This window comes from Streptomyces thermoalcalitolerans, assembly GCF_039525155.1.
Taxonomy (GTDB): domain Bacteria; phylum Actinomycetota; class Actinomycetes; order Streptomycetales; family Streptomycetaceae; genus Streptomyces; species Streptomyces thermovulgaris.
Genome location: NZ_BAAAHG010000040.1, coordinates 1 through 57,669, shown reverse-complemented (window position 1 = coordinate 57,669; position 57,669 = coordinate 1). Strand labels below are relative to the sequence as shown.

Genomic DNA, 57,669 nt, shown 5'->3' with positions numbered 1-57,669 from the left:
CCGGCCCGCCCGGTGTCGGGGCATCAACATATCTGGCGTTGACTTTTGGCACGCTGTTGAGTTCTCAAGGAACGGACGCTTCCTTCGTACTCACCCCCACAGGGCTTTCCTCCGGGCGCTTCCCTTCGGTGTTTCCGACTCTATCAGATCTTCTTACCGACCTGATCCCCGGTCAGCGGGGTTTGCCTTCACGGCCATTCGGCCGCTCCGACGTCCCAGACTTTAGCGGATTCTCTCGGCGATTCCCAATCGGACTCTCGGGGTTCCGATTCGGGATCGACGAGTCCCATGCACGAATTGAATTTTGGGCACGCCAAAAACAACCCTGCTGGGAGATCACGCTCGTGGTTGGGGTGCCGCCTGTGCGGCAGAAGGTGCTGCCGTAGAACCGTTACAGCTCTGCGGCAACCCGAAGTACGTTACGGATTCAGCAGGGGGGCTGTCAAGCGCCCTGGCCAAGATTTTCGTCCAGGTCGTTGAGCCGTCCGCCGGCGTCCGGCTGGGCGTCCTCGACGCGGCGGAGCAGCCTGATCAGCATCTCGCCGAGGGCCGTGCGCTCCGCCGGGGACAGGTCCTGCAGGAGGTTGCCCTCGAAGACCGTGGCCAGGCGCATGGCCTCGAGCCACTTCTCGCGACCGGCGGGGGTCAGCTCCACGATGACCCGAACGCGGTTGGCCTCGTCGCGTTTCCGGGTGACCAGGCCCTCGGCGACCATCCGGTCGATGCGGTGGGTCATCGCCGCCGGGGTCAGGCCGAGGCGCTTGGCGAGGTCGCTCGGACCCATGCGATACGGAGAGCCGGACAGGACGAGGGCCTTGAGGACCTCCCAGTCGGCGTTGGTGATGCCGAGTGCGGCGGTCTGCCGGCCGTAGGCGACGTTCATCCGGCGGTTGAGCCGCGACAGCGCGGAGACGATCTGCTCGACCTGGGGGTCGAGGTCCTGGAACTCGCGCTGATAGGCGGCGATCTGCTCTTCAAGTGTCAGTTCGGTGCCGGCGCTGATGCCGGGGGTGTCGCCCATGGGCGCAGTATGACACGTCCTGACTTGGTGTTGAAGTCCTTAGGGGTGTACTCTTCAGCGTTGAAATTTAGCTTCTAAGTGTTTACGTTCGACTGCCGGGTGCTTCAACCGTCCGCAAGGAAGACCCGAGAGGGTCGAGCAAGAGCGACCAGAGCGACCAGAGAAGAAGAAAGAGGTGAACGTGACCAGGGCGATGGGCACGGCGATGCGCCGGATCCACGTGGGCAACGCACTCAGCGCGTTCGGACTCGGCTTCACCGTCCCCTATCTGTACGTCTATGTGGCACAGGTACGGGGGCTGGGAGCCATGACGGCGGGGCTCGTCCTCGCCGTCTTTGCCGTGGCCGCGCTGCTCGTGCTGCCGTTCGCCGGCCGGGCGATCGTGCGGCACGGCCCGCTGCCGGTCCTGCTCGCCTCCCTGGTCACGGCCGCGCTGGGCGCACTGAGCCTGGGACTGGCGGCGAGTGCCGGGGCCGTGCTGCTGTCGGCGGCGGCACTCGGCGCCGGGCAGGCCGTGATGCAGCCGGCGCTGGCGACGATGATCGTGGACTGCTCGACCGTGGAGACGCGGTCGCGGGCGTTCGCGATGCAGTTCTTCCTGCAGAACCTGGGACTGGGCGTGGGCGGCCTCATCGGGGGGCACTTCGTCGACACCGCCCGGGTCTCCTCCTTCACCCTGCTGTTCGCGATCGAAGCGGTGGTGTTCCTGCTGCTGGTCGTGCTGATGTCGACGATCCGGATGCCGCGCTCGCCGCGGACCGGGGACGCGCCGGCGGGGGCCGGGCAGTCGGCGAGGGGCAGCTGGAAGCAGCTGCTCCGGAACCGGGCCATGGTGCAGCTGTGCGTGCTGGGCTTTGTGCTGTTCTTCGCCTGCTACGGGCAGTTCGAGTCGGGGCTGAGCGCCTACGGCGTGGAGGCCGCCGGGATCTCGACGTCGACGCTGGGGACCGCGCTGGCCGCGAACACGTTCATGATCGTGGCGGCGCAGTTCGCCGTGCTGAAGGTCGTCGAGCGGCGGAGGCGGTCGCGGGTGATCGCGGCGGTGGGGCTGATCTGGGCGCTCGCGTGGGCCGCGGCGGCGTACGCGGGACTCGGGCACGTCAGCCATGTGATGGCCACGGCCGCGTTCGTGTCGACGTACGCGCTGTTCGGGCTCGGTGAGGCGATGCTGTCGCCGACGGTCGCACCGCTGGTGGCCGATCTGGCACCGGACGGGCTGGCGGGGCAGTACAACTCGGCCTTCGCCCTGGTGAAACAGCTGGCGCTGGCGCTGGGACCGGCGGTGGGCGGACCGCTGGCGGCCTCGCTGCCCGGGCCGTATGTGGTGACGTTCCTGGCGTTCTCGCTGTTGATCAGCGTGCTCGCGCTGCGGTTGGGCCGGGGGCTGACTCCGGTGCAGGACCATCCGTGGGCCGCGCGGAGCCGGGTGGTCGCGCGGGGCGGGCCGGTGACGGAGGCCCCGGCCACCAAGGCGTGATCCCCGCTTGTCCCTCGCTTGTCCCCGCCGGGCTGTGCTCCGGTCCATCCGGTCCGGGGGCCGTTCCGGGGCTTCGCCCGCGGCCCCCCAGTCCCGGCTCCCAGCTCCCAGCTCCCGGCTCCCGGTGGGGACTTCGCCTTCTGCACCTCGGTGGGTGCCGCTCTTCCCCCTCCTCTTTCTCTTCCTTTTCTCTTCTTTCCACTCCGGCGGGCCCGTGCTCCGGGCTTCCCCGAAGGGCTCCGCTCAGGCTTCCGTCATCGGCTCCCCGTCCGTCCCGCTTCCTGCGGGAGCATGAACTCGCACCAGGCTGCCTTGCCCCCGTCCGGAGTTCTGCGGGAGCCCCAGTTGGCGGCGATCGCGGCGATGATGGCGATGCCGCGGCCGGACTCGTCGGTGGGGCCGGCGCACCGGCGGCGGGGAAGGTGGTCGTCGCCGTCGGTGACCTCGATGATGAGGCGGCGGTCGGTGCGGCGCAGCCGCAGGCGCATGGGCGGGGTGCCGTGCTGGAGGGAGTTGGCGACCAGTTCGCTCGCGGCGAGGACGCCCATGTCGTGCAGGTCGGACGGGAAGCGCCAGCTGGTGAGCACGCCGGAGGCGAAGGCACGCGCGCGGGGGGCCGCCTCCACCCCGCCGAGCAGGTCGAGGGCCGCGTTGCGGAAGAGCTCGCTGTCCGGGCCGGTGCGGACGGGGTGCTGAAGGACGAGGACGGCCACGTCGTCGTCGTGGTCGGCCTGGACTCCGGCCGAGCGGACCAGGCGGTCGCAGATCACCTGGGGAGTGCCGGTGGCGCCGGCGAGGGCGTGTTCCAGGGAGGCGATGCCCTCGTCGAGGTCCTCGCCGCGGCGTTCCACCAGGCCGTCGGTGTAGAGGACCGCCGTGGAGCCGGGGCCCAGGGGGATCGAGCCGGAGGAGTGCATCCAGCCGCCGGTGCCGAGCGGCGGGCCGATGGGGTCGTCGGCGCGCAGGACGGTGCCGTTCCCGTCGCGGACGAGGATCGGCAGATGTCCCGCGGAGGCATACACCAGCCGGCCCTCGTTGGGGTCGTGGACGGCGTAGACGCAGGTCGCGATCTGGTTGGCGTCGATCTCCATGGCGAGGCCGTCGAGGAGCTGGAGCACCTCGTGCGGGGGGAGGTCCATCCGGGCGTAGGCCCGGACGGCGGTGCGGAGTTGGCCCATGATCGCGGCTGCCCGCACTCCGCGTCCCATCACATCGCCGATGACCAGGGCCGTGCGGCCGCCGCCGAGGGTGATGACGTCGTACCAGTCGCCGCCGACCGCGGCCTCCGTGCCGCCCGGCAGGTAGGTGGCGGCGATGCGCAGGTCGTCGGGCTGTTCCAGGTCCTGGGGCAGGAGGGAGCGCTGGAGGGTGACCGCGGTCTCGCGCTGGCGGCGTTCGCTGGTGCGCAGCCGTTCGGCGGCCTCGGCGTGATCGGTGACGTCGGTGGCGAAGATCAGGACGCCGGTGCCCGCGGTGGGGTGGCCGCTCGCGGTCACCGGTGTGCACGTGAAGGTGTAGGAGCGGCCGTCGACGGCCTTGCGGGACTTCAGGGTGCGGGGTCTGCCGCTGCGCAGGACCTGGTCGAGAAGCGGGAGCAGGCCCAGTTCGCGCAGTTCGGGCAGGGCCTCGCGGGCGGGTGCGCCGAGGGGGCGTGTGCCGAAGGCCGCCGTGTAGGCGTCGTTGACGTAGGCGATGCGGTGGTCGGGGCCGTGGACGAGGGCGACGAGGGCCGGGACGCGGTCGAGGACCTCGCGTACGGGAAGCTCGTCGACGGCGGGCACCGGTCCTGGCTCGCCGGTCGGTTGTTCGGCGCGGGCCGCGGGTACGGAGCCGTCCGTCCGGCGGGCCGGGACGGCCGCGTGCTCGGTCCGCGCTGCGGCGCGGCGCTGTGTGCCGGGGATGCCGGGGAGCCGGGCGCTCCAGCGCGTGAAGTTCACGAATCCTTGCCTTGTGTCGTCGTCTCGGGCCGGCTCCGGGCTCGGCCGGGAATCCGGGGCCGCGCGGCGGTGCCGCACATTCTTACCGCCCTGGGGGTGCGTCACAGCGGGAACACGTCATCCGTGGGACGCCGGAGCGTGCGAAGAAGTTCCGCTGTTCGGTCAGGACGACCCTTTCGGGTCGGTGCTCGGGTCAAGGGGGTGTTTTCCCTTGGCCGCGAGTTCGAATTCCGCCCGGGGGTGTTCGAGCGATCCCAGGGAGACGATCTCCCGTTGGAACAGTCCGGCGAGGATCCACTCGGCGAGCACCCGGGCCTTGCGGTTGAAGGTGGGCACCCTGCTGAGGTGGTAGGCGCGGTGCATGAACCAGGCGGGATAGCCCTTCAGCTTGCGTCCGTAGATCTGTGCGACGCCCTTGTGCAGTCCGAGTGAGGCGACCGCGCCGGCGTGCTTGTGCGCGTAGGTCTCCAGGGGCTCGCCGCGCAGGAAGTGGCCGATGTTGTCGGCCAGGAGCCTGGCCTGGCGGAGGGCGTGCTGGGCGGTGGGCGGGGTCAGGCTGCCCGGTGCGGCGGCGGTGACGTCGGGGACGGCTGCGGCGTCGCCCGCGGCCCAGGCGTGTGCGACGCCCTCGACGGTCAGCTGGGCGGTGCATTTCAGACGCCCGCGTCCATTGAGCGGCAGGTCGGTGGCGGCGAGGAGGGGATGCGGCTTGACGCCGGCGGTCCACACGATCGTCCGGGTCGGGAAGCGCTGCCCGTCGCTGAGGACGGCGACCCGGTCGGCGCAGGACTCCAGGCGGGTGCGGAGCAGGACCTGGATGTTGCGGCGGCGCAGCTGGGTGAGGGTGTAGCGGCTCAGCTCCTCGCCGACCTCGGGCAGGATCCGGTCCGAGGCCTCCACGAGGATCCACTTCATGTCCTCGGGTTCGACGTTGTGGTAGTAGCGCGTGGCGTAGCGGGCCATGTCCTCCAGTTCGCCGAGCGCCTCCACGCCCGCGTAGCCGCCGCCGACGAAGACGAAGGTGAGAGCGGCGTCGCGGATCCCGGGGTCGCGGGTGGAGGAGGCGATGTCCATCTGCTCGAGGACGTGGTTGCGCAGGCCGATGGCCTCCTCGACGGTCTTGAAGCCGATGCCGTGGTCGGCGAGGCCGGGGATGGGCAGGGTGCGCGAGACGGAGCCCGGGGCCAGGACGAGTTCGTCGTACGTCAGCTTCTCGGTGCCCCCGGTCTCCTCGGTGGCGAGGGTGGTGAGGGTCGCGGTGCGGTGGGCGTGGTCGATGGAGGTGACCTCGCCGACGACGATGCGGCACTGGTCGAGGACGCGGCGCAGGGGGACGACGACGTGCCGGGGCGAGATCGCGCCGGCGGCGGCCTCGGGCAGGAAGGGCTGATACGTCATATAGGGGGCGGGCGTGACCACCGTGACCTCGGCCTCGCCCCGCCTGAGCTCGTGTTTCATCGTCCGTTGCAGGCGCAGGGCCGTGTACATCCCGACGTAGCCGCCGCCGACAACGAGAATGCGCGCGCGTTCCTTCACCTTCCCATGACGCATCGGGCACAGTCGTTTGTCCACAGGCCCGGCGCACCGTGTGACCGCCGGCCGGAGCGGCGCGGGGTTGGCCGAAATACCGCTGTAGAGGAAAAAGCACAGGTCAGACTGCGTGGAGCGGGCATCGAAGAGGGGTCATTCCGGACGTATACGACTCGTGCTCCGATCGGGGGGCGCTCCGTGCGGAATCTGCCCCTTCTGAATTGACTCTCCCTCAACTATGTTCGTGTGGACGGGGTGTGGGGATGTGATCGAACGAGCCCGCGAAGCACCACCGGATCTCGGGGGCGGGCCCGGTCGTGCCTGATCTCCGCTGTGCGCATCCCGGAATCAGTGACGGGGAGAGTCTCCGGGGGGAGACGTCATTACCGGGGGATCATTCATGCACATTCAGGACACTCGTGGGTCCGCTGCGTCCGCCACGTCCACCAGGTCGGTCGGGTCGGCCGGATCCGTCAGGTCCGCCGTCGCTCCGGCCGGCAGGGCGGCGAACGCGGCATCGGGCACCGGGCGCGGGGAGGAAGCCCGGTCGGGCCGGACGACGCCGCTGCGTGTGGACGCGCAGCGCAATCTCGAGCATGTGCTGCGGGCGGCACGTGAGGTCTTCGGGGAGCTGGGCTACGGCGCGCCGATGGAGGACGTGGCGCGGCGCGCGCGGGTCGGTGTCGGCACGGTGTACCGGCGTTTTCCGAGCAAGGACGTCCTGGTGCGGCGCATAGCCGAGGAGGAGATCTCCCGGCTGACCGAGCAGGCGCGGGCCGCGCTCGGCCAGGAGGACGAGCCGTGGTCGGCGCTCTCCCGCTTCCTGCGCACCTCGGTGGCGTCCGGCGCCGGGCGGCTGCTGCCTCCGCAGGTGCTGCGGGTCGGCGTCGCCGAGGAGCGCTCCGGCGGTGCGGGCCAGAAAGCCGACGCCCGGGTGCCGCAGCAGCGGACCCGGCCGGGCGGCGGGGAGTCCGGGGCCGCGCCCGAGGGCGCGGCGGCACAGGACGACGCCGGGGCGGCGGAGCTGCTGGAGGTCGTGGGGCGGCTCGTGGAGCGGGCGCGTGCCTCGGGCGCGCTGCGGCCGGATGTGTCGGTGTCGGACGTGCTGCTGGTCATCGCCACGGCGGCACCCGCGCTGCCGAACCCGGCGCAGCACGCAGCGGCGTCGGCGCGGCTGCTGGACATCCTGCTGGAGGGGCTGCGTTCACGGCCGGCGTGACCCCGGCGGCCGGCGTGGTCCCGGCCCCGGTGCGGCTTTGGGACCGGACGTCGCGGGTTTCCTCGTGCGTCGGGCCGGCCGCCGGGCCGGCCGGAGGGGTGCGGGGCCGCTGCGTGGCCGTCTGCCCCGGCCGTGCGAGCTCCGACCGTGTGAGCTCCGACTGCATGTGCTCCGTCCGCGGCACCGGCCCCGCTGGTGTCGTCCCCGTGGACGTCGCCGGCCACCGGGCCGTGTCCGCTCAGCCTCCGGAGGCCAGTGCGCCGCGCTGCGGGGCGATGCCCGCCGGTACCGCGCGGGCACGCGTGGGCATGCCGGTCCAGCAGGTGCCGCGGCGGGAGAGCAGACGGCGCAGCCACAGTTCCAGGGACACGAGGTCCGCGAGGCCGTCCAGCGGGAGCGGTTCGCCCTGGGCCGCCGCGCGTACGGCCTTGCGGACCACACGGGCCTCCACCAGGCCGGCGTCGGCGAGCAGGGGGGCGGCGAAGAGGTCCACCAGGTCGTCGGCGGCCACGCGCAGCCCCGTGCGGGCGGCGGCCGTCGACGAGGCGTGCGAGGGAGCGCCCCAGCCGGGCGGCAGTTCGCCCACTCCCGCGCCCTGAAGAACCGTGCGCAGAATCTCCGCCCGCGCGCCGGGCCGCACCCGCAGGGCCTCCGGCAGGGCACGGCAGGCGCGGACGACCTGGTTGTCGAGGAACGGCATGTGCAGGCGCTGGGAGCGGATCTCGGCGGCCTGTTCCAGGATGCGCAGGTCGGCCGCCTGCCGGGCGAGGGCGGCACGCGCGCGGTGGTCGCCCGGCCGCTGTCCGGGTCCCGCCGCAAAGCTGCTCGGCGCCCTCCGCAGACGAACCGATACTTCGGCCAGCGCCTCTCCGGTCAGCCACCGGGCCGCGGGCCCGGGTCTGGCCCAGGTGAGGGCGGCCAGTGACGCCCCCACGGCTCCCTGGGGTTCGTCGAAGCGGCGGCTGAGCAGCCGTTCGGCGAGCAGGTCGAGTCCCGTGCGGTAGGGGGTCCGTGCCAGGCGCCGTGCCGCTCTGTACACGCGCGCGGGGACCGTGATCGAGCCGTCGGCCTTGGCGAGCGCGGCGACGGGCCTCACCAGATGGCGGCGTTTGCGGTCCATCAGCAGATCGGCCAGGCGCGCGGGATGGGCGTCGAGGACCTGCCGGGCGCCGTAGCCGGTGAAGTGGTCGGCGCTGCCGGAGGCGAGCCGCGCGCGGTGCCGTGCCGCCTCGACCAGGGACGGCCCCGGTTCGTCGGTCAGGGGGCCGTCGAGGTCGACGTAGGGCAGGACGTCCTCGTCGCCGGTCACCACCACGTGGTGCAGCCGCGGGCTCGCCGCGAGCGTTCCGGCGCGCTCGAGCTCGGCCTCGCGTCCGGTGGCGGTGAGGTCGTTGAAGGTGACGGCCAGCAGGCGCTCGCCGGCCTCGGTGCCGTGGCCCAGGAGGGTGCCCGGTATGCCGGGGAGTCCGGCGGCCAGCAGGGCCAGCGTGCCCGAGGCCGGTCCCCCGGACAGGTCGGCGCCGATGCCGGGCACCGGCATTCCGCGGGCCGCGCGGCGTTCGGCAGGCCCCATGCCGGGCACCGGGCCGGGGTCGAGATCGGGCACGTGCCGGGGCGCGGACAGACGGGTGCGGACGGCCTCCACCAGCGCATCGCGCACCGCGGCGACCGCGCTGTCCGGGTCGGCGGGAGGTGCCGCCACCGCGAGGGAGGCGACCGGCTCGTACCCGGCGATCTCGCGCGACCCCGCACGCAGGATCAGTGCGTGCCCCGGGGGGATGCGCCGAACGCCCTCGTACGGCGTGGAGTCGTGCAGCGCGGCCGGTACGTCGGGGGCGGCCAGCAGGGCGGCCAGATACCCGAAGTCGAGGTTGGCCTCGACGAGGTCGGCCAGCGGCAGTGCGGCCGTCGCATACGCGGTGCCGCCGGCCCAGGAGGTGTGGAACACCGGGCGGGCACCGGCGAGATCGCCGCACACGGTGATGCGGCGGCCCACCCGCACCACGGCGGTGTAGCTGCCGGGCCAGGCGGTCAGATGCCGCAGCGCGCCGCCGCGCGCGGCGAGCAGGCCGACCCGCAGCTGTTCGTCGGAGGCACCGCAGACGCCGAGCACCGCGATGCTGGTCTGGGCGTCGGCCCGCACCACCCGGACCTCGTCCGGGCGCCAGTCGCCGACCGCCCACAGCGGGTCGGGACCGCCCCACAGCAGCTGGGAACCCACCGGCTGCACGGCCTGTTCGTCGTATGCGCCGTGCCCGTCGTACCGGTCGTGTCCGTTGCGCCGGCCGTATCCGTTGTGTCCGCCGGCCCCGGCGGTCCCCGCGGCGGCGCTGCTCCATCCCACCAACCACCGCATCGACGCCTCCACACCCTGTGGGCAACCAGTGCACCGCACGAACCGGTTCTCCATGCTGCCATGAAGGAGGCGCACGGGAGGGGAAGCGGAGCCACCCTCCGTGCACTGCGTGCGCCCCCTGCGCGCCTGTCCGAACTGCGGCGAACGCCCGTCATCCACACGGTCATTGCGACGCGAATGCGCCCCTGAATGCGCTCCCTCAATACCCTTCGCGCCGTCAAGTGCCGTGGTGGGAGCGGTGGTTGATCCGGAGAAGAGGGGATGATTTCCGGCCAATTCGGCGTCATGGGAACAGGCGTGCCACACGCTCCGTGCACACTGTGCGCAACGCACAGACAACAGACGGTCCGGGAGGCGGAGTTGGCCTCCCGGACCGTCCCGCCGCCCGCGGGGATGGAGGCGGCGGTGTCCCCCAGCCCACTGGATCCAGTACAGCGGGCCGACCCACGCAGGAACCATCGAACCGCTCCCCCGGTGGCCGGAGAAGAGCGCACGGGCAGGCGCACGGCCACACACCGGGAGCACGTCGCAACCCTGCGTGCAGGAGCCGTGCCCTCCGCACGGGCCACAATCCCGCCAACCGGAAGAATGCCCCTTAACGCTTGGGATGCGGCGAACTACGCTGGGTTTACGAATGCCGCGTGGTTATGCCAGCGCGGCAGCCGTCTGTGTCGAGGGGTGGCGCATGTCCAGGGAGCAACGCGGGCCGAACGAAAAGCTCGGCGCCGTTCTCGCCCTCGCGGGAATCAGCAACGCAGGACTCGCGCGGCGCGTCAACGACCTCGGCGCCCAACGCGGGTTGACTCTTCGCTACGACAAGACCTCGGTGGCGCGCTGGGTCTCGAAGGGAATGGTGCCGCAGGGTGCGGCGCCGCACCTCATCGCCGCCGCCATCGGTCAGAAGCTCGGGCGTCCGGTGCCGCTGCACGAGATCGGTCTGGCGGACGTGGACCCCGCGCCCGAGGTGGGGCTCGCCTTCCCCAGGGACGTGGGGGAGGCGGTGAAGTCGGCGACGGAGCTGTACCGGCTCGACCTCGGCAGCCGCCGGGGCGGCTCCGGCAGCATCTGGCAGTCGCTCGCCGGATCGTTCTCCGTGAGCGCGTACGCGACGCCCGCATCGCGGTGGCTGATAACCCCGGCCGACAGTTCGGTGGCGCGCGAGGCGGCCTCCTCGGAGGGCTCCGGCGCACCGGTCAGAGTCGGCCACAGCGATGTGCAGAAGCTGCGGGAGGCCGCCGAGGACGCCAGGCGCTGGGACTCCAAGTACGGGGGAGGGGACTGGCGTTCGTCGATGGTGCCGGAGTGCCTGCGGGTCGAGGCGGCTCCGCTGCTGCTCGGTTCCTACTCCGACGAGGTCGGCCGGGCCCTGTTCGGCGCGTCCGCCGAACTCACCCGGCTCGCCGGCTGGATGGCCTTCGACACCGGCCAGCAGGAGGCCGCGCAGAGGTACTACATCCAGGCACTGCGCCTCGCGCGCGCGGCGGCCGACGTCCCCCTCGGGGGCTATGTGCTGGCATCGATGTCCCTGCAGGCGACCTACCGCGGCTTCGGCGATGAAGGGGTCGACCTCGCCCAGGCCGCCCTGGAGCGCAACCGGGGCCTGGCCACCGCCCGCACCATGAGCTTCTTCCGGCTCGTCGAGGCACGCGCGCACGCGCGCGCCGGTGACGCCCAGGCGGCCGGCGCCGCCCTGAAGTCGGCCGAGAGCTGGCTGGAGCGCTCCCGCGACGGCGACAACGACCCGTCCTGGCTCGGCTTCTACACCTACGACCGGTTCGCCGCCGACGCCGCCGAGTGCTACCGCGACCTGAAGGCGCCCCGCCAGGTCCGCCACTTCACCGAGCAGGCGCTGTCGAAGCCGACGGAGGAGTTCGTCCGCTCGCACGGCCTGCGGCTGGTCGTCTCGGCGGTCGCCGAACTGGAGTCCGGCAACCTGGACGCGGCCTGCGAACAGGGCGTGCGGGCGGTGGAGGTCGCCGGACGCATCTCGTCGGCGCGCACCACGGAGTACGTCAAGGACCTCCTGCACCGGCTGGAGCCGTACAACGACGAGCCCCGCGTGATGGAGCTGCGCGAGCGGGCGCGGCCCCTGCTGACGGCACCGGCCTGAGCCGCACCGGACACCGCGCCGGCACCGCGCCGCCCTTCGCCCCGCGGGCACCGTCGGTGGCACAGTGCACCATGGGGTGCAGGAGGTGGAGCGGGTGCGGGCCAAGATCGCTTACGACTGCGACGTGCTGGTGATCGGCGGAGGGATCGTCGGCCTGTCGACGGCGTACGCCCTCACGCGTGCCGCGCCGGGCACCCGGGTGACGGTGCTGGAGAAGGAGCAGGGTCCGGCCCGGCACCAGACGGGACGCAACAGCGGAGTGATCCACAGCGGGATCTACTACCGTCCGGGCTCGCTGAAGGCGCGGTACGCGGTGCGGGGCGCCGCCGAGACGGTCAAGTTCTGCGCGGAGTACGGCATCGCGCACGCCGTCACCGGCAAGCTGATCGTGGCGACCGAGCGGGAGGAGCTGCCCCGGCTGCACGCGCTGGTGCAGCGCGGCCGGGAGAACGGCATTCCGGTGCGCGAGCTGGGCCCCGCGCAGATCCAGGAGTACGAGCCCGAGGTGCGCGGACTGGCCGCGATCCACGTCGGGACGACGGGGATCTGCGACTTCACGGCGATGGCACGGCAGCTGGCAGAGGCCTCGGAAGCGGAGATCCGCTACGGGGCGCGGGTCGTGCGGGTGGACCGGAGGCCACAGCTGGGCGTGGCCGTGCGCACCGGGCACGGCGACGTCGTCCGCGCCCGGGTGCTGGTCAACTGCGCGGGGCTGTACTGCGACGAGGTGGCACGGCTGACCGGCGACGAGCCCGAGGTGCGGATCGTGCCGTTCCGCGGGGAGTACTACGAGCTGGCGCGGCCGGAGCTGGTGCGGGGGCTGGTGTATCCGGTGCCGGACCCGGCGTTCCCGTTCCTGGGTGTGCATCTCACCCGCGGGATCGACGGCGGGGTGCACATCGGGCCCAACGCGGTGCCGGCGCTCGCGCGCGAGGGGTACGGCTGGGGGGTCGTACGGCCCCGGGAGCTGGCGGGGACGCTGAGCTGGCCCGGGTCGTGGCACCTCGCACGGCGGCACTGGCGGTACGGGGCCGGGGAGCTGCGGCGGTCGCTGTCGAAGAGGGCGTTCACCCAGGCGGTGCGCAGGCTGCTGCCAGGGGTGCGGGAGGAGGACCTGGTACCGGCCGCCGCGGGGGTGCGGGCGCAGGCGGTGCTGCGGGACGGGACGCTCGTGGACGACTTCCTGATCCAGGAGGGGCCCCGGGCCGTGCATGTGCTGAACGCGCCCTCGCCCGCGGCGACGGCCTCGCTGCCGATCGGCCGGGAGGTGGCACGCCGGGCCCTGGCCGTGCTGAGGTCGGTGCGGTGACCACCGCATGCGACCACTGCGTGCGATGACCACCGCGTGTGGGTGACCACCGCGGCGGGGCCGGACCGCCGCGGCGGCGGTCCGCGCACGCTCCGGCCACCCCGGTCCGTACGCCTCCCCCCGTAAAATCGTTCCTATTGTGACTGACTCCCTGAACACCCCCCAGGCTCCCGCTCCCGGTGAGCGGCCCCCGCACGCCCCCGGTGCGTCCGCCCGGCGCGCCCGGGCCAAGGGCGAGCCGCGCTTTCCCGACGGGCCCAAGGCCGATCCGGCCGGGACGCACTTCGAGCGGCGCATCCGGAGTTTCCAGCCGCGCCGGAGCCGGGTGACGGCGGGACAGGCCGACGCGCTGCGGCGGCTGTGGCCCAAGTGGGGGCTGGACATCGACGGCCTGCGGGTGCTCGACCTGGCCGAGCTGTTCGGGAACACGAACCCCGTCGTGCTGGAGATCGGCTTCGGCATGGGCGAGGCCACCGCCGAGATGGCGGCCGCGGACCCGGACACCAACATCCTCGCCGTCGACGTGCACACTCCGGGTCAGGGCAGTCTGCTGAACCTCGCCGACCGCGCCGGCCTCACCAACATCCGGGTCGCCAACGGCGACGCCGTCATCCTGCTGCGCGAGATGCTCACCCCCGACTCCCTGGACGGGCTGCGCGTCTTCTTCCCCGACCCCTGGCCCAAGAAGCGGCACCACAAGCGGCGGCTGATCCAGCCGGAGTTCCTGACGCTGGCCGCCTCCCGGCTCCGGCCCGGGGCGCTTCTGCACTGCGCGACGGACTGGGAGCCGTACGCCGAGCACATGCTCGAGGTGCTGACCGCGCACCCGGACTTCGAGAACACCATGCCCGACGGCGGTTTCGCGCCGCGCCCCGACTTCCGGCCGCTGACCCGTTTCGAGAAGCAGGGGCTGGCCAAGGGGCATGTGGTGCACGATCTGCTCTTCCGTCGCGTGCCGCATGAAGACGCACGCTCCGAGGACGCACACCCCGAAGACGCACACCCCGAAGACGCACGCTCCGAGGACGCACGCTCCGAAGACACACACCCCGAAGACGCGCAATCGCAGTGACCTCGTCGATGACCTCGTGAGGGTCGATGCCGTGGCCCCCTCTCGCCCGTACCCGGCGCCTCCTTCCGCCCCTCCCCCTGGAAGCGTTCCGCGGCACACGCCCTGGTGGCAGCGCCGATGGGTCCGGTACGGCGCCCTGATCACCCTGCTCGCGCTCTCCGGGCTGGTCATCCTCGCCCTGGTGCGTCAGGAGACCGGCACCGAGGGGTTCCTCGTCGGGCTCGGGCTCGCGGTGCTGCCCGTACCGCTGCTGCTGGCCGTCTTCCACTGGCTGGACCGGGTCGAGCCCGGCCCCTGGCGGAACATGCTGTTCTCCTTCGCCTGGGGCGCGTGCGCGGCGGCGCTCATGGCGATCGTCGCCAACAGCTTCGCCACCCACTGGATCGCCACGGCGACCGCCGACCCGGACGAGGCGGACACACTCGGCGCGACCGTGATAGCGCCGGTCGTGGAGGAGAGCGCGAAGGCCGCCGCCCTCCTGCTGATCTTCCTCTTCCGCAGACGCGACCTCGCCGGCATCGTCGACGGGGCGGTCGTCGCCGGGGTGACCGCGACCGGCTTCGCGTTCACCGAGAACATCCTCTACCTCGGCACCGCCTTCGACACCGACCGGCTCAACGGCGAGTGGGGCATCGCCTCCGTCACCGCGGCGACCTTCTTCGTGCGCGTCATCATGTCGCCGTTCGCGCACCCGCTGTTCACCGTGTTCACCGGCATCGGCTTCGGCATCGCCGCGCTGTCCGGGGAGCGCCGGCGGGTGCGGCGCGTCCTGCTGCCCCTGGCCGGGCTGCTGCTCGCCATGGGCATGCACGCGCTGTGGAACGGCTCGGCGTCCTTCGGCGCCTACGGCTTCCTCGCGGTCTACGCCGCCTTCATGGTGCCCGCGTTCGGACTGCTGACCTGGCTGGTCGTCTGGGCCCGGCAGCGGAAGCTGAGAACCGTGCGCGAGGAGCTGCCCGTGTATGTCGCCGCCGGCTGGCTCACCCCGGCCGAACCGCACGCCCTGGGCTCCATGCGGGCCCGCCGGCTGGCCCGGAACCACGCCCGGCGCCACTTCGGCAGGCCCGCGGCGCGGACGGTCACCGAGTACGAGAGGTACGCCACCGCGCTGGCGTTCCTGCGGCACCGGGGCCGCCGGGGGCGGGCCGGTGCCGACTTCGCCCTCCGGGAGCGGGAGCTGCTGCACGAGCTGTGGCGCAGGCGGGAGACAGCGCAGCCCGCCCTGAACCAGGCGGCCAGGATGACGATGCCGGTGGCCGCGCGGCCCTGGCCGGTGCACGGGATGCACGGGGTGTACGGGGTGCCGGTGCGGCCGCCCGTGTGGCCCTCCGGGTACGGGCCGTACGGCCCGGTGGCACCTCCTCCCTGGTACAACCCGTACCGGACACAGCCGTAGAACCGCGGAAGGACGCGGACGATCCGGGGCAGGTCGCGCCGAGGTCCGTACCGGTCCGTACCGGCGCGCTGATCCCGTCCCCGGCCGGAAGGAAGCCGTCCGCCGGTGCTCACCCCGCACACGCCGCCGCCCCCGCTCGGTGGTGCGCCGAGCGGGGGCGGCGGTGTCGGTCAGGGGATCGTCCGCCGAGCGGACGGATCAGGGGTTGAGGCCCTTGCTGCGCAGCCACGCGATCGGGTCGATCCCGTCCGCCTGGCCGTTCGGGTGGACCTCGAGGTGCAGGTGCGGCCCGGTGACGTTGCCGGTGGCGCCCACACGGCCGATGACATCGCCCGTGTTGACCTTCTGCCCGACGCTGACGTTGATCGACGACTGGTGGCAGAACCACAGCTCGGTGCCGTCGTCGAGGGTGAGGATCGTGCGGTAGCCGTAGGAACCGGCCCAGCCCGCCTCGGTGATGGTGCCGCTGTGGACCGCCTTGATCAGGGTGCCGGTGGGCGCGGCGAAGTCGGCGCCGGTGTGGTAGCCGGAGGACCACATGGAGCCGGCCTGACCGAAGGACGAGGTGATCGTGTACGAGGAGGTCGGCAGCGTGTACTGCTTGGCCAGCTCGGCCAGCCGCGCCTCCTCGGCCTTCCGCGCGGCCTCCTCCTCCGCCTTCTTCTTCTCGGCGGCGGCCTTGGCCGCGGCCTCCTTGCGCGCCTTCTCCTCGGCCTCCTGGGCCTTCTTCGCGGCAGCGGCCTCGGCCTGCGCGAGGGCCCTGGCCTCGACCTGGGCCTGCTGCTGCTCGGCCTGCTCCATGATGCGGTTGCGCAGCACCTCACCGGCGTCGACGGTGCCCTGCGCGGTGTCGGCGGTGCTCACGCCGACGCTGCTGAGTGCGGTCGGCGAGCCCGCGGGAGCCTCGGGGGTCTCCTCGAACAGCGAGCCCACGGAGGGCAGGTCGGGCACCGAGATGGACACCGGCGGCTTGTTGGTGTTGGCGCTGGCCATGCCGCCCGCGCCGACGGCGGCGATGACGCCGACACCGAGCACCGTGGAGCTGCGGGCGAGTCCGCCGCCGCGCTGCTTGGCGACGCGGTGCCGGCCGCGCGTCGGGCGGATGGACTCCGCGGTGGGGTTCCACTCCTCCCACGGTCCCTCGTCGGCACGCCGGCTGCCGTAGCCGAAGGTCTCGATGCCGTGCCGGTCCGACACGAACGGGGCTTCTGGGGCCAGCCGGTTGGACGCCACGAAGGCGCACTCCTTTCCTTCCATCGCCTGCCGGGTTAGCTGACGGGTTCGGAGGGGAAGGTCTCCTACGCGCGTCAACCGACCGTGCTTCCACGGTGGTTGGGCTCGATTCACCCCAAGTTGTTGGTTCCCCGGCTCCCTTGCGGGACTCGGCGCGCACGGAGCCGTCTCTTGTGACGGCTGGGACGACCGCGCTCTGCGTTATCGGACGTTAATAGAACCGAGGCCTCGATTCCAAGCCGTTCGGCTTGATCGTTCAGCCTTCTTGGCCAGAACTTATGGCCCATGAATATGGAAAATGGGGCAAGTTGACCGCATGGACCGGCCGTATGTCAGGAAAACCACGCGCCACTGTGTCCTACTGCACACCCGGGAAACGTTCGGGGCCGGAACCCCTCGAGGGAGTTCCGGCCCTGAACCTTCAGTAGCGGGGACAGGATTTGAACCTGCGACCTCTGGGTTATGAGCCCAGCGAGCTACCGAGCTGCTCCACCCCGCGTCGGTGCACCTCCAGTGTACGACATGCGCGGGACAGTGTGCGCACGTATTCCCCCCGGGCCCTCCTCAGCCCTCCTCAACTCCCTCTCGGCCCAGCAGATGCCGGTTCGGCCCCTTGGCCGCCTCCTCGAACTCCGGCACCACGACGACCTTCACGCCTCCGGCCGTCAGCACCCCGGCCCCGTCGGCGTCCTCGACGAACGTGTCCGGTTCCCGCCAGGCCGTGACCACCCGCCGTACCCCCGCGTCCAGAATCAGCCGGGCGCACGGACGCGGCCGGGAGGAGCGGCGGGCGCATGGCTCCAGACTGCTGTACACCGTGGCGCCGGCCAGCCGCGGATCCGCCGGATCGACCTTGGCCAGCGCCGCCTCCTCCGCGTGCGCGGCCGGGTCGCCGGCCTCCCGTGAGTGTCCGCGGGCGAGTTCGGTCCCGTCGGCGGCGACCACCACCGCGCCCACGCTGAACGCGGTCCGCGACGGCGGGCACTGCGCGGCCAGCTCGCACGCGAGCCGCAGCCAGTGCCGGTCCGCCGGTACGACACGGTCCGCCGTGCCGGGCGCGGTCGGCTCGTAGCGCATGAGGACGACGTCCTCGATGGCCCGTGTCTCCACCAGCCGCAGCCGCCCGCCCTGGTAGGCCCCGGGCCCGAACAGCCGCGGCGCCCTGGGATCGCCCACGAACAGCGGGGCGAGCACGAGCTGCATCTCGTCGGCGAGCTCCTGCTGGAGCAGCTGCGTGTGGACGGTCCCGCCGCCCTCCACCATGAGCCGGCGCACCCCGCGCACATCGTGCAGGTGCTCGAGCAGCGCGCCCCAGTCGAGCGCGGTGCCCAGGGACACCACGTCGGCGGCGATGCCCGCCTTCCGTGCCCGCCGCGCTCCCTCGTCGGTCGTGCAGAGCACCTTCTCGCCGCCCGTGTGCCAGAAGCGCGCCCGCGGGTCGAGCTCCCCGGACGCGCTGACCGCGACCTTCAGCGGGTACTCCGCCCGCCCGGCGGCCACCCGGGCCGCCCGCCGCTGCGGCGAGTTCACCAGCAGCCGCGGGTTGTCGGCCCGGATCGTCCCGGCGCCGACGAGAATCGCGTCCACGGACGCCCGTACCTCGTCGACCCGGTCGAAGTCGGCGGGGCTGGACAGCAGCAGCCGCTCGGGGCCGGTGTCGTCCAGATACCCGTCGAGGGAGACGGCGGCGGACAGCAGGACGTACGGGTGGGGCATGGACGCACTCTCTCTGGGCGGACGGTCTCGGGGCCGGCTGGCCCGCTCCCAGTCTGCGCCAGCCCCGAACGCCTCCGGGAAGCTCCCGGACGACGTACGGCCGTACGCGGCGCCGACGCCGGGGCGGACGGCACCGGGGCGTACGTCCTCACGCACCCCCGCGTCCCGGGCCCGACGCTACGGGTCCGGCGAGCGCCGCCGCACAACACCATCTGCGCCGGCACCGGCGCCGGCCGCCCGGCGCGCTCCGCGCCCGGCGCGACCGGTCCATGGCATCGCACCCCGGGAGCGGGTGCGCGGCGCGAGTGCCCGGGAGCGGGGGTGCGGACGGAACCAGGCAGCGAGGGTCACCGGTATCAGGAGGTAGCCGAATCGGGTGGCGGGGGTGCGCCACGGCCCTCCCCCGCCGGCGGGCAAGGGAGGGAGCCGTTTACGTGCAGGGCGCCGGGGCCGGGGTGGGTCAGCCGTCGCGCAGGCCGGCCTTGGCGTGCAGGCGCCGCAGCGGTGCCGGCGCCCACCAGTTCGCCCGCCCGCACAGCTTCATGACCGCCGGCACCAGGATGCCGCGCACCAGCGTGGCGTCGACCAGGACGGCCAGGGCCAGGCCCGCCCCCAGCAGCTTGAGCAGGCTCAGCTCCGAGGTCGCCAGCGCCCCCAGGACACTCGCCACGACCAGGGCGGCAGCGGTGATCAGCCGGCCGGTGTGGTCGATGCCGAAGACCACCGCCCGCGTGTTGTCGCCCGTGGCCAGGTACTCCTCCCTGATCCTGGACAGCAGGAAGACGGTGTAGTCCATGGACAGGCCGAACGCCACGCAGAACATCAGCACCGGCACCGTGACCTCCAGCTGCCCGGTGGTGATGAAGTCGCCGACCAGCCACTTCAGATGGCCGTCCTGGAACACGTACACCATCGCGCCGAACGAGGCGGTCAGGCTGAGCGTGTTGAGGATCAGGGCCTGGACGGGGACGACGAGGCTGCCGGTGAACAGGAACAGCAGGATCAGCATGCTCAGGGCGATGATCGCCCCGGCGTAGGGGATGCGGTCCTGCAGGGCCTGCTTGGTGTCCACCAGCGCCGCCGCCTCACCGCCGACCAGCGCGGCGGCGGGGGCGTCGACGGCGCGGACGCGTTCGGTGTGGCGCTCGCCGGCCGGCGAGTTGGGGTTGGTGTCGGAGACGACGCTCAGCCAGACGCCCTTGGGGTCGGCCATGGCCGCCGAGGCGGGGCCGGGCGGGGCGATCTGCCGGCCCTTCGCCCAGCTGCCGAGCGGGCCGTCGACCCGCACGGTGCCCTCGGTGCGGGAGAGTTCGGCCAGGTAGCCGGTGAGCGCGGCCTGGCGGCCCTGTTCGGGAAGGTCCGGCAGGACGACGGTGACCGGGGCGGTGCCCGCGCCGGCGAAGTCGGTGCGGATGGTCTGGGCCGCGGCCTGGGCGGGTGCGCCCTGGGGAAGGATGCGGTCGTCGGTGAGCCCGAAGCGGGCGTGCCCGAAGGGCAGCGCCGGCGCGATCAGCAGGACGGCGACGGCGCCGCCGATCGCCACCGGCCGCCGCATCACGCCGGTGGCCAGCCGGTGCCACATGCCCCGCACGCTGTCGTCGCCTTCGGCGGGCCTGCGCCGCCAGCGGGCGAACACGTCCAGCCTGTCGATGCGCCGGCCGATGACGGCCAGGACCGGCGGCAGGATGAGCAGGGAGGTCAGCGCGGCCAGGCTCACCACCGCGATGCCGGCGTAGGCGAGCGAGCGCAGGAACATCATGGGGAAGACCAGCAGGGCCGCCAGCGACAGAACCACGGTCAGCGCGGAGAACAGCACGGTCCGCCCGGCCGTGCGCAGCGACTCGGCGACCGCGTCGGTCACCTCGCGGCCGCGCTGGAGCTCCTCGCGGTAGCGGGTGACGATGAACAGGCTGTAGTCCACGGCCAGTCCGAAGCCCAGCGCGGTCGTCACGTTCATCGCGAAGAGCGAGACGTCGGTGACGGTGGCCAGCAGGCGCAGCACGGTCAGCGTGCACACCACCGAGACGACGCCGACCAGCAGCGGCAGGAGCGAGGCGACGAGCGAGCCGAACGCGACCAGAAGGATGATCAGGGTCAGCGGTGCGCCGATCAGTTCGGCCTTGGTCAGGTCCTGCTCGCTCTGCTTCTCCAGCGCGTCGTTGATGACCGCCCGCCCGGTCGCCGTGACCGTGAACCGGCCCTGCTCGCCGGTGAGTTCGGCGGTCAGTTCACCGGCCCGGCGGGTGGCCTCGTTCTCGTCGCCGGACAGCCGCACCAGAACGAGTGCCGAGCGGCCGTCCCTGGAGCGCAGGGCGGGGTCCTGGGTGGTCCAGTACGAGGTGGCGTACCCGACGCCGTCCAGCGAGCCGACCCGCTCGGTGAACGCCCGCCCCTCGCTCGCGACGTCGGCGTCGGTCAGCGGCCGCTCGGCCCTGAGCAGCAGGACCATGTTCGGCGCCCCGGCGCCGAACCGGTCGGCCAGGATCCGCTCGGCACGCGCCGACTCCGACCCGCTCGCCGTGTAGCCGCCGCTGGACAGGTCGCCCGCGGCGCCGGCGCCCAACAGGGTGGCGGCCAGCGAGACGAGCGCGATGACCAGGAAGACGGGCGTCCTGAGCCGGACCAGGCCGCGCGCCAGGCGGGCCAGCGCACTGGGCGGCGGCGCCGGGAGGGACGGCTCACGCCGCTGCCCGGCGTGACCCGCGCCGGCCGGACGGGTCGAGTGCTGTGTCGTCACGTGGTGCTCCCGAGGGGGACGAGGGGACGGTTCGCCCCGGCCCCCTCTTCCTGACGGGGCGGCGGGGCGGACGTGGCGAAGGGGGGTGGGACACGGGGGCGGGGGCGGCGGGCCGGTACGCGGAGGGGGGCGGAAATCCCGCGCGGCCGGGGGCGCGGGGCCGCCCGCCGGCCCCGGGTGCGGGGCCGGTCGGGCCCGGTGCAGGGGGTCAGGCCTCGCCGAGCAGGTGGCGGCACAGGCCGGTGTGCACCCAGTCGGCCCACTCCTGGGAACTCCAGCCGCGCTCGGTGACGAGCAGGTGGTAGATCTCCGGGCCGAGCAGGGTGTAACTGGTGTCCACCGCGCGGTCGATGCTCATGCCCTCGGGCAGGGGGTGCTTCTTCACCAGGGCCTTCACCAGCAGGGACTGGATCTCGTAGCGCTGCTCCTTGTTCCGCTCCCACAGCGGGCGGATCTCCTCGTTGGCGATGGCCGCGTTGCGCAGCACCTCCAGCACGTCGGCGACCCGGTCGTAGATCTCCCGCGCCCCGTCCACCTGATGACGCAGGTGCACGCGGGGGTCCTCGGCCTCGACGGCGTTGCGGAACCAGTCGCGCTCCACGGTGGGAACGGGCTCGTGGTCGCCGGCGACCCGGACGTCCAGCAGCTCCTTCAGAATCGCGATCTTGGTGCCGAACTTGAAGTACACCGTCTGCACCGCGACCTTCGCCTCGCGGGCGATGGCCTCGATGGTGGTCCCGTCGTACCCGTGCGCGACGAACAGCTTCAGCGCCGCGTCGAGGAGACGAGCCCGGGTCTCAAGGGAGCGTTGGCGCCGCGCGCCCGTTTTTCCGGCCATGGGCCCCCTGCCGTTCTACTTTTCTAGAGTGTTCATCTAGAGTACAACAACAGTCTCTTCGCGCCAGGAGGCAAGCGTGGACACGCGGAAACGCGCCAAGGCCGCGCACCCCGGCGGGAAACACCCGCCCTCGGGCCTGCTGACGCTGACGACCACGAGCATGGGCCTGTCCATGCTCGTGCTCTTCGCGCTCGGGGCGCTCGGCCCCGCCCTCCTCGCGGACCTCGGCATGTCGCGTTCGCCGCCGGCCTGCTCATGCCCTCACTGGCCGCGGCGACCTCCTGGCGCACCACCCTCGCTCGCCCTCGTCGTCCCCGTCGCCCTGGCCACCGCCGCAGCAGCCGCCCTGCTGCTGCCCCGCGACCAGCCCCGGGAGCACACCGGCAGAACCCTCACGCTGCCCGCGCGCGCCCCAACCGGGCCGCCCGCCGGCTCATCGTCTACTCCCTGGGCGTCGGCACCGGCCTGGCCGCCCTCAACACCTACCTGCCGCTGCACGCGCACGAGGAACTCGGCCTGGGCGAACGCGCCTCCGGCGCCCTGATCGCCGCCGTCGGCGTCGTACGCGGCACGGCCTTCGGCGCCACCGGACACGCCTCCGCCCTGGTGTCCATGGGCTTCTTCGGCGGCTTCGTCGTCGGCCCGCTCGGCTTCGGCCTGATCGCCGACAGCCCGGCCGGCTACCTCGGCGGCTGGGCCCTGGCCGGCGGAGCCTTCCTGATGTCCGTCCTCAGCGCCCTGATGGTGCGGCGGGCGGTGACGGCATGACCACCCACGCACAGCGGAACGGCACACCCCCGAAACGGCGGACCGACGACCGGCCTCGACCCTGGTACCGCGCGCTTGCAGGACCGCGCCGGACGCACCCGCGCACGGCAACCGTGACCACGGGGTGACCACCTCGGCCGCGGATTCGGCCGCCGAGCGGGTCCCGGAAACGACAGGACCCCCGTCCGACCAGGTCAGCGGGGGTCCCGACCCCAAAGGGGCCAGTAGGCCCTGTGGGACTCGAACCCACAACCAATGGATTAAAAGTCCACTGCTCTGCCAATTGAGCTAAGGGCCCAGGCGATGTTGCCTCCCCGAGCATAGCGGGATCGGGGCTTGTGTCCGATCGGGTATCCAGGGAGGCGAGCCGTAAGGGCGACTGCTCCGGTCAGGAGCCTCCCTTGCGGCCCTTCACATCGTCCTGTTCTCCTTGCCGACCGCGAGTGTGCTGTTGCTCTTCGTCATGAAGAGGTGAAGGTCACCGGTCTGCGCCCCGCACACTGGCAGGTCCCTGCGGACGTCATACGGCCTTGTCCGCCTGCGTGATTTTTCCGCCGCAGGTGTCCGCCGTCCGGGTGAGCCGCCCCGGGGCGGCCGTGTTCCCGGCCCGGGAGTCGGCGCTCCCCTGAGCCGGCAGCGGCGGTGGAAAGGGGGAGTGGAGGTGGTGGAAAAGGGTGGGGAAAAGAAAAGGCCCGTACGACAGCGGTCGTACGGGCCCTTCCCAGGTCACCTCACCCGGTGTCAGCCGTTGCGCCTCCAGCGCGGTTTGTCCTCGCGGCGGCCGAAGGAACCGCCGCCGCGGTGGTCGTCACGGCGGCCGTACGGACGCTCGTGGCCGGAGCGGAAGCCGGGGCGGTCGCCCTGGCGGTCACGGTTGAACGGGCGGTCGCTGCCGCGGTGCCCGCCGCGCTCGTCACGGCGGAAGCCGCCCCGGTCGTCACGGCGCTCGTAGCCGCGGTCGTCCCTGCGGAAGCCGCCCCGCTCACCCCGGTCGCGGCTGAAGCCACCCCGGTCGTCGCGGCGGTCGAAGGAACGGCCGCCACGGTCACGGTCGAAGGAGCGCTCCCGGTCCTCACGGCGGAAACCACGGTCGTCACGACGCTCGTAGCCGCGGTCACGGTCGAACGTACGGCCACCGCGGTCGCTCCGGTCGTCCCTGCGGAAGCCGCCCCGCTCACCCCGGTCGCGGCTGAAGCCACCCCGGTCGTCGCGGCGGTCGAAGGAACGGCCGCCACGGTCCCGGCCGTCACGGTCACGGTCGAAGGAGCGCTCCCGGTCCTCACGGCGGAAATCCTCACGGCGGAAACCACGGTCGTCACGGCGCTCACGCCGGTCGTACGACGGCGGCGCCGTACGCTCGTACGACGGCACCGCCGTACGCTCCTCGTGCCCCGACCACTCGTCACGCTCCTCGTCCGGCGCCTCCGGCTGCCTCGGCAGCGACACCTCGGCCGCCGCCTGTGCCTCGGCCGCCGCCTGTGCCCCGGCCGCCGCCGCCTTGGGGTCCACGCCCCGCTCGTGGGCGGCCTTGGCGATCAGCCGGTCGGCCTCCTCGCGCAGCTCGGCCGCGCGCCGCCGGGCGCGCTCCAGCTCCTCGGTGAGGCGGGCGACCTCGCGTTCGGCCTGCTGGGCGGCGTTGCTCGCGGCCTCGGCCTGCACCTCGGTCATCGACCGGGCACCGGTGATCTCCGCGACCTCCGGGTCGAAGGCCGCACCGCCCTGGATGACATGACGCGTGGCCTCCACGCCCGCGTCCTCCATGAGGCGGAAGATCTGGCGGCGCTGGTGCGGAAGCGCCAGGGAGACCACCGTGCCGGTGCGGCCGGCGCGGGCCGTGCGGCCGGCGCGGTGCAGGTAGTCCTTGTGGTCGCCGGCCGGATCGACGTTCAGGACGAGGTCGATGTCGTCGACGTGGATGCCGCGGGCGGCGACGTCGGTGGCGACCAGGACGTTGATGTATCCGTCCTTGAAGTCGGCCAGGGTGCGGGTGCGGGCGCCCTGGGTCATGCCGCCGTGCAGCGCCTCGGCCCTCGCGCCGGCCTCGCGCAGCTGCTCGGCCACGCGGTCGGCGCCGAGCTGGGTGCGCACAAAGACGATGGTGCGGCCCTTGCGGGAGGCGATGGCCGCGGTGACCGGCGCCTTGTCCCGGGGCTTCACGATCAGGATGTGGTGGGACATGGTCGTCACCGCGCCCTGCGCCGCGTCCACCTCATGGGAGACGGGGTCGTTCAGGTAGCGGTCGACGAGGGTCCGGATCTCGTCCTCCATCGTCGCGGAGAACAGCATCCGCTGGCCGCCCGCCGGAACCTGGTCGAGAAGCTCGGTGACCTCGGGCAGGAAGCCGAGGTCGGACATCTGGTCGGCCTCGTCCAGGACCGTGATCCGCACGTCCTCCAGGGAGCAGGCGCCGCGGTTGATGAGGTCGCGCAGCCGGCCCGGGGTGGCGACCAGGATGTCGACGCCCTTCTCCAGGGCGTAGATCTGGTTGCCCATCGAGGTGCCGCCGCAGACGACCTTCATGCTCAGCCCGAGGACGTCGCCGTAGGGCTGCAGGGCGTCCGCCACCTGCATCGCGAGCTCGCGGGTGGGGGTCAGGATGACGGCCCGCGGACGCTTCCGCTCGGTGCGGCCACCGGCCAGCGTGGCCAGCGTCGGCAGTCCGAAGGACAGGGTCTTGCCCGAGCCGGTGCGGCCCCGGCCGAGGATGTCCTTGCCGGCCAGGGCGTCCGGGATGGTCGCGGCCTGGATCGGGAAGGGGGTGGTCACACCGTTCCGGGCGAGCTTGCGCACGATGCCCTCGGGGAGACCGAGATCCGCGAATGTGATCTCGGGCACCTCGCGGTTCTCGGGGGCGTCGTCGGTGATCTCGGGCAGGACGGCGTGATCGACGGTGAGCGACATGAAATGCGAAACCTTCCGGAGTCCTGTCGGCACGTGCCCGTCAACTCCGTGATTCGCACCACGACCGCCTCGATGCGGTCCGCCACGGCAAAGGAGAGTACGCGCCACACGGCGCGCTCTACGGGGGCGCCGGGCAAATGGGATCAAACGATCCGCCACCTTACGCACCCTCCGCCCCCGATGGCAAACCGGGCCCGTCGTCCCAGGTCAGGGCCCGGCGTATTGCGGCAGGCCCGGCCTCGGCGCGGGTTCCCGCCGTTCCAGTTGCGGCCCGGGCCCGGGGTCCTCGTGCGCCGGCGGGGACGGCTCGGCGGGCGTCGGGTCCGGTGAGTCCGGCGGCGGAGGCGGAGGCGGCGGGGAGTCCGGCGGCGGCTCCGGTGCGGCGGATGTCTGCGCCTTCGGCGGCGCGTCCGTCGCCGCCGACGCGCCCGGCTTCGGCGACCCCCCGTGATCGCCCGGGGCCGGCGCGGACGCGCTGCCCGCGGCCGACGGCGAGGCCGGCACCGACGGCGACGCGCTGCTCTTCTCCGTCTTCCCGTGCTCGCGCCCGCCGCTTCCGGGGTCACCGGCACGGCCCGCGCCGCCGCCGTGCACCGCTCCTGCTCCTCCCTGGGCCTCATCGTCCCGCTGTTGCGCGGAGTGCGACGGCCGGGCCTTGCCGTCGGCATCCTTCCCCACGCTCACACAGCCGGTGGCGACGGCCAGGGCGGTGACCGCGGTGGCAAGACGGACCGACACGGACAAGGGGCGCACGGGAAGCCACCTCCGGAAGGAAAGACGTCACCGTGCCCAACGCCCCTCACCCACACGAGGACACGCGACCGTTCCCGGCGGGCCTCAGCCGTACCCCAGGGCGTGCAGACGCTCGTCGTCGATCCCGAAGTGGTGGGCGATCTCGTGCACCACGGTGATCTCGGTCTCGGCGATCACGTCCTCCCGCGTCTCGCACATCCGCAGCGTCGGTCCGCGATAGATGGTGATCCGGTCGGGCAGCACGCCCGCGTACCACTCACCGCGCTCCGTCAGCGGGGTCCCCTCGTACAGCCCGAGCAGATCGGGATCGTCGGCGGGCGGCTCGTCCTCGACGAACACCGCGACGTTGTCCATCAGCCGCGTCAACTCCGGCGGGATCCGGTCGAGGGCCTCGGCGACCAGTTCCTCGAACTCCTCGCGCGTCATCTCCAGCACAGGGCCATTGTCCGGCACGGCCCCGCCGCCACCGCGTACCCGCGGCATATCCGGTCGCGGACCTGGGCATAGGCGACCAATGGCCCGCGTCTCCCTCGCAGACCTGAACCGCATGCACCGTATGCACATCGTCCGAAAGGCGGTCAGGGCCGTACGCGCCCTCACCGACCGCCGGCACCGCTCACCCCGGCCGGACCGCCCGGACCTCTCCCTGAGGCAGGGGCCCACCCCCTGGGGGCGCGCCCTGAGCCTGGTCGCCGTGGTGCTCGTCGGTGCCTGGCTGGGCCTGCTGGTCGTCGGCAATGTACGGGTCCCGGTCGGCCCCATGGACACCACCATGACCCTGCGCCCGTCCCTCAGCGGCGGCACGAAGATCAATGTCTCCCCGCTCGGCGCCCTGGAACTCGACAGCCATCACGCACCGGTCCGCCTCGACGTCAATGTCGACCGGCTCGACCCCGACCGTTCCCAGGCCCTGATCGACCGGCCGGAGCGCTTCTCCGGCCTCCAGGACGAGATCGTGCGGGACATCGAGCACGGCACCCTCGACCTGGCCGTACGGTCCTGTGCGGCCGTGGTCGCCGGGGCCACCGCCCTCGGCCTGGCCGTCTACCGCCGTCCTCGCCGCGCCCTGGCCGCCGGCGGCCTCGCCCTGACCCTGCTCGCCGCGTCCGGGGCGAGCGCGTACGCCACCTGGAACCCGAAGTCCGTTCTGGAGCCCCGGTTCTCCGGGCTGCTGTCCTCCGCGCCCTCCCTGGTCGGCAACGCGCGCAGCATCGTCACCGAGTTCGACGTCTACCAGAAGGAGCTGGCCCGTCTGGTCACGAATGTGACCAAGCTCTACGACGCCACCTCCACGCTCCCCGTCTACTCCCCGGACCCGTCGACCATCCGTGTCCTGCATGTCTCCGACATCCACCTCAACCCGGCGAGCTGGAGGATCATCACCTCGCTGGTGGAGCAGTACAGGGTGGATGTGATCGTCGACTCCGGCGACACCATGGACCACGGCACTGCCGCGGAGAACGGCTTCCTGGACCCGATCGAGGACCTCGGCGCCCCCTATGTCTGGGTCCGCGGCAACCACGACTCCAAGGTCACCCAGCGCCATCTGGAGCGCATGAAGAACGTGCACGTCCTGGACGACGGCCGGGCCGTGACCGTCGCGGGGCTGCGCTTCGCCGGCATCGGCGACCCCCAGTTCACCCCCGACCGCTCCGTCCCCCCGGGCGGCGACGCCGCCCAGAGGCTGGCGGGCGCCCGCCTGGCCTCCGCGCTGCGCGACCAGCGGGCCAAGGGCACCCCGGTCGACATCGCCGTCGTCCATGAACCGGTGGCGGCCCGCGAGACGGACGGCACCGTTCCGCTGGTTCTGTGCGGCCACTTCCACCGCCAGGACACGGAGGTCCTCCCCTACGGCACCCGGCTGCGCATGGAGGGCTCGACGGGCGGCAGCGGTCTGCGCGCGGTCGAGGGAAAGCAGCCCGATCCGATCGAGGCGTCGATCCTCTACTTCGACCGCGGCAGCCGCCGTCTCCAGGCCTGGGACTCGATCAGACTGGGCGGCCTGGGACGGGCGACAGCGGAGGTCAGCCGTCATCTGCCCGAGGAGAACCAACCCGGCGCCACCCCGTCTCCGACCGGGCCGTCCTCATCCGGTCCCTAAACAGTTTTGGCGATAGCCCGCGCATCCCCTATGCTTTCCACGTCCCCGACGCGCTGATGAAGCGCCCCGGCGGGCCGTATAGCCCTCATCGTCTAGCGGCCTAGGACGCCGCCCTTTCAAGGCGGTAGCACGGGTTCGAATCCCGTTGGGGGCACGCAGTACCGTATGCGACACTTGGCTTCATCAGTTGCGTGTACGAGCCTGGTCCTGTGGAGCAGTTTGGAGTGCTCGCCACCCTGTCAAGGTGGAGGCCGCGGGTTCAAATCCCGTCAGGACCGCTGAGGTTTCACGTGAAACCTCGTGGCTGGGTAGCTCAGTTGGTACGAGCGTCCGCCTGAAAAGCGGAAGGTCGCCGGTTCGACCCCGGCCCCAGCCACCACCGCCCTCACCAGGGCATTCACCCCTCTCCGACTCACCGGAGAGGGGCTTTTTCATGTCGCCCACGTCGGCCGCCACATCAACGGCCCTCAGGAAACCCTCGGGAAGCCCCCCGGAAGAGGAACGTTGCCTTTACCCCGGGAAGCTCATGAGCACCACCAGTCACCTGAGTTGCAGGCACCATTCGGGTGACTAGAGTGAAACAAGAAACACGTGAGAAACAAGTCAAAGGGGGCAGTCATGCCCACTCCTCACACCAAGCGCGCGGCCGTCCTGGGGTCGACCTTCATCGCCGCGGCGGTCGCTCTGGCTCCCCTCAGCTTCCAGCCGGCTTTCGCCGCTCCACCGAGCAAGACCCAGGTCAGCACCGCGGTCGAGATCCCCCAGACGGACAGGGACTACCGGCGGGGCTTCACGGACGGCTACCGGTCCGGATTCCGGGACGGTCAGCGGCGCTGCGACCGGGACCGGGACCACCGGGACGACCGGGACCACCGGGACAAACGGGACGACCGCAAGCAGCCGGCCGCCGGTTCCCACCAGCTGATCCAGCAGGACTCGGACAGGGACTACCGGCGGGGCTTCAAGGACGGCTACCGGTCCGGCTTCCGGGACGGTCAGCGGCGCTGCTGAACCCCCGTTGCACCGGCGTGCCTCCGGCACCGCCCCTGCTCGAAGGCCTCGTCCCCCGGGACGGGGCCTTCGCCTTGCCGCCGGACCCGCGGTCAAATGGTTCGCGCGCCATTTCCCCGAGGTGAGATCCTGGACCCCGTATGTCTACGCATCCCGTCCCCGCCCTCGGCACCCTCGCCTCCCGTCTGGACGAGCTGTCGCTGCGCGACGCGCACCGGCTCGGCCGCAGGCTCGAAGGTGCGCGCAAGATCCGTAAGCCCCAGGCGCGTGCCGCCGTTCTCGCCGAGATCGAGGAGGAGATGGGGAAGGCCGAGGAGCGCATGGCCGCCCGGCGGTCCCGGGTGCCGGAGGTCCGCTACCCGGAGCAGCTGCCGGTCAGCCAGAAGAAGGACGAGATCGCGGAGGCCATCCGTGATCACCAGGTCGTCGTCATCGCCGGTGAGACCGGATCCGGGAAGACCACCCAGATCCCGAAGATCTGCCTGGAGCTCGGACGGGGCGTGCGGGGCATGATCGGGCACACCCAGCCCCGCCGTATCGCCGCCCGTACCGTCGCCGAGCGCGTCGCCGAGGAGCTGAGGACGCCGCTGGGCGAGGCCGTCGGCTGGAAGGTGCGGTTCACCGACCAGGTGGATCCGGACGCCACGTTCATCAAGCTGATGACGGACGGCATCCTGCTCGCCGAGATCCAGACCGACCGCGAGCTGCGCGCCTACGACACGATCATCATCGACGAGGCGCACGAGCGGTCGCTCAACATCGACTTCCTGCTCGGCTATCTGGCGCAGCTGCTGCCGAAGCGGCCCGATCTCAAGGTCGTCATCACCTCGGCCACCATCGACCCGGAGCGTTTCTCCCGGCACTTCGGCAATGCGCCAATCATCGAGGTCAGCGGGCGGACCTATCCCGTGGAGGTGCGCTACCGGCCGCTGCTCGAGGAGGACCCGGACGCCGGCGACGACGCCGACCGGGACCAGATCACCGCGATCATCGACGCCGTCGAGGAGCTGATGGCCGAGGGGCCCGGGGACATCCTCGTCTTCCTCTCCGGGGAGCGGGAGATCCGCGACACGGCCGACGCGCTCACCAAGAAGCAGTACCGGTTCACCGAGGTGCTGCCGCTGTACGCCCGGCTCTCGCACGCCGAGCAGCACCGCGTCTTCCAGCCGCACACCGGCCGGAGGATCGTGCTGGCGACCAATGTCGCCGAGACCTCCCTCACCGTGCCCGGCATCAAGTACGTCATCGATCCCGGCTTCGCCCGGATCTCCCGCTACAGCCACCGCACCAAGGTGCAGCGGCTGCCGATCGAGCCGATCTCGCAGGCCAGCGCCAATCAGCGCAAGGGGCGCTGCGGCCGTACGTCCGACGGCATCTGCATCCGGCTGTACTCCGAGGAGGACTTCCTCTCCCGGCCGGAGTTCACCGACCCGGAGATCCTGCGCACCAACCTGGCCTCCGTCATCCTGCAGATGACCGCGGCCGGCCTCGGCGACATCGAGAAGTTCCCGTTCATCGACCCGCCGGACCACCGCAACATCCGCGACGGCATCCAGCTGCTGCAGGAGCTCGGCGCGCTGGACCCGGCGCAGAAGGACCCCCGCAAGCGGCTCACCCCGCTGGGCCGCAAGCTGGCCCAGCTGCCGGTCGACCCGCGGCTGGCCCGGATGATCCTGGAGGCGGACAGGAACGGCTGTGTCCGCGAGGTCATGGTGATCGCCGCCGCGCTGTCCATCCAGGACCCGCGCGAGCGCCCCGCCGACAAGCAGACCCAGGCCGACCAGCAGCACGCGCGCTTCCGGGACGAGTCCAGCGACTTCCTCGCCTTCCTGAACCTCTGGCGCTACATCCGCGAGCAGCAGAAGGAGCGGGGCTCGTCGTCCTTCCGGCGGATGTGCAAGCAGGAGTTCCTCAACTTCCTGCGCATTCGCGAGTGGCAGGACATCTACTCCCAGCTGCGCACGGTCGCCCAGCAGATGGGCCTCCGCGTCAACAGCCAGGACGCCCCCGCCGACCGCATCCACATCTCCCTGCTCGCCGGGCTGCTGTCGCACATCGGCATGAAGGACGTGAGGGAGTCCAAGGACGCGGGGCCGGGCGGCCGCAGGGACGGCGGGCGCAACGAGTACCTGGGCGCCCGCAACGCCAAGTTCGCGATCTTCCCGGGTTCGGCGCTGTTCAAGAAGCCGCCGCGGTTCGTGATGTCGGCGGAGCTGGTGGAGACCTCACGGCTGTGGGCCCGGGTCAACGCGAAGATCGAACCGGAGTGGGTCGAGCCCCTGGCCGGCCACCTCCTCAAACGGACGTACAGCGAACCGCACTGGGAGAAGGACCAGGCGGCGGTGATGGCGTACGAGAAGGTGACGCTGTACGGCGTGCCGATCGTCGCCCGGCGGAAGGTGAACTACGGGCGGATCGACCCGGAGGTCAGCCGGGAGCTGTTCATCCGTCACGCACTGGTCGAGGGCGACTGGCGTACGCACCACAAGTTCTTCGCCGACAACCGCAGGCTGCTCAGCGAGGTCGAGGAGCTGGAGCACCGGGCCCGGCGCCGGGACATCGTGGTCGACGACGAGACGCTGTTCGACTTCTACGACCAGCGGGTGCCCGAGCACGTCGTCTCCGGCGCCCACTTCGACGCCTGGTGGAAGCGGAAGCGGCAGGAGCAGCCGGACTTCCTGGACTTCGAGCGGGAGATGCTGATCCGGGAGTCGGCGGAGGCGGTCACCAAGGCCGACTATCCGGACTCCTGGCGGCAGGGGGACCTGAAGTTCCGGGTGACGTACCAGTTCGAGCCGGGCGCGGACGCGGACGGTGTGACCGTCCACATTCCGCTGCATGTGCTCAACCAGGTCACCGGCGAGGGCTTCGACTGGCAGATCCCGGGCCTGCGCGAGGAACTCGTCACCGAGCTGATCCGCTCGCTGCCGAAACCGATCCGCCGGAACTACGTGCCCGCACCCAACTACGCCAAGGCGTTCCTGGAGAAGGCGACGCCCCTGCAGGAGCCGCTGACGACGGCCATGGCGCGCGAGCTGAAGCGGATGGCCGGGGTGCCCTTCGAGCCCGAGGACTTCGACTGGTCCAAGGTCCCCGACCATCTGAAGATCACCTTCCGGATCGTCGACGAGCGGCGCCGGAAGCTGGCCGAGGACAAGGACCTGGAAGCGCTGAAGCTGAAGCTGAAGCCGAGGGCGCGCAAGGCCCTGTCCCGGGCCGCCGCGGCGACCGCCTCGCGCACCGGCGGCGCGTCGCTGGAGCGCACGGGGCTGACCGACTGGACGATCGGCACGCTCAACCGGGTCTTCGAGACCCGTCGGGCCGGTCACCCGGTGAAGGCGTACCCCGCGCTGGTCGACGACGGCGACACCGTGTCCGTACGGCTCTTCGACACCGAGGCCGAGCAGGCCGAGGCCATGTGGAGGGGAACGCGCCGGCTGATCCTGCGCAACATCCCGGTGAATCCTGCGAAGTTCGCATCCGAAAAGTTGACGAACCAGCAGAAGCTCGCCCTGTCGGCGAATCCGCACGGCTCGATCCAGGCGCTGTTCGACGACTGTGCGATGGCGGCGGCGGACAAGCTGATCGAGGACTTCGGCGGGCCGGTGTGGGATGAGGAGTCGTACCGGAAGCTGTACGACAGGGTGCGTGCCGAGATCGTGGACACGACCGTGCGCACCGTGGGCCAGGTGCAGCAGGTGCTGGCCGCCTGGCAGGCCTGTGAGCGCCGTCTGAAGGCCGTACGCAGCCCCGTGCTGCTGCCGAACCTGGCGGACGTACGCGCGCAGCTGGACGGCCTGGTGAAGCCCGGCTTCGTGACGGAGGCGGGGATACGGCGCCTGCCCGACCTGAAGCGGTATCTGGTGGCCGCGGACCGCCGTCTGCAGCAGATGCCGACGAACGTCCAGCGGGACACCACGCGCATGGAGAAGATCCACGACATGCAGGACGAGTACGCCTGGCTCCTCGAACAGATGCCGCAGGGCCGGCCGGTGCCCTCCGCGGTGCGGGACATCCGCTGGATGATCGAGGAGCTGCGGGTCAGCTACTTCGCCCATGCGCTGGGCACGGCGTACCCCGTCTCGGACAAGCGGATCCTGAAGGCGATCGACGCCCTGGCCCCGTGACGACGCGCACACCCTACGTGAGTTCGACCAGGAGCCGCGCCTCCTGTACAGTCTCTTCTCGCAGCGCCACGCATCAGCGGCGCCGCGATCCTGGTCCTGTGGAGCAGTTTGGAGTGCTCGCCACCCTGTCAAGGTGGAGGCCGCGGGTTCAAATCCCGTCAGGACCGCAGCAGCAAGCGGAGGCCCGCCCCGGCAACGGAGGCGGGCCTCCGCCGTGTCACCCGCCCGCCCGTGCCGCGGGCGGGCTTCTTCATGTGCGGGCAGGACCGGCCCGGCTTCCCGGTGCCGGCAGGACCGGCGGCGTCGGCCGGTCCGGCGGCGGGGTCCGGCAGGGTTCCGCGGGGCCGTGGGAGCGGTCCACGGCGGGCGACGGCGGGGGCCGGCGGGGGCGTGGGAGCGGTCCCCTGCGGGCACGGGACCGGCGCGTGCGGCGCCCCCGGGGAGCGGGCGCGTACGCCGCACACGCGCGCCGCGCGGAGCACGGCACGGGGCACGGTGCATCTTGACGGAGTCACATTCCCTCGGTACCAGAGAGGCAGGGACCGCTCCCGTACGGTCCGCTGGAGGTGGCGTATGGCGGCATCGGCCAGGCACGAAACGCGGGCGCTGCTCCGTGCGCATCTCGCAGCCGCCTCGTCGTATCGTCACCGCACGCGCCACTGTCCTGTCTGCCACCGCCTGCTGCGGCTCGCGATGGACAGTGCCCCGCGGACGGCCCCCCAGGGCCCTCAGGTCCCCCAGGCTTCTCAGACCCTTCAGAGCCCCAAGCCCTCTCCGGGCTCTCCGGCCTTCCAGCCCCCGAAGAGTTCTCCGGTCCTCCGGGCCCCGGAGGACCCGGCCGAGGACGACGGCATCCCCCGCGCGTGAAACGTGAACTCCCGTACAGACGTGGGGTGATGGAAGCGCGGGTTCCAATAGCGCAGAGATCCGGCAGAAAACAAGCTTCCCGGCATGTGACGGGTGTCACCGTATAAGTTTTTGAAGGAACGGTATTTAGACCCGTCCTCTCGGCGCTCAATTTAATATGTGCAATTGTACTGCTCTGTGGGGTGCTCCACGGATGATCCGCCGCCTCTCCCCGATTCCGACAGACCCGTGCACAGAGCCGCCTCACCGACCGCCATCGGCACACAAAAAGATCGCGCCGGACCTGGCGGAGTCCGGCGCGATCGACGACGCACCCTTGTTCAGTTGTTCAGTCGAAGAACCCTGACGGCTTGGGCATGAGACCTGTTGGGGCAGGTCCCGCGTCGCGTGGAGCTATCGTCGAGGGCGCCTCGGCCGGTTGGGGGACCAGCCGGTTTGCCCGGTTGTCCGGCCGTTCAGGCCTCGCTGCGCTGCTGCGGAATTCCCGCGAGCAGTGCGCGGACCTCGGCCTCGCGGTAACGGCGGTGCCCACCGAGCGTGCGGATCGACGTGAGCTTGCCGGCCTTCGCCCAGCGCGTGACCGTCTTGGGGTCGACGCGGAACATGGTGGCGACCTCAGCCGGGGTCAGCAGCGGCTCGGCATCAGGGGTGCGAGCGGTCATGAGCGGCCTCCTCGGGAGAACCGACGTTCTCGGTTCTTTCCTCTAAATTCTGCACCTTGACCCGCGTTGCCCGAAATGGCGGACGCGAGCCGAGTCAGTTATAGGACGAACGGCTTGTCCTCGGCACTACAACTACACCATCTGTCCAGCCGCGTCGGCCAAACCGATGGAATTGCCCTCCCAGGCGTCCATCAGCGACGGAAGCCGATGGACCATGCCATAGCGGACAGTCACGCCCCTGTAACGATCAGTCACGGGGCGATCAGGAGTCACGAAACCCCCCAAAGTGTGCAGTGCGGAGATTCCGCCCATGGCAGAGCACAGTTGGACGGATGGAGTCCTCCCCGGACTCCTTGTCCTATTTTGGCACGAGGATGGGCAACAGAGGCAAGGGCCTTGTACGTGCGGTCCGTCACCCTTGGCACAAAAGCCCGGATCGGGACCTACACCCCGTCAGCTCACCGAAACGTCCTTGACGGTACGCCGCAGGCGGACGGCGCCACCGTGACCCGCGTCACGCGTCCCACGGCTGCCGCGGCCGCCGCGCCGGTCGCACGCGTCACATCTGTCATACCGTCAGTTCGCGGACCGCCGTTCACGCACCGCCCGCCAGCGCTCCACGAGCCGCCCGTACGCCTCCCCCGCCGCCACGCCGTCGCCGCGCCGCAGCGCCTCGATCCCCTCGGCCACGTCGGCGGCCGAGTGATCGTCCCGCAGCGCGTCGGCCGGCAGCGCGTGCACCAGCCCGCCGTAGTCCAGTTCCACCAGCGAACGCGGGTGGAACTCCTCCAGCCAGCGGCCGACGTCCACCAGGCCGTCGATCAGCGGCCCTTCGTCGACGGTCTCCCGCAGGGCCCGCAGCGCCCGCGCCACCCGCCGCCGGGCCTGCACCATCGGCGTGCGGTAGCGCAGCACCGTGTCACCGCCGCCGTCGCCCCTGAGGTACTCCCGCTCCTCGTCGGACACCAGCACGAACCAGTTCAGCGGCACCTGCCAGGTCGCCGTGCGGATCCAGGGGCGGGCGTCGGGATGGTCGGCCAGCCAGCGCTCGTAGTCCCGGACGGCCTGGTGCCGCACGACCGGGGGCAGGACCGCGTCCAGGACGACCGCCGGAAGCTCCTTGGCGAGATTGCGCAGGGCCTGCCAGCCGCGCAGCCGGGTGCGCCAGGGGCAGACGCGGATCATCCCGTCGACGTCGAGCACGAAGGCGTCCTGGCTCTCGTGCACCGGCACCGGCACCGGCGGAGTGGGCAGCAGATCGGCCAGGGAGCGGCGCAGCTCGTCCTGGTAGGAGGGGCGGTCGGGGCGGCGGGCGTAGCGTGCCCAGTGGCTGCGCTCCGGCTCCGGGAAGGCGGCCAGCGGCTCGTAGACGCGCAAGTAGGCCGCGTACGGGACGACCACGGAGGACACCTTGGGCACGCCTGCTCCCTCCCCATCAGACCTGGCCCGAAACCCGTCCGGCCCGCGCCCGGGTGGACGGAAAACCACAGCAAATCGTCCCACGCCCGGGTGGGAAGGTACTCCAGGGGAGGGTGATCCCGACCACTGCGGGGTCGGTGGGGGTGGTCAGGGTCTACTCTCCTGGCACGGCCCTCGCCACCCTTACGAGGACCTGTTCCCACCCGCCGCTACTTACCCAGGAGTCACCACCGTGACCGACGTAACCAACGGCGTCCTGCACACCCTGTTCCACTCGGAGCAGGGGGGCCATGAGCAAGTCGTGCTGTGCCAGGACCGCGCCAGCGGCCTCAAGGCCGTCATCGCCATCCACTCCACCGCTCTGGGTCCCGCGCTCGGCGGTACGCGCTTCTACCCGTACGCGAACGAGGAGGAGGCCGTCGCCGACGTCCTCAACCTCGCCCGCGGGATGTCCTACAAGAACGCCATGGCCGGTCTCGGGCACGGCGGCGGCAAGGCCGTGATCATCGGCGATCCGGAGCAGATCAAGACCGAGGAACTGCTGCTCGCCTACGGGCGGTTCGTGGCCTCGCTCGGCGGGCGGTACGTCACCGCGTGCGACGTCGGCACCTATGTCGCCGACATGGACGTGGTGGCGCGCGTGTGCCGCTGGACGACCGGCCGCTCGCCCGAGAAGGGCGGTGCCGGCGACTCCTCGGTGCTGACCTCCTTCGGCGTCTACCAGGGCATGCGGGCCGCGGCCCAGCACCTGTGGGGCGACCCGTCGCTGCGCGACCGCAAGGTCGGTGTCGCGGGCGTCGGCAAGGTCGGGCACCACCTCGTGGAGCACCTGCTCAAGGAGGGCGCCCAGGTCGTGATCACGGATGTGCGGGAGGAGGCCGTGCGGCGGGTGGCCGAGCGGCACCCGTCCGTGACCGTGGCGCCCGACACCGATGCGCTGATCCGGACGGAGGGGCTGGACATCTACGCCCCCTGCGCGCTCGGCGGCGCCCTGAACGACGAGACCGTGCCGGTGCTGACCGCCAAGGTGGTGTGCGGCGCGGCCAACAACCAGCTCGCCCACCCCGGTGTCGAGAAGGACCTGGCCGACCGCCGGATCCTCTACGCGCCGGACTACGTGGTGAACGCCGGCGGTGTCATCCAGGTCGCCGACGAACTGCACGGCTTCGACTTCGAGCGGTGCAAGGCGAAGGCCGCGAAGATCTTCGACACCACGCTGGAAATCTTCGCACGCGCAAAGAAGGACGGGGTTCCCCCGGGCGCCGCCGCCGACCGGATCGCCGAGCAGCGGATGGCGGAGGCGCGGGCCGCCCGCTGACGACGCCCGACGCCGCGGGCCGCCCGCTGAGGGCGCACGGAACCCGTGCGTTATTCGTACGTTTGTGCGGTACCTGCCGGTGGAGGGGTGGAGACGCCCGTCACGTCCACCGGCGGGTCGCCTGTCGAGAAGTGCTTGAAATCGACGCTGACCAGTGAAGACGGGGTGCTTCGGCGGCCCCTCGTACACGCGCGCCCTGTGGGCGACGTACCGTATGGGCGCGGGCTCAGGTACCGTGGAAGCACCTACGGAACGGCCTCTCCGCGGAGAGCCCGTTCCCGATCATGAACGCGTGTCAGACTCTGGGGCCGTCGAGCCCCGTCGTTGAGGGGGTCGAGCCATGGGGCGCGGCCGGGCCAAGGCCAAGCAGACGAAGGTCGCCCGCCAGCTGAAGTACAACAGCGGTGGGACGGACCTCGCACGCCTGGCCAAGGAGCTGGGCGCATCGACGTCGAATCAGTCACCGAAGGGCGACCGCTTCGAGGACGATGAGCACGACGACCTGTACGCACGGTACGCCGATCTGTACGCGGACGACGAGGACGACGAGGACGACTCCTCGCGCCAGCACCGTCGCGGCGCGTGACGTCCGCGGCGGCCCGGCCGTCCTCCGCGTGCCGTAGGCATCGCACCTCACCCGGTCCGGGTGCTCACGCACCGGACCGGGTTTCGTGCTGCCGATCCCGACCGGTACAGGTCCTGGCCGACTCGCGCCGACCCGGCGCGAGCGGCCGGCGTGCGCCGAACGTGGGCGCGGGGTGTGCTCACGCGTGGTCTCCCACCAGGGCCGCACCCGTGGTGTGGTCGCCGCGGTCGGTGATCTCGCCGGCCACCCAGGCGTCGACACCACGGTCGGCCAGGGTGGTGAGGGCCACGTCGACCGACTCCTCGGGGACGATCGCGAGCATGCCGATGCCCATGTTGAGGGTCCGCTCCAGCTCCAGCCGTTCGACATTGCCGCTCTTCGCGACGAGGTCGAAGACGGGTGCCGGGGTCCAGGTGGCGCGGTCGATCACGGCGTGCAGACCGTCCGGGATCACCCGGGCCAGGTTGGCGGCGAGCCCGCCGCCGGTGACATGGCTGAAGGCGTGCACCTCGGTGGTGCGGGTCAGCGCCAGGCAGTCCAGCGAGTAGATCCTGGTCGGCTCGAGCAGCTCCTCGCCGAGGGTGCGGCCGAGCTCCTCGACGTGCGTGTCCAGCGACAGGCCGGCCCGGTCCAGCAGCACATGGCGGACCAGGGAGTACCCGTTGGAGTGAAGTCCGGAGGACGCCATGGCGATCACCGCGTCCCCCTTGCGAACGCGGTCCGCGCCGAGCACCCGGTCGGCCTCCACGACGCCCGTACCGGCGCCGGCGACGTCGAAGTCGTCCTCACCGAGGAGCCCCGGGTGTTCGGCCGTCTCACCGCCGATCAGGGCGCAGCCGGCCAGCACACAGCCCTCGGCGATGCCCTTGACGACAGCGGCGACCCGCTCGGGGTACACCTTGCCGACGCAGATGTAGTCGGTCATGAACAGCGGCTCGGCGCCGCACACCACGATGTCGTCCATGACCATGGCGACCAGGTCGCGCCCGATGGTGTCGTACACGCCCATCCGGCGGGCGATGTCGACCTTCGTGCCCACGCCGTCCGTGGCGGAGGCGAGCAGCGGGCGCTCGTAGCGCTTGAGGGCGGAGGCGTCGAAGAGCCCGGCGAAGCCGCCGAGGCCGCCGAGCACCTCGGGGCGGCGGGTCTTCTTCACCCACTCCTTCATGAGCTCCACGGCGCGGTCGCCCGCCTCGATGTCGACGCCGGCGCTCGCGTAGCTGGCGCCAGTGGTCTCGGAAGACATGACCTTGGGTACCTTCGTGTCGTCTGCGTGCTTACGGGCGGCGAATCGCGTCGGCCACGGCCGTGTCGGCGGGGCCGGCGGCCAGCTCGGTCTCCAGCAGCCGCTTGCCGAGCAGCTCGGGGTCGGGGAGTTCCATCGGGTACTCGCCGTCGAAGCAGGCGCGGCACAGGCTGGGCTTGGCGACGGTGGTCGCCTCGATCATGCCGTCGAGGGAGATGTACGCCAGCGAGTCGGCGCCCAGCGAGGTGCCGATCTCCTCGATGGTCATGCCGTTGGCGATGAGCTCGGCCCGGGTGGCGAAGTCGATGCCGAAGAAGCAGGGCCACTTCACCGGCGGGGAGGAGATCCGGATGTGCACCTCGGCCGCACCGGCCTCGCGCAGCATCCGGACCAGCGCCCGCTGGGTGTTGCCGCGCACGATGGAGTCGTCGACGACGACCAGGCGCTTGCCCTTGATGACTTCCTTCAGCGGATTCAGCTTCAGCCGGATGCCCAGCTGGCGGATGGTCTGCGAGGGCTGGATGAAGGTACGGCCGACATAGGCGTTCTTCACCAGGCCGCTGCCGAAGGGGATGCCGGAGGCCTCCGCGTAGCCGATGGCGGCGGGGGTGCCGGACTCGGGGGTCGCTATGACCAGATCGGCCTCGACCGGGGCCTCCTTCGCCAGCCGGCGGCCCATCTCGACGCGGGAGAGGTAGACGTTCCGGCCGGCGATGTCGGTGTCGGGGCGGGCCAGGTACACATACTCGAAGACACAGCCCCTGGGCTTCGCATCCGCGAATCGCGAGGTGCGCAGACCGTTCTCGTCGATGGCGACGAACTCGCCCGGCTCCACCTCCCGCACAAAGCTCGCGCCGACGATGTCCAGGGCGGCGGTCTCGGAGGCGGCCACCCAGCCGCGCTCGAGACGGCCGAGGACCAGCGGACGGATGCCCTGGGGGTCACGAGCGGCGTAGAGGGTGTGCTCGTCCATGAAGACCAGGCTGAAGGCGCCCCTGACCTGCGGGAGGACGAGGTGGGCCGCCTCTTCGACGGTCAGCGGCTTGCCGTCGTCGTCGACCTGGGCGGCCAGCAGGGCCGTGAGCAGATCGGTGTCGTTGGTCGCGGTCATCCGGGTCGCGCGGCCGGCGGTGTCCTTGGGCAGCTCGGCGACCTTCGCGGCGAGCTCGGCGGTGTTGACCAGGTTGCCGTTGTGGGCGAGCGCGATGGAACCGTGCGCGGTGGCGCGGAACGTCGGCTGGGCGTTCTCCCACACGGAGGCACCGGTGGTCGAGTAGCGGGTGTGGCCGACCGCGATGTGGCCCTGGAGGGAACTGAGCGAGGTCTCGTCGAAGACCTGGGAGACCAGGCCCATGTCCTTGAAGACGAGGATCTGGGAGCCGTTGCTGACCGCGATGCCCGCGGATTCCTGGCCCCGGTGCTGGAGGGCGTACAGCCCGAAGTACGTGAGCTTTGCGACCTCTTCGCCCGGAGCCCAGACACCGAAGACGCCGCAGGCGTCCTGGGGGCCTTTCTCACCGGGGAGCAGGTCGTGATTGAGTCGACCGTCACCACGTGGCACGGCACCGAGTGTAGGCGAGGTCTGTCGCTGGTCCGAATGGGGGGATGCGCGGCGGCCATGGGCCACCCGTCGGCCACCTCCGCCATGCGCACGACATCGCCGCAGGTCAGCACCGTGCGTCGCGGCCCGATCCGGTGACGGGCGGCTTCCTGGGGGCCACGGAGGTTTTTTCTCCGGCGGACACGAGTGAGGTGTCGCACACCGTTCGGGCGAGTCGTGCGGGCGATGCGCGGGGGACGAACCGCGGGACGAGCCGTGGGGAACCATGGGGCAGGGGGCGCCGCGCGGGGCGGCTCACGTCATGAGCGGCAGCAGCCCCTCCAGGTCGGCCCGCTCCCCGCTCGCGCTGACCGCGGCGTCCGCCACGGCGTCCTTCCACGCCAGCCGCCCGGTGGCCAGCCGGAGCCAGGTCAGCGGATCGGTCTCGACCACGTTGGGCGGGGTGCCACGGGTGTGCCGGGGGCCCTCGAGGCACTGCACGACGGCGTACGGCGGGATCCGCACCTCGGTCGAGCCGCCGGGCGCCCTGGCGGCCAGCGCGTCGGCCAGGAACCGTGTGGCGGCGGCGAGGGCCTGCCGGTCGCAGGGGATCTCCAGGCCGGGCACGGCGGCGTTGAGGTCGTCGGTGTGGACGACGAGTTCGACGGTGCGGGTGACGAGGTAGTCGGTGAGGGTCATGGCGCCAGCGCGCAGGGCCAGGACGCGGGTGTGCGCGGCGGTGGCGAGGTGCCGGGTCAGCTCCTCCTCGGTGCGGGCGTACAGGGCGTCGAGGTCGAAGGTCTCCTCGGCGAGCTCCCGGGAGCTCTCGGCGACGGCGGCGGCATGGGCGGCGGTCACCGACGGGTAGTCCAGCAGCGCGAGTCCGGGCCGGGCCGGTTCGTCCCGCTCCAGGGCCCGGCCGACGCTCGCGACGGCCAGGGCGAGGTGGGCGACCAGGTCCCGTACGGTCCAGTCGCCGAGGCGTGTGGGCAGGGCGAGCTGCCGCTCGTCCAGGGTGCGTACCGCCTGCCGCAGGTGCCCGAACTGGGCGAGCACGGCGGTACGGGTCCTGGCGGGGTCATAGGTGCGGGTGCGCTTCCTGGCCGGTGGCATGACGGTGAGCCTATTGCCTCCCGGCACGGCCGCTCGGGCCCCCTCCGAAAGCCCGGGGGCATCTGCGCGCGTCCCGAAAGCCCAGAGGCATCTGCGCGCGTCCGTGCGCGCCTGATCACGTCCGCGTGCGCCTGGCCGCTCCCGGACATGAGCGCTCCAGAAGGAGCGCGAGACCGTAACCGGGGCCGGGGTCCGCAGCCGCCCCGCAGGCGTCGCCCGTCGCGCTCGCCGGGAGAGCCCCGACCGGCCGCCCCGGAGCATGAGAGGGCCCCGCCGTGCCCTTCCGCACGGCGGGGCCCCTCACCGCGTCGTACGGCCGCTCAGGCCAGCAGCGACGGGATCGTGTTCTCGTGGGCCTCGCGCAGCTCCTCCAGGGACAGGACGAACTCGCCCTGGACCTCCACCGCGTCCCCGTCCACGACACCGATGCGGGTGGCGGGCAGGTCGCGGGCGCGGCACATGTCGGTGAAGCGGACCTCCTCCGAGCGCGGCACCGCGACGATCGCCCGGCCGGCCGACTCGGAGAACAGGAAGGTGAACGCGTCCAGGCCGTCCGGCACGACCAGACGCGCGCCCTTGCCGCCCAGCAGGGCGGACTCCACGACCGCCTGGATCAGGCCGCCGTCGGACAGGTCGTGCGCGGAGTCGATCATGCCGTCGCGGGAGGCGGCGATCAGGATCTCGGCCAGCAGGCGCTCACGCTCCAGGTCGACCTTCGGGGGCAGGCCGCCGAGGTGGTCGTGGATCACCTGCGACCAGGCCGAGCCGCCGAACTCCTCACGGGTGTCGCCGAGGAGGTACAGCAGCTGGCCCTCCTCCTGGAAGGCCACCGGCGTACGGCGGGACACGTCGTCGATCACGCCGAGGACCGCCACGACCGGCGTCGGGTGGATCGCCGCCTCGCCCGTCTGGTTGTAGAGCGAGACATTGCCGCCGGTCACCGGCGTCCCGAGCTGCCGGCAGCCGTCCGCCAGACCGCGCACGGCCTCCGCGAACTGCCACATCACCGCCGGGTCCTCGGGCGAGCCGAAGTTCAGGCAGTCGGACACGGCGAGCGGCTTGGCCCCCGTGGCGGCGACATTGCGGTACGCCTCCGCCAGCGCCAGCTGGGCGCCCGTGTACGGGTCGAGCTTGGTGTAGCGGCCGTTGCCGTCCGTGGCGATGGCCACACCGAGGCCGGTCTCCTCGTCGATGCGGATCATGCCGGCGTCCTCGGGCATGGCGAGGACGGTGTTGCCCTGCACGAAGTGGTCGTACTGCTGGGTGATCCACTTCTTGGACGCCTGGTTCGGGGACGCCACCAGCTTCAGGACCTGCTCCCTCAGCTCCTCGGACGTCCGCGGGCGCGGCAGCTTGCCCGCGTCGTCGGCCTGGAGGGCGTCCTGCCACTCCGGGCGGGCGTAGGGGCGCTCGTAGACCGGGCCCTCGTGCGCGACCGTCCGCGGGTCCACGTCGACGATCTTCTCGCCGTGCCAGTAGATCTCCAGACGGTCGCCGTCGGTCACCTCACCGATGACGGTGGCGATGACGTCCCACTTCTCGCAGATCTCCAGGAAGCGGTCGACCTTGTCCGGCTCGACGACCGCGCACATGCGCTCCTGCGACTCGCTCATGAGGATCTCCTCGGGAGACAGGGTCGAGTCGCGCAGGGGGACGTCGTCCAGGATCACGCGCATGCCGCCGGAGCCGTTGGAGGCGAGCTCGGAGGTGGCGCAGGACAGGCCGGCCGCGCCGAGGTCCTGGATGCCGACGACCAGCTTCTCGGCGAAGGCCTCCAGGGTGCACTCGATGAGCAGCTTCTCCTGGAAGGGGTCGCCGACCTGGACGGCGGGGCGCTTGCGAGGCTTGCCCGTGCCGGAGGCACTGTCGGATTCAGCGTCGAAGGTCTCGGAGGCGAGGATCGACGCGCCGCCGATGCCGTCGCCGCCCGTGCGGGCCCCGTACAGGATGACCTTGTTGCCCGCGCCGGAGGCCTTCGCGAGGTGGATGTCCTCGTGCCGCATCACCCCGATGCAGCCGGCGTTGACCAGCGGGTTGCCCTGGTAGCAGGCGTCGAAGACCACCTCGCCGCCGATGTTGGGCAGGCCCAGGCAGTTGCCGTAGCCGCCGATGCCGGCGACGACGCCCGGCAGCACCCGCTTGGTGTCGGGGTGGTCGGCGGCGCCGAAGCGCAGGGGGTCGACCACGGCCACCGGACGGGCGCCCATCGCGATGATGTCGCGCACGATGCCGCCGACACCGGTCGCCGCGCCCTGGTAGGGCTCGACGTAGGAGGGGTGGTTGTGCGACTCCACCTTGAAGGTGACGGCGTAGCCCTGGCCGACGTCCACGACGCCCGCGTTCTCGCCCATGCCCACGAGGAGCACGTCGTTGTCGGGGGCCTTCTCGCCGAACTGGCGGAGGTGGACCTTGGAGGACTTGTACGAGCAGTGCTCGGACCACATCACCGAGTACATGGCGAGCTCGGCGCCGGTGGGACGGCGCCCCAGGATCTCCACGATCCGCTCGTACTCGTCCTTCTTCAGGCCCAGTTCGGCCCAGGGCAGCTCGACGTCGGGGGTCGCGGCCGCGTGCTCGACCGTGTCCAGAGGCGTCCTGCTCATGCGGTGACCAGCTTCTTGAGGATCGAGGTGAAGAACGGCAGGCCGTCGGTGCGGCCGGTGCCGATCAGCGGCTCAACGGCGTGCTCGGGGTGCGGCATGAGGCCGACGACGTTGCCGGCCTCGTTGGTGATGCCGGCGATGTCGCGGAGCGAGCCGTTGGGGTTGAAGTCGAGGTAGCGGAAGACGACACGGCCCTCCGCCTCCAGCATGTCGAGCGTGTACTCGTCGGCGACGTACCGGCCGTCCATGTTCTTCAGCGGGATGCGGATCTCCTGGCCGGCGGTGTAGTCGCCGGTCCAGGCCGTCCCCGCGTTCTCCACCCGCAGCTTCTGGTCGCGGCAGATGAAGTGGAGGTGGTCGTTGCCGAGCATCGCGCCCGGGAGGAGGTGGGCCTCGGTGAGGATCTGGAAGCCGTTGCAGATGCCCAGGACCGGCATTCCGGCCTTCGCCTGCTCGATGATGGTCTCCATCACCGGCGAGAAGCGGGAGATGGCGCCGGCCCGCAGATAGTCGCCATAGGAGAAACCGCCGGGCAGGACGACCGCGTCGACCTGCTTGAGGTCCTTGTCCTTGTGCCAGAGGGCGACCGGTTCGGCACCCGCGAGGCGGATCGCGCGCCGGGTGTCCCGGTCGTCCAGGCTGCCCGGGAAAGTGACGACGCCAATACGAGCGGTCACTTCACGGCCTCCGCGACTGCGTCATCGGACTCGACCCGGACGGTGAAGTCCTCGATCACGGTGTTGGCGAGGAAGGATTCGGCAAGATCGTGAATGCGGGCGAGAGCGGCGTCGTCGACCGGCCCGTCCACTTCCAGTTCGAATCGCTTTCCCTGACGTACGTCGGAGATGCCTTCGAAACCCAGCCGCGGCAGTGCGCGCTGCACCGCCTGCCCCTGGGGGTCGAGGATCTCCGGCTTGAGCATGACGTCGACTACGACGCGTGCCACTGGCACTCCCGGTGTGTGGTGCTGAGCAGGTTCCTTCAGACTACCCGCCCACAATTTCTACGCGGGTAGCCTCGTAGGAAACTACGAGACGGCCGTCACAGCCCCGCGCCGGCGGGGGTCTTCGTGAAAAGTTCTGGGAAAGTTTCGTGCCCGCCGCGGAGCCGGTATTGACCGAGGACACGCGGATGGATTTAGTTCGACTTCCCCTGGCAATGCCCAGCACTGTACAAATGAATTGGCGACAGCCGATACTTTTCCCGATAACCGCCGAACAGTCGGCATCCGGCGGCCTTCTCCGCGCCTCATGCGCACCGCGTACGCGGCATGACGGAGCAGATGGCCGCGGAGATGCCATATGAAGGGACCGATATTCGTGGCACAGCGTGTCGTGGTTACTCTCTTTGACGACATCGACGGCTCGGAAGCGTCGGAAACGGTCGCCTTCGGACTCGACGGCAAGTTCTATGAGATCGACCTGAACCAGGCCAATGCCGAGAAGCTGCGCAAGGCGCTCGCGCCGTATGTGCAGGCCGGCCGGAAGCGGTCGAAGTCGGGCAAGGCGTACCGGCAGACGGAGGTCGCCCCGGACCCCGCGGCCGTCCGGGCCTGGGCGCAGGCCAACAAGCTGGACGTGCCGGCGCGCGGCCGTATCCCCAAGAAGATCTACGAGGCGTTCAACGCGGCCCAGTGAGGACGGCCGCCCCACGCGGGGCGGAGCGGCTCCGGAGCCGGCCCCAGGGGCCGTCAGCGAGCCCTGGGGGAAAGCGACTTGCGCAACCCCCCTGGTGATCAGCTAATGTCTGGAGCGCGCCGAGGGGCGAGGCCGGAAGGCCGAAGCCCACGGAGTCCATGCGGGTGTAGTTTAGTAGTAGAACAACCCCCTTCCAGGGGGGAGGCGCAGTGTGCAATTCCTGTCACCCGCTCTGCACCGCCGGTTCCATCCGCTCGTGCGGATCGGGTAGGCTGGTGCTCGCGCCGGTCGGTGAGAGCCGATCGGAAGCAGTGCGGACGTAGCTCAGTTGGTAGAGCGCAACCTTGCCAAGGTTGAGGTCGCGAGTTCGAGCCTCGTCGTCCGCTCGGGAAAAAGACCTCGGTCCGGTGGGCCGGGGTCTTTTCATGTGCTCTCCATTCCGATCCTGTTCCCGCCGCGCTCCGATCGCGCCCCGGCCTCGTCCGGTCTCGTTCTGGCGTCCTGGCCCCGTTCTGACATTTGTCATGCCGAGCGATGACACCGCGCACTGCCGCCGCGCCCCGGCCGCCGGGATGCTGAAGCCATGGGCACGAGCGATCACGTGATAGAAGTCACCGGTCTGCGGCGGGTGTACGGGGGCGGATTCGAGGCGGTGCGCGGCATCACGTTCCATGTGGACCGCGGGGAGATCTTCGCCCTGCTGGGCACCAACGGCGCCGGCAAGACCTCGACGGTCGAACTGCTGGAGGGCCTGGCCCCACCGGACGGAGGGCGTGTGCGCGTCCTCGGGCACGACCCGTACACCGAGCGTGCCGCCGTACGGCCGCGCACCGGGGTGATGCTGCAGGAGGGCGGCTTCCCCTCCGAGCTGACCGTCGGCGAGACCGCGCGGATGTGGGCGGGGTGCGTGAGCGGGGCCCGCCCGGTCCGGGAGGCGCTGGCGCTGGTCGGCCTGGAGCGGCGGACGGACGTACGGGTCAAGCAGCTGTCCGGCGGGGAGCGGCGCCGTCTGGACCTGGCGCTCGCACTGCTCGGCAGGCCCGAGGTGCTGTTCCTGGACGAGCCGACGACCGGGCTGGACGCCGAAGGGCGCCGGGACACCTGGGAGCTGGTGCGGACGCTGCGCGACGGCGGCACGACCGTGCTGCTCACCACGCACTACCTGGAGGAGGCCGAAGGGCTCGCCGACCGGGTGGCCATCCTGCACGAGGGGCGGATCGCCGCCGCCGGCACCCCGGCCGAGGTGACGGCCTCCCAGCCGTCCCGGATCTCCTTCGAACTGCCCGCCGGCCACTTCCTGGGCGACCTGCCGCCCCTCTCCGGCCTGGGGGTGATCGGGCACGAGACGGACGGCCGCGTCGTACGGCTGCGCACCCGCACACTCCAGCGGACGGCCACGGAGCTGCTGCTGTGGGCCCGGCAGGCCGGCGTCGAGCTGCGCGGACTCGATGTGCGGTCGGCCTCGCTGGAGGAGGCGTTCCTCGGCATCGCGCGGGACGTCTCCGCGCCGCGGGCGAAGGAGCAGAAGGAGGAAAAGGAAAAGAAGAAGGAGAAGGAGGAGTACGCCGCATGAGCGCCGTGACGACCACCTCCGCGGGCCGGATGGCCGCGCTCGCCCGTGCCGAGCTGACCCTGCTGGGCCGCAGCAAGAGCGCCCTGGTGGGGGCCGTGTTCGTCCCGCTGGTGCTGCCGTTCAGTGTGCGGTCGGCGGCCGAGCAGATGGACCTGGAGGACATCGGACTGACCGTCGGACTGGTCGTCCTGCCCGCCTCGATCGGCTTCGCGCTGCTGTTCGCGGTGTACGCCACGCTCATCGGAGTGTTCGTCGGGCGGCGCGAGCAGCTGGTGCTCAAGCGGCTGCGCACGGGTGAGCCGCGGGATGCCGAGATCCTCGCCGGGGCCGCGCTGCCGGCCGTCGTCCTCGGCCTCGCCCAGTGCCTGCTGCTGGCCGGCGCCTGCGGCGCGGTGCTGGACGTGCCCGCCCCGCGCGCGGTCCACCTCGCCGCGGCCGGGCTGGTGGCGGGCCTCGTGCTGTGCGTGCTGCTCGCCGCGGTCACCGCGGGCTTCACCCGGACCACCGAGAGCGCGCAGGTCACCTCGCTTCCCCTGCTGCTGGTCTCGATGGTGGGCTCCGGGCTGCTCGTCCCCCTGGAGCTGCTGCCGGACCGGCTGGCCGCCGTGTGCGAGCTGCTGCCGCTGACTCCGGTGATCACGCTGGTGAGGGGCGGCTGGACCGGCGACCTGAGCACCGTCGACGCACTGCGTGCGGCGGCCGTCGCCCTGGCCTGGCTGGGGCTCGGGGTGTTTGCTGTACGACGGTGGTTCCGGTGGGAGCCACGGCGCTGACCGCGCAGGGGAGGACCGGGGTGTTCGACGGAATACGCAGATGGCAGCGGCAACACTGGCGGGAGCGCAGCAAGGCCGAGCGGGTCGAGCTGCAGAGCGTGATCATGTGGTGCGCCACGGTCTGGATCTTCACGCTCCTGTGGCTGGTGCTGCCTCTGACCGCCGAACTGCGTCACCGCCCGCTGCCACTGGTTCTCGGCGGGCTGCTGCTCGCCGTGAGTGTGCTGCAGTGCGTGGTCGTCAACCGGCTCACCCGGCCCGCGCTCGACCACTACCTGGGCCGGAGCACCCTGCCCGCACGCGCGCTGTGGACGGCCGTCGGTCTGCTCGTTCCCGCACTCGTCCTGCCCCTGGCCCTGACCGCCGTCGAGGGGGTCACCCCGTGGACGGCCCAAGTGGCGCTCGGCGCCGCCCTGCTGACGTTCGGCCCTCTGTACGGGCTGGTCGCACCCGTGTCCGTGGTCCTGCGCCGGTCCGCCGTCCTGGCCGTGGTGCTCATGGCGGGGATCGCCCTCGTCGGCGGGCGGACCGGCGACGTCCTCATGACCGGTGTCCTGACCGCCTTCGCCACCGGCATCTCGCTGCTGATCTCGCGCTGCGCGGCATGGACCCTGGCCGTGCTGTGGGAGGCCGAACGGGCCCGTGAGGTCGAGGCGCGGCTCGCCGTCGCCGAGGAGCGGCTGCGGTTCGGGCGGGATCTGCACGATGTGATGGGGCGCAACCTCGCGGTGATCGCGCTGAAGGCCGAGCTGGCCGTGCAGCTGGGCCGGCGCGGGCGGCCCGAGGCGGTGGAGCAGATGATCGAGGTGCAGCGGCTCGCCCAGGAGGCGCAGCGCGAGGTGCGCGAGGTCGTCCGCGGCTACCGCGAGGCCGACCTCGCCGCCGAACTCGCCGGTGCCCGCAGCGTGCTCACGGCGGCCGGCATCGACTGCACGGTCACCGGCTCGCCCGCCGGTCTGCCCGCCCCGGTGCAGTCGGCGCTCGGCTGGGTCGTCCGCGAGGCCACGACGAATGTGCTCCGGCACGGCGACGCCCGGCGGTGCACCGTGTCCCTGCGCGTCACCGACGGCCGGGTGGAGCTGTGCGTCGAGAACGACGGGGCGCGGGAGACCTCCGGCGGCGACCGGCCGGGCTCGGGACTCGCCGGGCTGCGCGAGCGGCTGTCGAAGCTCGACGGCACGCTGCGCGCCGGCCCCGCGGGCCGCGGCCGGTTCCGGCTGACCGCCGAGGTGCCGCTGCCGTCCGCCGCCGAGGCCGCTGCCGCCCGTCCGGTGAGCGAGGTCACCGCATGACGGCGTCCTCGGCTCCCATCCGGCTGCTGCTGGCCGACGACGAGCATCTGATCCGCGGTGCGCTCGCCGCGCTGCTCTCCCTGGAGGACGACCTGCTGGTCGTCGCCGAGGCGGCGAGCGGTCCGGAGGCGCTGGCCATGGCCCGGGCGCACGAGCCCGACGTGGCCGTGCTGGATCTGCAGATGCCGGGCGCGGACGGTGTGAAGGTCGCCACATCCCTGCGGGCCGAACTGCCCGGCTGCCGGGTGCTGATCGTGACCGGTCACGGGCGCCCCGGCCATCTGAAGCGGGCGCTCGCGGCGGGGGTGCGCGGGTTCGTCCCCAAGACCGTCAGCGCCCGGCAGCTCGCCGAGATCATCCGTACCGTGCACGCCGGAAACCGTTACATCGACCCCGAGTTGGCCGCCGACGCGATCTCCGCCGGGGACTCGCCGCTGACCGCGCGGGAGGCCGAGGTGCTGGAGCTCGCCGCCGACGGGGCACCGGTCGCGGAGATCGCCGAGCGGGCCGCGCTGTCGCCGGGGACCGTACGGAACTATCTGTCGTCGGCCATGACCAAGCTGGGAGCGGAGAACCGTCATGCGGCGGTGCGTCTCGCGCGTGAGCGAGGTTGGGTATAGTTGGCCTCGCGCCACGGCGCGACGCGGACGTAGCTCAGTTGGTAGAGCGCAACCTTGCCAAGGTTGAGGTCGCGAGTTCGAGCCTCGTCGTCCGCTCCAGCACAAAGCCCCCGGCTCTCGCCGGGGGCTTGTTCGTGTCCTGCGCCGGTGTCTCCTACGGCCGTCCTGCGCCTGTGTCTCCTGACGGCCGTCTACGGCCGTCCTACGACCACTTCGTGCCCGTCAGCCGCTCGTACGCCTCCACGTACTTGGCCCGGGTCGCCTCCACGATCCGCTCGGGCAGCGGCGGCGGGGGCTGCTCGCTCGTGCGGTCCCAGCCGGACTCGGCGGAGGTCAGCCAGTCACGGACGAACTGCTTGTCGTACGACGGCTGCGGACGGCCCGGCTGCCACTGGTCGGCCGGCCAGAAGCGGGAGGAGTCCGGGGTGAGGACCTCGTCGGCGAGCACCAGCGTGTCCCCGTCGAAGCCGAACTCGAACTTGGTGTCGGCGAGGATGATCCCCCGGTCGCGGGCGATGTCCCGGGCACGGCTGTAGAGGGCGAGGGTGAGCTGGCGCAGCTGGGCGGCGGTCTCCACGCCGACCCGGCGGGCCACCTCCTCGTAGGGGACGTTCTCGTCGTGCTCCCCGACCTCCGCCTTGGTGGCCGGGGTGAAGACCGGGCCGGGCAGCTCGGAGCCGTCGACCAGGCCCTCGGGCAGGGCGACGCCGCAGACCGTACGGGACTCGTTGTACTCGGCCAGGCCGGAGCCGGTGAGATAGCCGCGGGCCACGCACTCCACCGGGACCATCCGCAGGGACTTGCAGACCAGGGTGCGGCCCTCCCAGTCGGCGGGGGCGCCCTCGGGCACATCGGTGCTCAGGACGTGGTTCGGGACCAGGTCGGCGAGCTGGTCGAACCACCACAGGGACAGCTGCGTGAGAATGCGGCCCTTGTCGGGGATCTGGGTGGGCAGCACCCAGTCGTAGGCGGACAGGCGGTCGCTGGCGACCATCACCAGGTCGCCCGCCTCGTTCTGGTACAGGTCGCGCACCTTGCCGGTGTGCAGATGCACCAGACCCGGAACCTGGAGCGGTTCGGGCTTCTCAACGAATCCGGACACGTTTCCTCCCCGCTGTTCTGGCCAATGCCCTTGATTCTCCCGTATCGGACGGAGGGCCGGCGCAGCGGGTCAGTCCCGCTTGCAGATGCGGTCCAGGAGATTGGCGGTGGCGCGCTGGATCCGGGCGTCGGCGTGGCCGGGGCGGTCCAGGGCCGGGGACCAGGCGAAGGTGCCGGAGGCGAAGACCAGGGCACCGGAGGGCGCGCGGTACAGGGACGTGTCCTGGTGGCGCAGGACCCCCTGGCTGTCGGTGTACGGGGAGTGCGCGAGCAGGATGCGGTCCAGGTACTCGGGCAGCGGGACGCGCGGGAAGTAACGGTCCGCCTCACCCGCGACCAGGCCCTCGATCTCCTCGCCCTCCTTCACCCCCGTCGCCTCCCACAGCCAGTGGCCGGCGTTGCGGACGATCAGCGGGTGCGGCTCGGGGACACGGCCGGCGTACTGGATGCCCAGCAGCTGCTGCTCGGGGCGGTCGATCTCCCGCCACAGCACCGGCCGGCCGGGGCCCTGGCGCTTGCGGCAGGTCAGCAGGCGGTTGGGGACCCCCGACGGGGAGGGGCCCAGCTCCACCTGCCAGTACATGGTGTTGGCGGACAGGAACACCAGCGAGGTGCCGTGCTCACGGGCGCGCTCGACGGTGCGGCGCATGGCGGCCGACCAGTACTCGTCGTGGCCGGGGAAGATCAGACCGCGGTAGCGGGTGGGGTCGACGCGACCGGCGTGCAGGTCGCGGGCGTCGGCGTAGGCGAGGTCGTAGCCGTAGCGCTCGGCCCAGCGGATGACGTCATAGGCGTGGCCGACGTGCAGGGGCAGGCCCGCGCCCGCGTAGGGGCGGTCGAAGGAGACCGTGGTGGCGGCCTCGTCCTCGCCGAGCAGACGGCCCTGCTCGTCCCAGGCGTGGTAGAGGCTGGCACCGGTGCGGCCGTCCTCCGGGTAGAGGTTGTAGGCCTGCCAGGTGACGTCGGGCAGGACCAGCAGCAGATCCGCCGGGCGGTCGTCGCGGACGGTGAACGGGATGTGGGAGCGGTAGCCGTTGGCGGTGGTCAGGACGGCGACGTACGCGCCGACGTTCCAGTACGACGGGACCGTCAGCCGCCAGGACAGCCACCAGTGGTGGCAGGAGACCGTGCGGTCGGCGGTCAGCGGCGGGGGCTGGACGATGCCCGGCAGACGCGGACTGCTGGTGATCTTGGCGGCGCCGTCGCCGCCGTAGTGGCCGATGCGGTAGACGTCGACGCCGAACTGCTGGGGCGGGTCGACCGTGATGTGGAAGTCGACGGTCTCGCCGGGGGCCACGGCGTCGGTGGAGATGAAGCCCTTGATCTGCCGGTGGACGTCGTCGGCCGAGCGGGGCCCCCCGTCGGAGGAGCGGGGGGCGGGGACACGGGAGGTGCCGGGCAGGGTCTGCGGGGACGGGTCGACATACCAGGGGACGAGGCGGCCGGTGTCGTCGAAGTACATCTCCCTGCCGCGCAGCCAGGGGAGGGGGCCCTGCCCGAAGGGATCCGTCACGGCGTGTGCGAGTGCTCCCGACTCCCAACGGCGGATCCGCTGCGGTCCCATGCCCGTCTCCCCTCCCTTGCCATGCCCCCGTGGTCCGTTGTGCGGCGGTGCGGGTCTGTCGGTGGCGGTCGTGTCGTATGTCGGACGCGTTTGCCACGTGCGTCGGCGATCCCAGCACATCACATGACGCACGCATGCTGTCACTATTCGTTGCGAATTGGCCGAAAGTGGAAGCAGAGGGTCCGGTCATACGGTCACGGACTCGGCATGGACGCAGGTCAGACCAGCCTTATCGGCGTTTCCAGACGTATGCCCGAGTCGATCAGCCAGGTCCGCAGCGGTGCCGGATCGCCGTTCTCGACCAGGGCGAGGACCCGGGGGGCGAGGTCGGCGGCCTTCTCCCCGTTGATCAGAAGGGCGGGGCCGTCGAGCCAGTCGAGGCCCGGGGTGGCGCCCGCGGTGTCCATCGCGGCGCAGCACACCATCGCGGTGACGTGGTCGGCGAGGAGTTCCCGGCCGGTGCGGGGCGGTTCGAGCGGGAAGAGGGGCAGCGAGCCCTCGTCCCACGCGGGTGCGGCGGGCGGCGGGCCGGTGCACGCCGCCGGGGCGACGCGCTCCTCCCGGGCCAGTTCGGCGCTGAGGCCCGCCACGAGGGCGGCGCCGCGCTCGGTGCCGGGGCCGGCGCCCTCGTCCGGTGCGGCGGGGGCGGTTTCCGCGGAGGACGGGTCCGAGGGGGCGGAGCCGGGGTTGCCGGCGGGGAATCCTCCCGGCCCGGAGGCCGTGGGGGTGGAGGACGCCGAGGACGCCGAGGGCGGAGCGGACAGGTGCTCCAGTATCCGGGCCAGCGTCGGTCCGTGCGCATCGGCGGCGGAGTCGGAGGCCCGGCGGACGCCCAGGGCGTCCAGGACACGGTGGAGGCGGGCGGCGTCGGTGCGCCACTTCCGGTCGACGACCTCGTCCGGGTACTCCCGCCAGTCCACCGGGGACCAGTCGGGGCCGCGCTCGGCCGGACCGCCGTGGAAGAGCCGCGCGGCCAGCAGCGAGGCGGCCTCGTCGACGGAACCGGGCTCTTCGAGCAGATCGCAGGCGGGGCGCTCGCCGAGCCGGGAGGTGAAGCTCTCGGCCAGGCGGTCGCGGCGCGACAGCTCGGTGAGCGCCGCGACGACCCCCGCGTCCAGCCGGGAAGGCCAGCGGCCCATGCGCCAGGCGGGGAGCGCGACCCGGGTCAGCAGCCGGTCCCAGCCCGCGTACGCCAGGCCCACCTGCTCCTGGGCGACGATCCTGAGCCCGTAGTCCACCACCTGCGCACGCTCGGCGGCCGCGGCCGCCACACCGCGCTCCATCTCGGCCGCGTGCTCCCGGCAGCCGCGCAGCAGCAGCCGGGCCACCCAGCCGAGCCCCGCGTACACCGCGCGGAGCGGGAGACGGCGGCCGGCGGGCGCGGAGGCGATGGCCACCGCCGCGTCCAGGCCGCGGACGAAACGGCGGGCCGCGGCTATGTCCGGCTGCACCGAGAGTTCCGTACCGGCGACGACCGGGGCGAGCACGGCCCGCAGCTCACCGACGCGCATCCACCACAGGAACGGGGAGCCTATGACGAGAACGGGGGCCTCCGCCGTACGGCGTGAGCGGACCGGGGCCGCGCCGCGCGAGGCCTTCGGCTCGCCGGGGCGGTCCGTGCGCGGGGGAGGCCCGTGGGCGGGATGCGTACGGTCCTCCAGCCAGCTGTCGCAGTCCGGGGTGAGCGCTATGGCGGACGGGGCGGGCACCTCGAGACGGGCGGCGAGGTCGCGCACCAGGCGGTACAGGTCCGGGGCCGACTCCTCCGGTATCGGGACGGTGGGGCTCATGGCGGGGCGGGCCCGGACGACGACCAGGCCGACGCCGAGGGCCAGGAGCAGGACGACGACCGCCACGGCGGCCACCACCCAGCGGACGAGGTCCCAGCCCCCGCCCAGGAGATGGCCGGTGGGGCCGCCGACGAACAGGACCACGGCGAGGGCAGCGGGCAGCAGGGCGACGGCCAGCGCCCGGCTGCGGACCCGCAGCACGGCGAGGGCCCGGGAGCGCGCGGTCCGCGCACCGACCTCCCCCCCACCTATACCGGTCACGACCGGACGTCACCCCCTCCCGACTGTCCTGATGCTGTCCACTCCCCCACTGTGGCACCCGTCACCGGCATCGCAATGCCGATGGGCCAAGTGCCGGACCGCCTGGGCGGCACCCTAGAGGCGGGGTCCGGCCCGCGTCAGCCGGATGGCCTATTGGCCACCCGATGGAATGGTTTGGGGAAGGGCTCCGGCCGACGCGACCACCGTGCGGCGACCAGAAGGCCCCCGGCGGGGCCGGGGGCCTGGAAGCCCGGGGAGAGCAGCCTCTGCGGGAGGCCGGCGGGAAGGCCGGCACAGAAAGCCGGGAGGAAGGCCGGCGCGGAAGGGGACGCCGGGCCGTCCCGGCGCACGGCCGGGTGCCGGGTTACGCCTGCGCCGCCGCGCGTGCCGCGATGTCCGAGCGGTGGTGGGAGCCCTCGAGACGGATGCGGGAGACGGCGGTGTACGCGCGGTCGCGGGCCTCGGTGAGATCCTTGCCGGTCGCCGTGACGGACAGCACGCGGCCGCCCGCGCTCAGGACGGTGTCGCCGTCCCGCCGGGTGCCGGCGTGCAGGACGTACGCGTGCGGGGCGTCCTGCGCGGCGACCTCCTCCAGGCCGGTGATCGGATCGCCGGTGCGCGGGGAGCCGGGGTAGTTCTGCGCGGCGACGACCACGGTGACGGCCGCCTCGTCGCTCCACCGCAGCGGCGGGAGGTGGGCGAGGTCGCCGGTCGCCGCGGCCATCAGAACGCCCGCCAGCGGGGTCTGGAGACGGGCGAGGACCACCTGGGTCTCGGGGTCGCCGAAGCGGGCGTTGAACTCGACCACGCGGATGCCCCGGCTGGTGATCGCGAGTCCGGCGTAGAGCAGGCCGGAGAACGGGATCCCCCGGCGCCGCATCTCGTCGACCGTGGGCTGGAGCACCGTCCGCAGGACCTCGTCCACGAGATCGGGGGAGGCCCAGGGCAGCGGGGAGTACGCGCCCATGCCGCCGGTGTTCGGGCCCTCGTCGTTGTCGAACGCCCGCTTGAAGTCCTGGGCCGGCTGGAGCGGCACGACGGTCTCGCCGTCGGTGATGGCGAAGAGGGAGACCTCGGGCCCGTCGAGGTACTCCTCAATCACTACGCTCCCCCGCTGCCTGGACGGCGCGGGCGGTACCCCCATACAGGCCGCCGCATGCGCCTTGGCCGCCTCCAGGTCGTCGGTGACGACGACACCCTTGCCGGCGGCGAGCCCGTCGTCCTTGACGACGTACGGCGCACCGAAGGCGTCGAGGGCCGCGGCGACCTCCTCCGCCGTCGTGCAGACGTACGACCGAGCCGTGGGCACCCCGGCCGCGGCCATCACGTCCTTGGCGAAGGCCTTGGAGCCCTCCAGCCGCGCGGCCTCCTTCGAGGGACCGAACACCGGGATGCCCGCCTCGCGCACGGCGTCGGCGACTCCGGCGACCAGCGGCGCCTCGGGGCCGATGACCACCAGGTCGACGCCCAGCTCGGCGGCCAGCGCGGACACGGCCGCGCCGTCGAGGATGTCGACCCGGTGCAGCTCGGCGACCTCGGCGATGCCGGCGTTGCCGGGCGCACAGTGCAGCGCGGTGACGGCGGGATCGAGGGACAGGGAATGACACAGGGCGTGTTCGCGAGCGCCACTGCCGATGACGAGGACCTTCACGAGGTGAAGCCTAACGGCAGCGGTCCGAGGCTCCTTGTGCGGGCCGCCGAAGGAGTGGGGGCGGCACAGTTGTGCGTTCCTCCGAGCCGGGCGGAAGACGGCGGCACCCGGGGGCTCCTTGTGCTCCCCTTGCGCCTTCTGCCTCTCTTGCTCCTCTTGCTTCCCCTGCTTCTCCTTCTCTTCCTTTCTCTCCCCGCTCCCCTCGCTCCGGCGCTCCGTTACTCCGTCGTGTACTCCTCCAGCACCGTCGCGCCCAGCTCGCGGATGATCAGTTCGGGGCCGGAGAGGGCCGACTCGTCGAGGTCCGGGTCGTCGTCCTCCGGGATGTCGTCCTCGGGGGCGACAGGAGCCGGCTCGGAGACGGAGGGTCCGGGCGGCGGAGCCGCGGCGGGCGCGGGTGCGGGGGGAACGGGTGAGTAACACGTGGGTAATCTGCCCTGC

The 57,669-nt window shown here is 71.8% G+C and carries 40 protein-coding genes, 9 tRNA genes, 1 pseudogene and 1 riboswitch; of the genes and pseudogenes, 25 read left to right on the top strand and 25 right to left on the bottom strand.

Annotation, left to right across the window (positions count from 1 at the left end; all coding sequences use genetic code 11):
• Nucleotides 1-442: 442 nt before the first annotated feature.
• Nucleotides 443-1,021 (bottom strand): MarR family winged helix-turn-helix transcriptional regulator, encoded by a 579-nt coding sequence (locus ABD224_RS21275; protein ID WP_344052247.1) that lies wholly within the window; start codon nt 1,019-1,021, stop codon nt 443-445.
• 205 nt (nt 1,022-1,226) lie between these two features.
• Between ABD224_RS21275 and ABD224_RS21270 the strand changes: the two genes are divergently transcribed.
• On the top strand, nt 1,227-2,498 hold the full coding sequence (locus ABD224_RS21270) for an MFS transporter (RefSeq protein ID WP_344052253.1): 1,272 nt from the start codon (nt 1,227-1,229) through the stop codon (nt 2,496-2,498).
• Between the two features lie 254 nt (nt 2,499-2,752).
• Here ABD224_RS21270 and ABD224_RS21265 read toward each other — a convergent pair whose 3' ends face one another.
• Both ABD224_RS21265 and ABD224_RS21260 read right to left on the bottom strand, forming a co-directional pair.
• Nucleotides 2,753-4,435: an ATP-binding SpoIIE family protein phosphatase gene (locus ABD224_RS21265; protein WP_344052245.1), complete on the bottom strand. Its 1,683-nt coding sequence runs from the start codon at nt 4,433-4,435 to the stop codon at nt 2,753-2,755.
• A gap of 162 nt (nt 4,436-4,597) precedes the next feature.
• Nucleotides 4,598-5,986 (bottom strand): NAD(P)/FAD-dependent oxidoreductase, encoded by a 1,389-nt coding sequence (locus tag ABD224_RS21260; RefSeq protein WP_344052243.1) that lies wholly within the window; start codon nt 5,984-5,986, stop codon nt 4,598-4,600.
• 379 nt (nt 5,987-6,365) lie between these two features.
• Here ABD224_RS21260 and ABD224_RS21255 point away from each other — a divergent pair, with 379 nt between their 5' ends.
• Nucleotides 6,366-7,184 (top strand): TetR/AcrR family transcriptional regulator, encoded by an 819-nt coding sequence (locus ABD224_RS21255; RefSeq protein ID WP_344052241.1) that lies wholly within the window; start codon nt 6,366-6,368, stop codon nt 7,182-7,184.
• 238 nt (nt 7,185-7,422) lie between these two features.
• Here the strand turns inward: ABD224_RS21255 and ABD224_RS21250 are convergent, their stop codons facing one another.
• Nucleotides 7,423-9,540 carry an asparagine synthase-related protein gene (locus ABD224_RS21250; protein WP_344052239.1) on the bottom strand — a complete coding sequence of 706 codons (2,118 nt, stop codon included), beginning with the start codon at nt 9,538-9,540 and terminating at the stop codon, nt 7,423-7,425.
• Nucleotides 9,541-10,225: 685 nt separating this feature from the next.
• On the opposite strand from ABD224_RS21250, the gene ABD224_RS21245 reads away from it, so the two are divergent.
• From ABD224_RS21245 to ABD224_RS21230, 4 genes are all read left to right on the top strand, one after another.
• Nucleotides 10,226-11,650 carry an NsdA family TPR-like regulatory protein gene (locus tag ABD224_RS21245; RefSeq protein ID WP_344052237.1) on the top strand — a complete coding sequence of 475 codons (1,425 nt, stop codon included), beginning with the start codon at nt 10,226-10,228 and terminating at the stop codon, nt 11,648-11,650.
• An 85-nt stretch (nt 11,651-11,735) separates the two neighbouring features.
• Nucleotides 11,736-12,959: an L-2-hydroxyglutarate oxidase gene (gene lhgO, locus ABD224_RS21240; protein ID WP_344052251.1), complete on the top strand. Its 1,224-nt coding sequence runs from the start codon at nt 11,736-11,738 to the stop codon at nt 12,957-12,959.
• A gap of 139 nt (nt 12,960-13,098) precedes the next feature.
• Nucleotides 13,099-14,031: a tRNA (guanosine(46)-N7)-methyltransferase TrmB gene (trmB, locus tag ABD224_RS21235; protein WP_344052235.1), complete on the top strand. Its 933-nt coding sequence runs from the start codon at nt 13,099-13,101 to the stop codon at nt 14,029-14,031.
• Between the two features lie 31 nt (nt 14,032-14,062).
• Nucleotides 14,063-15,427 (top strand): PrsW family intramembrane metalloprotease, encoded by a 1,365-nt coding sequence (locus ABD224_RS21230; RefSeq protein WP_344052233.1) that lies wholly within the window; start codon nt 14,063-14,065, stop codon nt 15,425-15,427.
• Nucleotides 15,428-15,625: 198 nt separating this feature from the next.
• On the opposite strand, the gene ABD224_RS21225 is transcribed toward ABD224_RS21230, so the two are convergent.
• From ABD224_RS21225 to ABD224_RS21205, 5 genes are all read right to left on the bottom strand, one after another.
• On the bottom strand, nt 15,626-16,660 hold the full coding sequence (locus tag ABD224_RS21225; protein WP_344052231.1) for a M23 family metallopeptidase: 1,035 nt from the start codon (nt 16,658-16,660) through the stop codon (nt 15,626-15,628).
• Nucleotides 16,661-16,669: 9 nt separating this feature from the next.
• Nucleotides 16,670-16,825, bottom strand: a riboswitch (cyclic di-AMP (ydaO/yuaA leader).
• Nucleotides 16,826-17,085: 260 nt separating this feature from the next.
• Nucleotides 17,086-17,159, bottom strand: a tRNA-Met gene (locus tag ABD224_RS21220).
• Between the two features lie 65 nt (nt 17,160-17,224).
• The gene (locus tag ABD224_RS21215; protein ID WP_344052229.1) at nt 17,225-18,376 is read right to left on the bottom strand and encodes a dihydrofolate reductase family protein; all 1,152 of its coding nucleotides are present in this window, start codon (nt 18,374-18,376) and stop codon (nt 17,225-17,227) included.
• Between the two features lie 460 nt (nt 18,377-18,836).
• Nucleotides 18,837-21,113, bottom strand: coding sequence for an MMPL family transporter (locus ABD224_RS21210; protein WP_344052227.1), 2,277 nt, complete (start codon nt 21,111-21,113; stop codon nt 18,837-18,839).
• 208 nt (nt 21,114-21,321) lie between these two features.
• The gene (locus ABD224_RS21205; RefSeq protein ID WP_344052225.1) at nt 21,322-21,951 is read right to left on the bottom strand and encodes a TetR/AcrR family transcriptional regulator; all 630 of its coding nucleotides are present in this window, start codon (nt 21,949-21,951) and stop codon (nt 21,322-21,324) included.
• Between the two features lie 255 nt (nt 21,952-22,206).
• Here ABD224_RS21205 and ABD224_RS21200 point away from each other — a divergent pair, with 255 nt between their 5' ends.
• Nucleotides 22,207-22,719 carry a hypothetical protein gene (locus ABD224_RS21200; RefSeq protein WP_344052223.1) on the top strand — a complete coding sequence of 171 codons (513 nt, stop codon included), beginning with the start codon at nt 22,207-22,209 and terminating at the stop codon, nt 22,717-22,719.
• A 225-nt stretch (nt 22,720-22,944) separates the two neighbouring features.
• Here ABD224_RS21200 and ABD224_RS21195 read toward each other — a convergent pair.
• The 3 genes from ABD224_RS21195 to ABD224_RS21185 form a co-directional block, all read right to left on the bottom strand.
• A tRNA-Lys gene (locus ABD224_RS21195) sits at nt 22,945-23,017 on the bottom strand.
• A 443-nt stretch (nt 23,018-23,460) separates the two neighbouring features.
• A complete protein-coding gene (locus tag ABD224_RS21190; RefSeq protein WP_344052220.1) occupies nt 23,461-25,620 on the bottom strand; it encodes a DEAD/DEAH box helicase in 2,160 nt (719 codons plus the stop codon).
• Nucleotides 25,621-26,457: 837 nt separating this feature from the next.
• Entirely contained in the window at nt 26,458-26,808 is a 351-nt protein-coding gene (locus ABD224_RS21185) for a metallopeptidase family protein (protein ID WP_067399445.1), read from the bottom strand.
• Nucleotides 26,809-26,887: 79 nt separating this feature from the next.
• Between ABD224_RS21185 and ABD224_RS21180 the strand changes: the two genes are divergently transcribed.
• From ABD224_RS21180 to ABD224_RS29500, 8 genes are all read left to right on the top strand, one after another.
• Nucleotides 26,888-28,474: a metallophosphoesterase family protein gene (locus ABD224_RS21180; RefSeq protein WP_344052216.1), complete on the top strand. Its 1,587-nt coding sequence runs from the start codon at nt 26,888-26,890 to the stop codon at nt 28,472-28,474.
• Between the two features lie 81 nt (nt 28,475-28,555).
• A tRNA-Glu gene (locus ABD224_RS21175) sits at nt 28,556-28,628 on the top strand.
• A 49-nt stretch (nt 28,629-28,677) separates the two neighbouring features.
• Nucleotides 28,678-28,752: transfer RNA gene (locus tag ABD224_RS21170), tRNA-Asp, on the top strand.
• A 24-nt stretch (nt 28,753-28,776) separates the two neighbouring features.
• Nucleotides 28,777-28,853 (top strand) — tRNA-Phe (locus ABD224_RS21165).
• Between the two features lie 239 nt (nt 28,854-29,092).
• Complete coding sequence (locus ABD224_RS21160) at nt 29,093-29,485, top strand: hypothetical protein (protein ID WP_344052214.1); 393 nt, start codon at nt 29,093-29,095, stop codon at nt 29,483-29,485.
• A 140-nt stretch (nt 29,486-29,625) separates the two neighbouring features.
• Nucleotides 29,626-33,612 carry an ATP-dependent RNA helicase HrpA gene (gene hrpA, locus ABD224_RS21155; RefSeq protein WP_344052212.1) on the top strand — a complete coding sequence of 1,329 codons (3,987 nt, stop codon included), beginning with the start codon at nt 29,626-29,628 and terminating at the stop codon, nt 33,610-33,612.
• A 92-nt stretch (nt 33,613-33,704) separates the two neighbouring features.
• Nucleotides 33,705-33,779: transfer RNA gene (locus ABD224_RS21150), tRNA-Asp, on the top strand.
• A gap of 85 nt (nt 33,780-33,864) precedes the next feature.
• A complete protein-coding gene (locus ABD224_RS29500; protein ID WP_425581027.1) occupies nt 33,865-34,479 on the top strand; it encodes a DUF6274 family protein in 615 nt (204 codons plus the stop codon).
• A gap of 455 nt (nt 34,480-34,934) precedes the next feature.
• Here the strand turns inward: ABD224_RS29500 and bldC are convergent, their stop codons facing one another.
• Complete coding sequence (gene bldC / locus ABD224_RS21140) at nt 34,935-35,141, bottom strand: developmental transcriptional regulator BldC (protein WP_003949541.1); 207 nt, start codon at nt 35,139-35,141, stop codon at nt 34,935-34,937.
• Between the two features lie 576 nt (nt 35,142-35,717).
• Complete coding sequence (locus ABD224_RS21135; protein ID WP_344052208.1) at nt 35,718-36,560, bottom strand: DUF8083 family protein; 843 nt, start codon at nt 36,558-36,560, stop codon at nt 35,718-35,720.
• A 232-nt stretch (nt 36,561-36,792) separates the two neighbouring features.
• Here ABD224_RS21135 and ABD224_RS21130 point away from each other — a divergent pair, with 232 nt between their 5' ends.
• Nucleotides 36,793-37,878, top strand: coding sequence for a Leu/Phe/Val dehydrogenase (locus ABD224_RS21130; protein ID WP_344052206.1), 1,086 nt, complete (start codon nt 36,793-36,795; stop codon nt 37,876-37,878).
• A gap of 340 nt (nt 37,879-38,218) precedes the next feature.
• Nucleotides 38,219-38,464 carry a DUF3073 domain-containing protein gene (locus ABD224_RS21125; protein ID WP_344052204.1) on the top strand — a complete coding sequence of 82 codons (246 nt, stop codon included), beginning with the start codon at nt 38,219-38,221 and terminating at the stop codon, nt 38,462-38,464.
• Nucleotides 38,465-38,642: 178 nt separating this feature from the next.
• Here ABD224_RS21125 and purM read toward each other — a convergent pair whose 3' ends face one another.
• The 6 genes from purM to purS all read right to left on the bottom strand — a co-directional run bounded on the left by purM (nt 38,643) and on the right by purS (nt 45,912).
• Nucleotides 38,643-39,710, bottom strand: a complete 1,068-nt coding sequence (gene purM, locus ABD224_RS21120; RefSeq protein ID WP_344052202.1) for a phosphoribosylformylglycinamidine cyclo-ligase — start codon at nt 39,708-39,710, stop codon at nt 38,643-38,645.
• A gap of 31 nt (nt 39,711-39,741) precedes the next feature.
• Nucleotides 39,742-41,271, bottom strand: coding sequence for an amidophosphoribosyltransferase (purF, locus tag ABD224_RS21115; RefSeq protein ID WP_344052200.1), 1,530 nt, complete (start codon nt 41,269-41,271; stop codon nt 39,742-39,744).
• 294 nt (nt 41,272-41,565) lie between these two features.
• A complete protein-coding gene (locus ABD224_RS21110) occupies nt 41,566-42,363 on the bottom strand; it encodes a maleylpyruvate isomerase family mycothiol-dependent enzyme (RefSeq protein ID WP_344052198.1) in 798 nt (265 codons plus the stop codon).
• A 320-nt stretch (nt 42,364-42,683) separates the two neighbouring features.
• Entirely contained in the window at nt 42,684-44,966 is a 2,283-nt protein-coding gene (purL, locus tag ABD224_RS21105; RefSeq protein WP_344052196.1) for a phosphoribosylformylglycinamidine synthase subunit PurL, read from the bottom strand.
• On the bottom strand, nt 44,963-45,643 hold the full coding sequence (gene purQ / locus ABD224_RS21100; protein WP_344052194.1) for a phosphoribosylformylglycinamidine synthase subunit PurQ: 681 nt from the start codon (nt 45,641-45,643) through the stop codon (nt 44,963-44,965). The genes purL and purQ overlap by 4 nt, the downstream gene beginning before the upstream one ends.
• On the bottom strand, nt 45,640-45,912 hold the full coding sequence (gene purS / locus ABD224_RS21095; RefSeq protein ID WP_067398801.1) for a phosphoribosylformylglycinamidine synthase subunit PurS: 273 nt from the start codon (nt 45,910-45,912) through the stop codon (nt 45,640-45,642). Before purS ends, purQ begins: the two co-directional genes overlap by 4 nt.
• Before the next feature lie 373 nt (nt 45,913-46,285).
• On the opposite strand from purS, the gene ABD224_RS21090 reads away from it, so the two are divergent.
• From ABD224_RS21090 to ABD224_RS21055, 8 genes are all read left to right on the top strand, one after another.
• On the top strand, nt 46,286-46,603 hold the full coding sequence (locus tag ABD224_RS21090) for a histone-like nucleoid-structuring protein Lsr2 (protein ID WP_344052249.1): 318 nt from the start codon (nt 46,286-46,288) through the stop codon (nt 46,601-46,603).
• A gap of 160 nt (nt 46,604-46,763) precedes the next feature.
• A tRNA-Gly gene (locus ABD224_RS21085) sits at nt 46,764-46,835 on the top strand.
• An 81-nt stretch (nt 46,836-46,916) separates the two neighbouring features.
• Nucleotides 46,917-46,989 (top strand) — tRNA-Gly (locus ABD224_RS21080).
• Nucleotides 46,990-47,186: 197 nt separating this feature from the next.
• On the top strand, nt 47,187-48,176 hold the full coding sequence (locus ABD224_RS21075) for an ABC transporter ATP-binding protein (protein WP_344052191.1): 990 nt from the start codon (nt 47,187-47,189) through the stop codon (nt 48,174-48,176).
• Nucleotides 48,173-48,949 (top strand): ABC transporter permease, encoded by a 777-nt coding sequence (locus ABD224_RS21070; RefSeq protein WP_344052189.1) that lies wholly within the window; start codon nt 48,173-48,175, stop codon nt 48,947-48,949. Before ABD224_RS21075 ends, ABD224_RS21070 begins: the two co-directional genes overlap by 4 nt.
• Complete coding sequence (locus tag ABD224_RS21065) at nt 48,931-50,241, top strand: sensor histidine kinase (protein WP_344052187.1); 1,311 nt, start codon at nt 48,931-48,933, stop codon at nt 50,239-50,241. The genes ABD224_RS21070 and ABD224_RS21065 overlap by 19 nt, the downstream gene beginning before the upstream one ends.
• On the top strand, nt 50,238-50,861 hold the full coding sequence (locus ABD224_RS21060) for a response regulator (protein ID WP_344052185.1): 624 nt from the start codon (nt 50,238-50,240) through the stop codon (nt 50,859-50,861). Before ABD224_RS21065 ends, ABD224_RS21060 begins: the two co-directional genes overlap by 4 nt.
• A gap of 23 nt (nt 50,862-50,884) precedes the next feature.
• A tRNA-Gly gene (locus tag ABD224_RS21055) sits at nt 50,885-50,960 on the top strand.
• 103 nt (nt 50,961-51,063) lie between these two features.
• Here ABD224_RS21055 and ABD224_RS21050 read toward each other — a convergent pair.
• The 5 genes and pseudogenes from ABD224_RS21050 to ABD224_RS21030 all read right to left on the bottom strand — a co-directional run.
• Nucleotides 51,064-51,963, bottom strand: coding sequence for a phosphoribosylaminoimidazolesuccinocarboxamide synthase (locus ABD224_RS21050; RefSeq protein WP_344052183.1), 900 nt, complete (start codon nt 51,961-51,963; stop codon nt 51,064-51,066).
• Between the two features lie 69 nt (nt 51,964-52,032).
• The gene (locus ABD224_RS21045; RefSeq protein ID WP_344052181.1) at nt 52,033-53,526 is read right to left on the bottom strand and encodes a N,N-dimethylformamidase beta subunit family domain-containing protein; all 1,494 of its coding nucleotides are present in this window, start codon (nt 53,524-53,526) and stop codon (nt 52,033-52,035) included.
• A 218-nt stretch (nt 53,527-53,744) separates the two neighbouring features.
• Nucleotides 53,745-55,577: a hypothetical protein gene (locus tag ABD224_RS21040; RefSeq protein ID WP_344052179.1), complete on the bottom strand. Its 1,833-nt coding sequence runs from the start codon at nt 55,575-55,577 to the stop codon at nt 53,745-53,747.
• A gap of 364 nt (nt 55,578-55,941) precedes the next feature.
• Nucleotides 55,942-57,228, bottom strand: coding sequence for a phosphoribosylamine--glycine ligase (purD, locus tag ABD224_RS21035; RefSeq protein WP_344052177.1), 1,287 nt, complete (start codon nt 57,226-57,228; stop codon nt 55,942-55,944).
• A 218-nt stretch (nt 57,229-57,446) separates the two neighbouring features.
• Nucleotides 57,447-57,669 (bottom strand): annotated as a pseudogene (locus ABD224_RS21030) (DNA polymerase III subunit gamma/tau); the annotation flags it as partial.

Bases quoted from the DNA above. Each gene is read 5' to 3' on its own strand.
- ABD224_RS21060 (WP_344052185.1), top strand. From the start codon at position 50,238: ATGACGGCGTCCTCGGCTCCCATCCGGCTGCTGCTGGCCGACGACGAG.
- ABD224_RS21250 (WP_344052239.1), bottom strand. From the start codon at position 9,540: ATGCGGTGGTTGGTGGGATGGAGCAGCGCCGCCGCGGGGACCGCCGGG.
- ABD224_RS21260 (WP_344052243.1), bottom strand. From the start codon at position 5,986: ATGCGTCATGGGAAGGTGAAGGAACGCGCGCGCATTCTCGTTGTCGGC.
- ABD224_RS29500 (WP_425581027.1), top strand. From the start codon at position 33,865: ATGTGCGGGCAGGACCGGCCCGGCTTCCCGGTGCCGGCAGGACCGGCG.
- bldC (WP_003949541.1), bottom strand. From the start codon at position 35,141: ATGACCGCTCGCACCCCTGATGCCGAGCCGCTGCTGACCCCGGCTGAG.
- ABD224_RS21075 (WP_344052191.1), top strand. From the start codon at position 47,187: ATGGGCACGAGCGATCACGTGATAGAAGTCACCGGTCTGCGGCGGGTG.
- ABD224_RS21270 (WP_344052253.1), top strand. From the start codon at position 1,227: ATGCGCCGGATCCACGTGGGCAACGCACTCAGCGCGTTCGGACTCGGC.
- purL (WP_344052196.1), bottom strand. From the start codon at position 44,966: ATGAGCAGGACGCCTCTGGACACGGTCGAGCACGCGGCCGCGACCCCC.
- ABD224_RS21275 (WP_344052247.1), bottom strand. From the start codon at position 1,021: ATGGGCGACACCCCCGGCATCAGCGCCGGCACCGAACTGACACTTGAA.
- ABD224_RS21160 (WP_344052214.1), top strand. From the start codon at position 29,093: ATGCCCACTCCTCACACCAAGCGCGCGGCCGTCCTGGGGTCGACCTTC.
- purM (WP_344052202.1), bottom strand. From the start codon at position 39,710: ATGTCTTCCGAGACCACTGGCGCCAGCTACGCGAGCGCCGGCGTCGAC.
- ABD224_RS21045 (WP_344052181.1), bottom strand. From the start codon at position 53,526: ATGGGACCGCAGCGGATCCGCCGTTGGGAGTCGGGAGCACTCGCACAC.
- hrpA (WP_344052212.1), top strand. From the start codon at position 29,626: ATGTCTACGCATCCCGTCCCCGCCCTCGGCACCCTCGCCTCCCGTCTG.
- ABD224_RS21255 (WP_344052241.1), top strand. From the start codon at position 6,366: ATGCACATTCAGGACACTCGTGGGTCCGCTGCGTCCGCCACGTCCACC.
- ABD224_RS21070 (WP_344052189.1), top strand. From the start codon at position 48,173: ATGAGCGCCGTGACGACCACCTCCGCGGGCCGGATGGCCGCGCTCGCC.
- ABD224_RS21205 (WP_344052225.1), bottom strand. From the start codon at position 21,951: ATGGCCGGAAAAACGGGCGCGCGGCGCCAACGCTCCCTTGAGACCCGG.
- ABD224_RS21180 (WP_344052216.1), top strand. From the start codon at position 26,888: ATGGCCCGCGTCTCCCTCGCAGACCTGAACCGCATGCACCGTATGCAC.
- ABD224_RS21190 (WP_344052220.1), bottom strand. From the start codon at position 25,620: ATGTCGCTCACCGTCGATCACGCCGTCCTGCCCGAGATCACCGACGAC.
- ABD224_RS21110 (WP_344052198.1), bottom strand. From the start codon at position 42,363: ATGCCACCGGCCAGGAAGCGCACCCGCACCTATGACCCCGCCAGGACC.
- ABD224_RS21125 (WP_344052204.1), top strand. From the start codon at position 38,219: ATGGGGCGCGGCCGGGCCAAGGCCAAGCAGACGAAGGTCGCCCGCCAG.
- ABD224_RS21200 (WP_344052223.1), top strand. From the start codon at position 22,207: ATGCCCTCACTGGCCGCGGCGACCTCCTGGCGCACCACCCTCGCTCGC.
- ABD224_RS21215 (WP_344052229.1), bottom strand. From the start codon at position 18,376: ATGCCCCACCCGTACGTCCTGCTGTCCGCCGCCGTCTCCCTCGACGGG.
- ABD224_RS21245 (WP_344052237.1), top strand. From the start codon at position 10,226: ATGTCCAGGGAGCAACGCGGGCCGAACGAAAAGCTCGGCGCCGTTCTC.